Origin of the sequence: Pseudomonas sp. BF-B-30 (assembly GCF_019956305.1) — a bacterium.
GTDB lineage: Bacteria > Pseudomonadota > Gammaproteobacteria > Pseudomonadales > Pseudomonadaceae > Aquipseudomonas > Aquipseudomonas jessenii.
In genome coordinates, this window is record NZ_JAHBDG010000023.1 from 1 (window position 1) to 57,038 (window position 57,038).

The following is a 57,038-nucleotide window of genomic DNA, read 5'->3' on the forward strand; positions in this document are numbered from 1 at the left end:
TCAAGCACCATGCTGGCAGCATGCAGCTTGAACTCGCGGGTATAGACCTTTCTTTCGTTCATGGAACCTCCAAGTTGGCGAAATCATATCGCCCTTAAGAGGTGTCCGGAATTATTAGGCCAGTTCAGCCTGCTCGCGATGGAGGTATGAGCGCCGCGTTTCTTCAGGAGGTCCGCGTCATCGTTGACGTCCATCGCGAGCAAGCTCGCTCCCACAGGTGATCTGCGGTGAACATATGTTCTGTGTCCGACATAGAACCATTGTAGGAGCGAGCCTGCTCGCGATGGAGGTATGAGCGCCGCGTTTCTTCAGGAAGCCCGCGTCATCGTTAACGACCATCGCGAGCAAGCTCGCTCCCACAGATGATCTGCGGTGAACATATGTTCTGTGTCCGACATAGAACCATTGTAGGAGCGAGCCTGCTCGCGATGGAGGTATGAGCGCCGCGTTTCTTCAGGAGGTCCGCGTCATCGTTGACGTCCATCGCGAGCAAGCTCGCTCCCACAGGTGATCTGCGGTGAACACATGTTCTGTGTCCGACATAGAACCATTGTAGGAGCGAGCCTGCTCGCGATGGAGGTATGAGCGCCGCGTTTCTTCAGGAAGCCCGCGTCATCGTTAACGACCATCGCGAGCAAGCTCGCTCCCACAGATGATCTGCGGTGAACATATGTTCTGTGTCCGACATAGAACCATTGTAGGAGCGAGCCTGCTCGCGATGGAGGTATGAGCGCCGCGTTTCTTCAGGAAGCCCGCGTCATCGTTAACGACCATCGCGAGCAAGCTCGCTCCTACAGGCTGTCAGTTCTTGTGCAACTTGCTCATCAACTCCGCCTCAGCCTGGGTCAAGCCGCAGGACTGGGTCAGTTCGTTGACGCTGGCGCCCATCCCGACCAGTCGCGCCGCCTGGGCGAACGACAGGCTTGAGGGGTCGCGTTGTTCCAGCTGGGCGAGTTTGTCCGGCAAGGGCGCGACGATCGCCCGCAGTTCATACAGGTCCTCGCCCATGCGCACGTTGCCGTTCTGGTAATCCTCGACGCGCCTGGCCAGGTCCTTGATGCGCTGATCGCGCAGCGCATCACCCTGGGCCTGTTGCGCGGCGATCTGCTTTTGACCGCGAATGTATGCCAGGAACATTGCCAGCGTACCTGCCCAGAACAGGAACAGGACAATGACCGCAACCTCGAGAATCAATCAGATACTCTCCAGTTCCGACCATTCTTCTTCGCTCATCATCTTGTCGAGCTCGACCAGGATGAGCAATTCGTTGTTCTTGTTGCATACGCCTTGAATGAACTTGGCGGACTCTTCGTTACCCACGTTCGGCGCGGTTTCGATTTCCGACTGACGCAGGTAAACCACTTCGGCCACGCTGTCGACCATGATCCCGACCACCTGCTTGTCGGCTTCGATGATGACGATACGGGTGTTGTCGCTGATCTCGGCATTCATCAGGCCGAAGCGCTGGCGGGTGTCGATCACGGTCACGACGTTGCCGCGCAGGTTGATGATGCCCAGCACGTAGCTCGGGGCACCCGGGACCGGGGCGATTTCGGTGTAACGCAAGACTTCCTGGACGCGCATCACGTTGATGCCGTAGGTCTCGTTGTCCAGCTTGAAGGTGACCCATTGCAGGATCGGATCTTCGGAACCTTTTGCCGCCGTTGCCTTGTCATTCATACCCTGCCCCCTCAAAAAACCGCCCTGGCGGTGTGTGTTCTGTGCAACATCATCAGATGTGACGTCGCCTGTTTTGTTTATTTGACTGATGTCGGTTTGTGGCCCGGCTTGCCGCCGGACATGTGCCGGGCTCCGCCGCTGGCGATCAACTCGGCCAGTGAGGCGACATCGAGCAAGGCGCACATGTGTTCTATTACCGTGCCGGCCAGCCATGGCCGCTGACCTCGGTGACTTCTCCATTTGATTTCATTCGGGTTCAGACGCAACGAGCGGCTGACCTGATGCACCGCCAGCCCCCACTCGTAGCCTTGCACCGAAATCACGTATTGCAGGCCTTGCTTGAAATCGTCGCGGTAACGGTCGGGCATGACCCAACGCGCGGTATCGAGCACCTTGAGATTGCCGGCCTGGCTCGGCAGGATGCCCAGGAACCATTCGGGCTGGCCGAACAATGGGGTCAACTCGTGACCGGCCAGGGAGTAAATCGACCCTAGGCACACCAGCGGCACCGCCAGGGTCAAGCCGGCGACATCGAACAGCAGGCATTCGAAGGGTTCGGCAGCCCAGGACGGACGACCATCGGACTCAACCGGGGGCGGCGTGTTGCTCGGTGGTAGATGCACATCGACGACCGGCGGCACCAGGATTTGCTGCACTTCGACGACTGCTGGCTGCGCCTCGACAGGTGGTGGCACCAAGGCTTGCAGCAGCGGCGCGATGGTCGAGACCGGCGCCATAACAGGGACCGGAGCTTCGATCACCGGCGCCTTGAACACTGGCGCCACCGATGCCTGCACCGGGACGACCGTCACAGCGGCTGCGGCGTCGCGGGCCTGCTCTTCGAGCACCGCTGCCTGAAACTCGTCCAGCACCGCTTCTGCGGCGATCTCCTCGGCCACTGCCTCTACGGGCAGCGTCAATTCTTCGGTCACTTCCTGCAGCAAGCTGTCCAGGTAGGACTGCAATGCCAGTTGCGGGCGCGAAGTGGTCTTCAATGGCCGGTTCATGAGCACGCACCTGTAGGAGCGAGCATGCTCGCGATGAACCTGAGAGCGCCACGGGGTGTCAGGTTTCCCGCGTCATCGTTGACGACCATCGCGAGCAAGCTCGCTCCTACAGGAATTGGGCTCATGTCACGCCACCTGCGGCACAAGTTGCGCCGCCAGCAAATGCTTGAGCAACGCACGGTAAGCGAGAACGCCACGGCTCTTGCCGTCGAATTGCGAAGGCGTCAGACCGGCGCGGCTGGCATCGCGCAGGCGCGTGTCCACCGGGATATAGCCTTGCCAGATTTCGTCGGGGAATTTGTCGCGCAGCACGCGCAACGTTCCGAGGGACGCCTGGGTGCGGCGGTCAAACAGGGTCGGCACGATGGTGAAGGGCAGCGCCTGTTTGCGAGAGCGATTGATCATCGCCAGGGTGTTGACCATGCGCTCAAGGCCTTTGACCGCCAGATGCTCGGTCTGCACCGGGATCACCAGTTGCTGGCTCGCCGCCAAGGCATTGACCATCAGCACGCCGAGCAATGGCGGGCTGTCGATCACGGCGTAATCGAAGTCCTGCCACAGTTGCGCCAGGCTCTTGGCAATCACCAGGCCCAAACCGCTCTGCCCCGGCGACTGGCGCTCAAGGGTGGCCAGTGCGGTGCTGGAGGGCAACAGGGAGATGCGTTCGTCACTGGTCGACAGCAGCAGTTGACCCGGCAGGCCTTGGGGTACGTTGCCCTTGTGCAGGAACAAATCGTAGCTGCTGTGCTCCAGGGCGTCGGGATCGTAGCCGAAGTAGCTGGTCATGGAGCCGTGGGGGTCGAGATCGACCACGACCACACGCTTGCCCGCCTCCGCCAGTAAACCGGCTAAAGCGATGGAGGAAGTGGTTTTACCGACACCACCCTTTTGATTGGCGACTGCCCAGACTCTCATTCGGATTGTTCCTCCCGGCCGAACGGATCGACCGAGAAATAGCTCAACGTGTTAATGCGGGTGACGGAGAATTGACGGCGTTCTCTCGTACCGGCGACTTGACCGGGGTCGGTGCAGTTTGTGTGCCAGCACGCTTCAAAGCGGCATCCGGTTGCGCATGGGCGGTTCCGGTGCCGGTCAGGCTGCGGCGAACATCGAGGTTGCGCGACACCACCAGCACCACGCGACGGTTGCGGGCGCGGCCTTCGGCGGTGGCGTTGTTGGCCACCGGTTGAAACTCGCCGTAGCCCACCGAAGCCAGGCGACCGGGGTTCACTCCCTGCATCGCCAGCATGCGCACGATACTGGCCGAGCGGGCCGAGGACAGCTCCCAGTTGGTCGGGTACTGCGCGGTGCGGATCGGCTGATCGTCAGTGAAACCTTCGACATGGATCGGGTTGTCGAACGGCTTCAGGATCGCCGCGACCTTGTCGATGATGTTGAACGCGATGTCGCTGGGCATGGCGTCGCCGCTGCCGAACAACAGGCTGGAATTAAGCTCGATCTCGACCCACAACTCATTGCCGCGTACGGTCATCTGGTTGGAGCTGATCAGGTCACCGAACGCCGCACTGATGTCGTCGGCGATGCTCTTGAGCGGATCGCTGGCGCCGGAGACGCCGGCATCGACCTGGTCACTGTCCTTTACCAGCGGCTTGGCCGGGGTCACGGTCTTCGGCCGCTCGTCACCGATGGGGATCGGCTTGAGCGAACGGTCGGAGTCGGTAAAGACCCCGATCAATGCCTCGGAAATGACCTTGTACTTGCCTTCGTTGATCGACGAGATGGAGTACATCACCACGAAAAAGGCGAACAGCAAGGTGATGAAGTCGGCATAGGAAACCAGCCAACGTTCATGGTTTACATGCTCTTCATGCTGGCGACGACGTGCCATGAGCTTATTCCCTTAATCCATGAAGCCCTGAAGCTTCAACTCAATGGAGCGAGGGTTTTCACCTTCGGCGATCGACAGGAGCCCTTCCAGCAACATCTCGCGATAACGCGACTGACGTAACGCGATGGATTTGAGTTTGGCGGCAATCGGCAGCAGCACCAGGTTGGCACTGGCCACACCGTAGATAGTGGCGACGAACGCCACGGCAATACCGCTGCCCAGTTGCGATGGATCAGCGAGGTTGCCCATGACATGAATCAGGCCCATGACCGCACCGATGATGCCGATGGTCGGCGCGTAACCGCCCATGCTTTCGAAGACTTTGGCCGCTTCGATGTCGCGGCTTTCCTGGGTGTAGAAGTCCACTTCCAGAATGCTGCGGATCGCTTCCGGCTCGGCGCCGTCAACCAGCAGTTGCAGGCCTTTGCGTGCGTAGTTGTCGGGCTCGGCGTCGGCGATGCCTTCAAGGCCCAGCAGGCCTTCCTTGCGGGCGGTCAGGCTCCAATTCACCACGCGGTCGATGCCACCGGCCAGATCGACACGGGGCGGGAACAGGATCCAGGCGAGGATCTGCATGGCGCGCTTGAAGGCACTCATCGGCGATTGCAGTAGCGCGGCGCCAATGGTGCCGCCGAGCACGATCAGCGCTGCCGGGCCGTTGGCCAGGGCGCCGAGGTGACCGCCTTCAAGGTAGTTGCCGCCGATGATCGCGACAAAGGCCATGATGATGCCAATCAGGCTTAGAACATCCATCAGATACAGGCCTCGACCAAGTGCCTGCCAATGTCGTCCAGGCTGTACACCGCGTCGGCGAGCTCGGCTTTGACGATGGCCATCGGCATGCCGTAGATCACGCAACTGGCTTCGTCCTGCGCCCAGATCGAACTGCCGCCCTGCTTGAGCAGGCGCGCGCCTTCGCGGCCGTCGGCGCCCATGCCGGTCAGGACCACCGCCAGAACTTTGTCACCGTAGGTCTTGGCTGCCGAACCGAAGGTGATGTCCACGCACGGCTTGTAATTGAGACGTTCGTCACCCGGGAGGATTTTCACCGCGCCGCGGCCGTCGATCATCATCTGCTTGCCACCCGGCGCCAGCAGCGCCAGTCCCGGACGCAGGATATCGCCATCCTCGGCCTCCTTGACGCTGATGCGGCAGAGCTTGTCCAGGCGCTCGGCGAAGGCCTTGGTGAAGGCCGCCGGCATGTGTTGAACCAGCACGATCGGGGCCGGGAAGTTGGCCGGCAATTGGGTCAACACTCGCTGCAGGGCGACGGGGCCGCCGGTGGACGTACCGATAGCCACCAGTTTGAAGGCTTTGCGTTTCGGCGCGGGCGACGACGCAGTGGCCGCATGCGTACGCGCAGGGATCGGTGCCGGACGCACGGGCGCGCTGCTGCCGTAACCGCCGACGCTCGAAGGCGCAGCTGTTGGAGCAGGTGCGGTCACAGGGGCAGGAGCGCTGTAAGTGCTGACGCGACGATTGCTGCGCGAGATACTCAGGATCTTCTCGCACAACAGTTGCTTGACCTTCTCGGGGTTGCGCGAGATGTCTTCGAAATTCTTCGGCAGGAAGTCCACCGCGCCGGCATCCAGCGCATCGAGGGTGACCCGGGCGCCTTCGTGGGTCAGCGAGGAGAACATCAGGACCGGGGTCGGACAGCGTTGCATGATGTGCCGCACGGCGGTGATGCCGTCCATCATCGGCATCTCGTAGTCCATGGTGATCACATCGGGCTTGAGGGCCAATGCCTGATCAATCGCCTCTTTGCCGTTGGTCGCCGTGCCGACGACCTGGATATTGGAATCCGCTGAAAGAATTTCCGAGACGCGGCGGCGGAAAAACCCCGAATCGTCCACCACCAGGACTTTGACTGCCATAAACACTCCATTAGATGGAGCGAGGCCAGGCGCCTCGCTCCACCAGAATCAAATACGCCGTGTGGCGTAACGCTTGAGCATGCTCGGAACATCGAGAATCAGCGCGATGCGGCCGTCACCGGTGATGGTGGCGCCGGACATGCCCGGGGTTCCCTGGAGCATTTTGCCCAATGGCTTGATGACCACTTCTTCCTGGCCCACCAGTTGATCGACGACAAAGCCGATCCGCTGCGTGCCCACCGAAAGGATCACCACATGGCCCTCGCGCTGCTCTTCGTGAGCGGCGGAGCTGACCAGCCAGCGTTTGAGATAGAACAATGGCAGCGCCTTGTCCCGCACGATCACCACTTCCTGGCCGTCCACGACGTTGGTGGTCGACAGGTCGAGGTGGAAGATCTCGTTGACGTTCACCAGCGGGAACGCGAACGCCTGGTTACCGAGCATGACCATCAACGTCGGCATGATCGCCAGGGTCAGCGGCACCTTGATGACGATCTTCGAACCCTGGCCCTTGGCCGAGTAGATGTTGATCGAGCCGTTGAGCTGGGAAATCTTGGTTTTCACCACGTCCATGCCCACGCCACGACCCGATACGTCGGAAATCTCGGTCTTGGTCGAGAAACCCGGGGCGAAAATCAGGTTGTAGCATTCGGTGTCGCTCAGGCGATCGGCGGCATCCTTGTCCATCACACCGCGTTTTACCGCGATGGAACGCAGCACGTTCGGGTCCATGCCCTTGCCGTCGTCGGAAATCGACAGCAGGATGTGGTCGCCTTCCTGCTCCGCCGCCAGGATCACCTTGCCGCCACGGGCCTTGCCCGAGGCTTCGCGTTCTTCCGGCGACTCGATGCCGTGGTCAACCGCGTTGCGCACCAAGTGGACCAGCGGGTCGGCCAGGGCCTCGACGAGGTTCTTGTCGAGGTCGGTTTCTTCGCCGACCAGCTCCAGGTTGATCTCTTTCTTGAGCTGGCGGGCCAGGTCGCGAACCAGGCGCGGGAAGCGCCCGAAGACTTTCTTGATCGGTTGCATCCGGGTCTTCATGACCGCGGTTTGCAAGTCGGCGGTGACCACGTCGAGGTTCGACACGGCCTTGGACATGGCTTCGTCGCCGCTGTTGAGGCCCAGGCGGACCAGGCGGTTACGCACCAGCACCAACTCGCCGACCATGTTCATGATCTCGTCCAGACGCGCGGTATCGACACGGACGGTGGTCTCGGCTTCGCTCGCCGGCTTTTCCGCCAGTGGCGCGGCCGGGGCACGGGACGACGCCGGTGCAGCAGTTGCCGGGGCCGACGCTTCGGCTTTTGGCTCGGGGGCCCTGGCCACCGGTTTCGGCGCGGTTGCCTTGGCGGCAGGTGCCGCAACCGAGGCGTTGGCGCCGGTTGCCGTTCCAACCGTCACGCCCACTTCAGTGAACTTGCCTTTACCGTGCAATTCGTCGAGCAGCGCTTCGAACTCGTGATCGGAAATCAGATCGCTGCCGGCCGCCACCGCGCTTGGTGCCGCGGGTGCAGGCACAGAAGCAATGGCCGACTCCAGCGCCTCGACAGCAAAATTACCCTTGCCGTGCAGCTGGTCGAGCAGTGCTTCGAATTCGTCGTCAGTAATATCGGAACTGTCGCCAGTCGCTTTCGGGGCTTCTGGCGCAGCCGGTGCCGGGACCAACGCGTCAACGGCGAACTGGCCTTTGCCGTGCAGTTGATCGAGCAACGACTCGAACTCGGCATCGGTGATTTCGTCGCTGCCAGCGGCATTGCCAGCAGGCGCTGGAACAGCGGCCGGGGCCTCGGCCTGGGCCTTGACGGCGTTCAGCGAGTCCAGCAGTTGCTCGAATTCATTGTCGGTGATATCGCCCGACTCGCTTTCAGCCACAGGCGCTTGGACCACGGCGACGACAGGTGCGGCAGCCGCCTCGTCAGCCGATTGCGGCTCGGCCAGACGGGCCAGCGCCGCGAGCAGTTCCGGTGTCGCAGCCGTGATCGGGCTGCGTTCGCGGACTTCGCTGAACATGCTGTTCACCGCGTCCAGCGCTTCGAGAACCACGTCCATCAGTTCCGAGTCGACGCGACGCTCACCCTTGCGCAGGATGTCGAACACGTTCTCGGCGATGTGGCAGCACTCCACCAGCTCGTTGAGCTGGAGGAAGCCGGCGCCCCCTTTTACAGTGTGAAAACCGCGAAAAATTGCATTGAGCAAATCCGCATCATCCGGACGGCTTTCCAGCTCGACCAGTTGCTCGGACAGTTGCTCTAGAATCTCGCCGGCCTCAACCAGGAAATCCTGAAGGATCTCTTCATCGGCGCCGAAGCTCATTAAGGGGGTGCTCCTAAAGGTCTAAAAACCTAAAATGCCTAAAATTCTAAAACCCTAGGCTGGATAGCAAATCGTCCACATCGTCCTGACCGGACACAACGTCTTCTCTTTTATCGGCATGAATCTGCGGACCTTCACCCTGAGAGAGATGTTTTTGTGGATCTTTTTCAGCAAGCATCGCTTCACGGTCATGTTCGATGCCCGCAAAGCGGTCCACCTGACTGGCCATCAGCACGAGCTTGAGCAGGTTGCTTTCAACTTCGGTGACCAACTGGGTCACACGCTTGATCACCTGGCCTGTGAGGTCCTGGTAATCCTGGGCGAGCAGGATGTCGTTCAGGTTGCCCGACACCGCGCGATTGTCCGTGCCGCTGCGCGTCAGGAACCCGTCGACCCGTCGGGCCAGTTCACGAAACTCTTCGGCGCCGACTTCGCGACGCATGAAGCGCCCCCAGTCCGCGCTCAACACCTTGGCTTCATCGGCCAGGCCATTGACCAGCGGCGTGGCACTTTCCACCAGATCCATGGTGCGGTTGGCCGCAGCCTCGGTCAGCTTGACCACATACCCCAGGCGCTCGGTGGCGTCGGTGATCTGCGACACTTCTTCGGCCTGCGGCATGTGCGGGTCAATCTGGAAATTGACGATCGCGCTATGCAGTTCGCGGGTGAGCTTGCCCACTTCCTGATACAGGCCGCGGTCACGGGTCTGGTTGAGCTCATGGATCAATTGCACCGCGTCGCCGAACTTGCCTTTTTCAAGGCTCTCGACCAATTCGAGGGCGTGTTTTTTCAGGGTCGATTCAAAATCGCCCAATGAAGTTTCGTTATTGCCCATAGCTCCCCCGTGGCGCACTCATCAACCGATGCGTTCGAAAATCTTCTCGATTTTTTCTTTCAACGCCTGGGCCGTGAAGGGCTTGACCACATAGCCGTTAACGCCGGCCTGGGCCGCTTCGATGATCTGCTCGCGCTTGGCTTCAGCGGTCACCATCAGCACCGGCAGGTGCTTGAGCTTTTCATCGGCACGCACGTGACGCAGCAGATCGATACCGGTCATGCCAGGCATGTTCCAGTCCGTTACCAGAAAGTCGATGCTTCCGCTGTTGAGCACCGGAATGGCGGTAGTGCCATCGTCGGCCTCGACGGTGTTGGTGAACCCAAGGTCACGCAGCAGGTTCTTGATGATCCGCCGCATCGTTGAGAAGTCATCAACGATGAGGATTTTCATGTTCTTGTCCAATTCGACCTCCAAGCAGTCTTAAACGCGCCCAGCACCTGGACACGCCATTTCAATCAATCCGGCAAAGCACTCAATGACTGTCTGGAGCACAACAGATCGCGACCGGCGCAGTTCAACACCACACCGGCCTCGTTCGCAGTGTCCCCACACTGCCTTCAGCGCGCTCGCCACTCCCCCAAACGCCCCCGCAAACGGGCCGCGCACTGGCTGTGTAACTGGCTGACCCGCGATTCGCTGACCCCCAGGACCTCACCGATTTCCTTGAGATTCAACTCTTCGTCGTAGTACAGCGCCAACACCAGTCGCTCACGCTCCGGCAAATTGGCAATCGCATCCGCCAGCGCAGCCTGGAAGCGTTCATCCTCCAGGTCGCGTGACGGCTCGACATGAGCACTCGCGCCATCCTCGTGCAGCCCTTCGTGTTCGCCGTCCTGCAACAGGTCGTCGAAACTGAACAGCCGGCTGCCCAGGGTGTCGTTCAAAATCCCGTAGTAATCGTCGAGACTCAATTGGAGTTCGGCCGCAACTTCGTGATCTTTAGCGTCACGGCCGGTTTTAGCTTCAATCGAGCGAATGGCATCGCTGACCATGCGCGTATTGCGGTGGACTGAACGTGGCGCCCAGTCCCCCTTGCGCACTTCATCGAGCATGGCGCCGCGGATTCGTATGCCCGCGTACGTCTCGAAACTGGCGCCTTTGCCGGCGTCATATTTGGTCGACACTTCAAGCAGGCCAATCATCCCGGCCTGGATCAGGTCTTCGACCTGGACACTGGCCGGCAAACGCGCCAGCAAGTGGTAGGCAATGCGTTTAACCAGCGGCGCGTAACGCTCGATCAGCTCGTACTGCGCATCACGCGCCGATCTCTTGTAGAGGTTGTAGCCGCTGGCTGTCATAGAACAGGTCCTGCTGTCTGCTGCACGAGGCGCTCGACGAAAAACTCCAGGTGCCCGCGCGGGTTGGCAGGCAGCGGCCAGGTATCAACCTTTTGTGCGATTGCCTTGAACGCCAGCGAGCACTTGGAACGCGGGAAGGCCTCGTAGACGGCGCGCTGCTTCTGCACGGCCTTGCGCACGCTTTCGTCGTAGGGCACCGCGCCGACGTATTGTAAGGCGACGTCGAGGAAGCGATCCGTGACCTTGGTCAACTTGGCGAACAGGTTGCGTCCTTCCTGCGGGCTCTGGGCCATGTTGGCCAGGACGCGGAAGCGGTTCATGCCGTAATCGCGGTTCAGCAACTTGATCAAGGCGTAGGCATCGGTGATCGAGGTCGGCTCGTCGCACACCACCAGCAGCACTTCCTGGGCTGCACGGACGAAACTGACTACCGAGTCACCAATGCCCGCAGCGGTGTCGATCACCAGTACGTCGAGGTTGTCGCCGATATCACTGAAGGCCTGGATCAGGCCGGCGTGTTGCGCGGGGCTCAGATGCACCATGCTCTGAGTGCCGGATGCGGCCGGAACGATACGGATGCCGCCGGGCCCCTGCAGCAATACATCGCGCAGTTCGCAGCGGCCTTCGATCACGTCGGCCAGGGTACGTTTGGGTGTCAGGCCCAGCAGAACGTCGACGTTCGCCAGCCCCAGGTCGGCGTCCAACAGCATGACGCGCCGGCCAAGTTCGGCCAAAGCCAGGGACAAGTTCACTGACACATTAGTTTTCCCGACGCCACCTTTGCCGCCGGTCACCGCGATCACCTGTACGGGATGCATGCTGCCCATGTTATTTCTTTACCTTGTCTTGCATAGACGGAGGCCACATTACTGGCTGCGCGTTCACAAACGGAACAATGCATGGCAGACCATCGATGTAGGTATAAAAACTGTTCATTTTTACCTCAGCCAACCTGCTTGGTCGGGCTGTGGTAGATGTCAGCGAACATGTCAGCCATGGCTTCTTCGCTGGGTTCTTCCTGCATTTGCACACTCACGGCGCGGCTGACCAATTGATGACGGCGCGGCAGATGCAAATCATCCGGGATCCGCGGGCCATCGGTCAGGTAAGCCACCGGCAGTTCATGACTGATGGCAAGGCTCAACACCTCGCCCAGACTAGCCGTTTCATCCAGTTTAGTCAGAATGCAGCCGGCGAGCCCGCAGCGCTTGTAACTGTGATAAGCGGCCGTTAGAACCTGTTTCTGGCTGGTGGTTGCCAGAACCAGATAATTTTTTGAACGGATGCCGCGACCGGCCAGACTTTCGAGCTGCATGCGCAGCGCCGGATCGCTGGCCTGCAGGCCCGCGGTATCGATCAGCACCACGCGTTTGCGCAGCAATGGCTCCAGCGCCTGCACCAAGGACTGGCCAGGGTCGACGTGGGTCACCGACACATTGAGAATGCGCCCCAAGGTCTTGAGCTGCTCCTGGGCACCGATGCGGAAGCTGTCCATGCTCACCAGCGCAATGTTCTGCGCGCCGTACTTGAGCACATAACGGGCAGCCAGCTTGGCCAGGGTGGTGGTCTTGCCCATGCCGGCAGGGCCGACCATGGCGATCACGCCGCCCTCTTCCAGCGGCTCGACCTCCGGAGTAACGATCATGCGCGCCAGGTGCGCCAGCAACATGCGCCAGGCCTGACGAGGCTCTTCGATTTCGGTGATCATTGCCAGCAGGTCGCGCGACAGCGGGCCAGACAGGCCGATACGTTGCAGGCGACGCCAGAGGTTGGCCTGGTCCGGACGGCTGCCTTGCAGCTGATTCCAGGCCAGGGAGCCGAGTTGTACTTCCATGAGTTCGCGCAGGCTGTTGAGCTCGAAACGCATCGAGTCGAACGCACGTGGATCCACGCCACCGGACGCTGGCGCAGCGGCCGGCGCGGGGCGACGGGGTTCGGCGTAGGTCGGTTCGATCAGCGGCTCGGCGGCAGTCAACGGCAATCCGGCGAACAGCTGGCGATTGGTTGCATTGTCGCTCTCGCCATCGCCACGCAGGCTCAATTCGGCCTGGGCGGTGACGATCCGCGACTGAGTCTTGCGCAATTCGTCTTCGAGCTCCATGTTCGGAACCCGCGGCGCCAGCGCCGACAACTTGTAGTCCAGCGCAGCCGTCAGTTCGACCCCCCCGGCGATCCGGCGGTTGCCAATGATGGCGGCATCAGCGCCCAGCTCATCGCGAACCAGCTTCATGGCCTGACGCATATCGGCGGCGAAAAAACGCTTAACTTGCATAAACCACTACCTCAGCCGTTGGGCCCTACTGTCGCAACGATGGTCACTTGCTTGTTGTCAGGGATTTCCTGGTAAGCCAACACATGCAAACCCGGGACTGCGAGCCGGCCAAATCGCGAGAGCATCGCGCGAACCGGACCGGCCACCAGCAGAATCACCGGATGACCTTGCATCTCCTGACGCTGTGCCGCGTCGATCAACGAACGTTGCAGCTTCTCAGCCATGCTTGGCTCCAGCAGAACGCCCTCTTCGGAGCCTTGTCCTGCCTTTTGAAGACTATTGAGCAATATCTGTTCCAACCTTGGCTCCAGCGTGATAACCGGCAGCTCCGACTCAGTGCCTACAATGCTTTGGACGATTGCGCGGGATACGCCAACCCGCACGGCAGCCACCAGCGCGGCGGTATCTTGACTCTTGGCGGCATTGTTGGCGATCGCCTCGGCAATACTGCGGATATCGCGAACAGGCACTTGTTCGGCCAACAGCGCTTGCAACACCTTGAGCAACTGCGACAGCGAAACCACGCCCGGCACCAGCTCCTCGGCCAGTTTCGGCGAGCTTTTGGCCAGCAATTGCATGAGTTGCTGCACTTCTTCGTGACCGATCAGCTCACTGGAATGCTTGTAGAGTATCTGGTTCAAGTGAGTAGCCACTACTGTACTGGCATCGACCACCGTATAACCGAGGGATTGCGCCTGGGCGCGCTGGCTGATTTCGATCCAGACCGCCTCCAGGCCGAAAGCCGGATCTTTGGCGGTAATGCCATTGAGCGTGCCGTAGACCTGCCCCGGGTTGATCGCCAGCTCGCGATCCGGGTAAATCTCCGCCTCGGCCAGGATCACCCCCATGAGGGTCAGGCGATAGGCACTTGGCGCCAGGTCGAGGTTGTCGCGGATATGCACCGTGGGCATCAGGAAGCCCAGATCCTGGGACAGCTTCTTGCGCACGCCCTTGATTCGCGCCAGCAACTGGCCACCCTGGTTGCGGTCCACCAGCGGAATCAGGCGATAACCCACCTCCAGGCCGATCATGTCGATCGGCGTCACGTCATCCCAGCCAAGCTCCCTGGTTTCCTGGGCCCGGGCTGGCGACGGCAGCAACTCCTGCTGGCGCTTGACCTCTTGCAGGGCGTGAACCTTGGCGACGTTCTGCTTCTTCCAGAACAGGTAAGCGCCACCGGCCGCCAGGGCCGCCATGCTCAGGAACGAGAAGTGCGGCATGCCGGGCACCAGGCCCATGACCGCCATCAAACCGGCTGCCACCGCCAGCGCCTTGGGCGAGGCGAACATCTGGCGATTGATTTGCTTGCCCATGTCTTCCGAACCGGACGCACGGGTCACCATGATTGCCGCTGCTGTCGATAACAACAGTGATGGCAATTGCGCCACCAAACCGTCACCGATGGTCAGCAGCGCATACACCTTGCCGGCGTCGCCGAAGGTCATGCCGTGCTGGAAGATACCGACCGCCATGCCGCCGATCAGGTTGATGAACAGGATCAACAGACCGGCGATGGCGTCACCGCGGACGAATTTGCTGGCACCGTCCATGGAACCGTAGAACTCGGCTTCCTGGGCCACTTCCGAACGACGGGCCTTGGCCTGGGCCTGATCGATCAGGCCGGCGTTGAGGTCGGCGTCGATCGCCATTTGCTTGCCGGGCATCGCATCGAGGGTGAAACGCGCGCTCACCTCGGAAATCCGCCCCGCGCCCTTGGTCACCACGACGAAGTTGATGATCATCAAAATCGCAAAGACCACGATACCGACCACGTAGTTACCGCCGATCACCACCTCGCCGAAGGCCTGGATCACCTTGCCGGCGGCGGCATGACCGTCCTGACCGTGGAGCATCACCACCCGCGTGGAGGCCACGTTCAACGCCAGGCGAAGTAACGTTGCCACCAGCAGAATGGTCGGAAACACCGCGAAATCCAGCGGTCGCAGAGCGTAGACGCACACCAGCAGCACGACGATGGACAGGGCAATGTTGAAGGTGAAGAACACGTCCAGCAGGAACGGCGGCACCGGCAACATCATCATCGCCAGCATGACCAGCAGCAACAGCGGCACGCCCAGATTGCCTCGACTGAGGTCGGCAACGTTTGTGCGGGCACTGTTGATTAACTGAGAGCGATCCACCGGTTTTCCCCGTTCCTTTAAAGCAAACTTTTGACGCCTGAAGCGGGCGCAGGGCGGCTACTGCAAGAAGCTTTCCAACTTTTGCAAAGGGAGAAATAGAGCGATTTTTCAGGAGGATATGAGTTGCCTGGACTGACGTCATCGCGGGCAAGCCACGCTCCCACAAGTTATCGCCGAACCTGTGGGAGCGGGCTTGCCCGCGAAGGGGCCATCAGCGACAGCGCGAAACTCAAGAATCGCGGCGCAAATCCGGCGGAATAGGCAAATCATCCTTCAGCGGATCAGGCCGCTTGCCCTTGCCCGCCCGGTACTGTCGAATCTGGTAGACGTAAGCCAACACCTGCGCCACCGCCAGATACAACCCACCCGGGATCTCCTGCTCAAGCTCCGTCGAGTAGTAAATCGATCGCGCCAGCGCCGGAGACTCCAGCAACAGAATCTCGTTGGCCGCCGCGATCTCACGGATCTTCAGGGCCAGGAAGTCGCTCCCCTTGGCCAGCAATACCGGCGCATTACCCTTTTCCGGGTCGTACTTGAGGGCCACGGCGTAGTGCGTCGGGTTGGTGATGACCACGTCGGCGTCGGGGATCGCCGCCATCATCCGCCGCTGGGACATCTCGCGCTGCAGCTGGCGAATGCGTTGTTTGACCTCCGGCCGCCCCTCTTGATCCTTGTGTTCGTCACGCACTTCCTGCTTGGTCATTTTGAGTTTCTTGATGCTCTCCCAGAGCTGGATCGGCACATCCACGGCAGCGATGATGATCAATCCGCAAGCCATCCACAGGGAACTCCAACCGACCACTTGCACGCTGTGAATGATCGCGCGGTCCAGCGGTTCGTGAGCGATGCGCAGCAAATCGTCGATGTCCGCCGCCAACACCAGCAGCGCCACGAACAGCACGATGAAAAACTTCGCCAAAGCTTTGAGCAGTTCGGCAATGGCCTTGGTGGAGAACATGCGCTTGAGCCCGGCGCCGGGGTTCATCCGGCTGAACTTGGGCGCCATGGTGCCGGCAGAAAACAGCCAGCCGCCAAGGGAAATCGGGCCGATCAACGCGGCCAGCAGCAAGGTGATCATCACCGGTTGAATCGCCAGCAAGGCAATCTGTCCCGAGTGCAGCAAGTAGGTGCCCATCGAGCGCTGATCCAGCACCACCTCTCGCGACAGGGAAAAGTTCAGGCGCATCAGGTCCATCATTTCCTGGGCCAGCGCCCCACCGAACACCAGCAATGCCCCAGCCCCGGCGAGCATGATTGCCAGGGTATTGAGTTCCTTGGAACGGGCAATCTCACCCTTCTCACGGGCGTCCTTTTTCTTTTTCTCCGTGGGGTCTTCTGTTTTGTCCTGACCGCTTTCGCTCTCAGCCATGACTCAGCGCGCCTGTGCCAGTTCGCGTAAAAACTGCAAGGCCTCGGTGGCCAGCGGTTGATACTGATTGAGAATGTCCGCCAGCCCGACCCAGACGATAAACAGGCCGAGCACCAGGGTCAGCGGGAAGCCGATGGAGAAAATGTTCAGTTGCGGCGCCGCCCGGGTCATCACGCCAAACGCGATGTTGACCACCAGCAGCGCGGTGATCGCCGGAAGCACCAACAGCAGCGCCGCGCCAAGCACCCAACCCAGCTTGCCGGCCAGCTCCCAGTAATGATTGACCATCAGACCGCTGCCGACCGGCAGCGTGGTGAAGCTCTCGGTCAGCACCTCGAACACCACCAGATGGCCGTTCATCGCCAGGAACATCAGCGTCACCAGCATGGTGAAGAACTGCCCGATCACCGCCACTGACACGCCGTTGGTGGGGTCGACCATCGAGGCGAAACCCATGCCCATCTGGATCGCGACAATCTGCCCCGCCACCACGAACGCCTGAAAGAACAACTGCAAGGAGAAACCGAGGATTGCGCCGACGAGGATCTGTTCGGCAATCAGCAGCAGGCCGCTTAAATCCAGCGCATTCACTGGCGGCATCGGCGGCAGGTTGGGTGCGATGACCACGGTGATGGCAAGGGCGAAATACAGGCGGATACGTTTAGGCACCAGTGAGGTGCCGAACACCGGCATGACCATCAGCAAGGCGCCGACGCGAAACAGCGGCAACATGAACGTCGCCACCCAGGTACTGATCTGGGTGTCCGTCAGCTGCAGTAGCGACGACATGGTTTAGCCGATGACCTGCGGAATACTGCCGTACAACTGCAGGATGTACTCCATGAAAGTCTGCACCAGCCATGGCCCGGCGACGATCAGCGTCACCAGCATCACCAGCAGGCGCGGCAGGAAGCTCAGGGTCTGTTCGTTGATCTGGGTGGCGGCCTGGAACATCGCCACGATCAGGCCCACCAGCAGGCTCGGAATCACCAGCACCGCCACCATCAACGTTGTCAGCCACAGCGCTTCGCGAAAGATGTCGACCGCAACTTCCGGGGTCATGGCGAGACACCGCCGAAGCTGCTGGCCAGCGTGCCGATGATCAGCGCCCAGCCATCGACCAGCACGAACAACATGATCTTGAACGGCAGGGAAATGATCAGCGGCGACAGCATCATCATACCCATGGCCATCAACACGCTGGCCACGACCAGATCGATGATCAGGAACGGAATGAAGATCATGAAGCCGATCTGGAATGCCGTTTTCAGCTCGGAGGTCACGAAGGCCGGCACCAGGATGGTCAACGGCGCCTGATCCGGCGTCGCGATGTCAGTGCGCTTGGACAGGCGCATGAACAGTTCCAGATCGCTGGTGCGGGTCTGGGCGAGCATGAAGTTCTTGATCGGCACCTGAGCCTTGGCGACCGCATCCTGGGCCGTCAGTTTTTCCGCCAGATACGGCTGCAAGGCGTCCTGGTTCACCCGGTCGAACACCGGTGCCATGATGAACAGGGTCAGGAACAGCGCCATGCCGGTGAGGATCTGGTTCGACGGTGTCTGCTGCAGGCCCAGGGCCTGGCGCAGGATCGAGAAGACAATGATGATCCGGGTGAAACTGGTCATCAGCATGACAAACGCCGGGATAAAACTCAGCGCGGTCATGATCAGCAGAATTTGCAGGCTGACCGAGTATTCCTGCGCACCCTGCGCATTGGTGCCCAGGGTGATGGCCGGGATCGACAACGGATCGGCGGCGAATGCCAGCGGCGCGGCCAGCATCAGGGTCAGCGTCAAGGCGATGCGCAGCGCACCCATTACTTCTTATCCTTCTGATCTTTACCCAGCATCTCCAACAGGCGCTGGGCAAATTCCGGCGTCGGCTTCTCGGTACTCGGCACTTGCACCGGCTCCTTGAGCACATGCAGCGCAGTGATGTTGCCGGGGCTCAGGCCCAACAGGATCTGCTCGTTGCCGACCTGCACCAGCATCAGGCGGTCGCGAGGCCCCAGCGCGCGGGAACCGACAATCTCGATCACCTGCCCCTTGCCGGCCGGACCGGCCTGCTGGACCCGACGCAGCAACCAGGCGAGGAGGAAGATCAGCCCCAGCACCAGCAGCAAGCCGAACACCAGCTGCGTCAGTTGCCCAGCCACACCGCTGCTCACCGCCGGCGCGGCAGCCGTGGTCGCCGTAGCGACAGGCTCAGCCGCCAGCACGCTGAACGGCATCGCCAATACAAACCCGAGAACCCTTTTCACTCAGCGCAGCTTCTTGATGCGTTCGCTTGGGCTGATCACGTCCGTCAGGCGGATGCCGAACTTCTCGTTGACCACCACCACTTCGCCGTGGGCGATAAGCGTGCCATTGACCAGCACGTCCAGCGGCTCGCCGGCCAGGCGATCAAGCTCGATCACCGAACCCTGGTTCAGTTGCAGCAGGTTGCGGATGTTGATCTCAGTGCTGCCCACTTCCATGGAAATCGACACCGGGATATCGAGGATCACGTCCAGGTTCGGGCCTTCGAGGCTTACCGGATCGTTGTTTTTCGGCACACTGCCGAACTCTTCCATTGGCAGGCGGTTGGACGCGGAACTGCCGGCGTCGGCGGCCAGCAAGGCATCGATATCGGCCTGCCCGGCATCACCGGTTTCTTCCAGGGCTGCTGCCCACTCATCGGCCAGAGCCTGGTCGTCTTGCGTGTTCATTTGTCAGTGTCCTCGGCGAGCAAAAAATCAGAATTCGTTTAATCGCGATTGGGTACGAGCGCCGGTCAACGGCGCTCGATCGGCTCGATCACTTGCAACGCCAGATTGCCCTTGTGCGAGCCCATCTTGACCTTGAAGGCCGGCACGCCGTTGGCGCGCATGATCATTTCTTCCGGCATGTCGACCGGGATCACATCCCCCGGCTGCATGTGCAGGATGTCGCGCAGGCGCAACTGACGACGAGCCACCGTCGCACCGATCGGCACGTCGACGTCCAGCACGTCCTGGCGCAGGGCGTTGACCCAGCGCTCGTCCTGATCGTCGAGGTCCGACTGGAAGCCGGCATCGAGCATTTCGCGCACCGGCTCGATCATCGAGTACGGCATGGTCACGTGCAGGTCGCCGCCACCGCCATCGAGTTCGATGTGGAAGGTCGACACCACAATGGCCTCGCTCGGGCCGACGATGTTGGCCATGGCCGGGTTCACTTCCGAGTTGATGTACTCGAAGTTGACTTCCATGATCGCCTGCCAGGCTTCCTTCAAATCGACGAACGCCTGCTCCAGCACCATGCGTACCACGCGAAGTTCGGTCGGCGTGAATTCACGCCCTTCGATCTTGGCGTGGCGGCCGTCGCCGCCGAAGAAGTTGTCCACCAGCTTGAACACCAGTTTGGCGTCGAGGATGAACAGCGCGGTGCCGCGCAGGGGTTTGATCTTGACCAGATTGAGACTGGTCGGCACGTACAGCGAGTGCACGTATTCGCCGAACTTCATCACCTGCACGCCGCCGACCGCCACGTCTGCCGAGCGACGCAGCATGTTGAACATGCTGATGCGGGTATAACGGGCGAAACGCTCGTTGATCATTTCCAGGGTCGGCATGCGTCCACGGACGATGCGATCCTGGCTGGTCAGGTCATAGCTTTTGACGGTGCCGGGTTCGGCAGCGTTATCGGTCTGTACCAGACCATCGTCGACGCCATGCAACAGCGCGTCGATCTCATCCTGGGACAGCAGGTCCTGCACGGCCATGTCGTGTTCCTACTGCAGTACGAAATTAGTGAAAAGCAACTGTTCGATCACCACTTTGCCGAGCTCTTTCTGCGCCACTTCCTGGACACTGGCGGTAGCTTTCTGCCGCAGCATTTCCTGGCCGACCGGCGAGGCGAGGGTCGCGAAGTCCTGCCCGGAGAACAGCATGACCAGGTTGTTGCGGATCACCGGCATGTGGACCTTGAGTGCTTCCAGATCCGCCTGGTTGCGCGCGAGCATGGTGATGCTCACTTGCATGTAGCGCTGGCGACCGTTCTGGTTGAAGTTGGCCACGAAAGCCGGCGCCATCGACTCGAAAATCGCTGGCTGCTTGCCGACAGGAGCGGTTTGCTCCACTGCGGCGGCAGGCTTGCTCTGAGCGCTGTGCATGAAGTACCAGGTCGCCCCCACGGACACACCGATCGCCAGCAGCAGGGCCACCACGATCACGATAATCAGCTTGAGTTTGCCTTTGGTTGCGGGGTCTTTTACTGCTGCGTCGCTCTTCGCCATGCCAATAATCCGTCACTAATCGGGTTTTCACAGTCGCACGGCAAGGCAAGAGCAAGTGTTATGCCAGAACGGTTGGGAGGGAGATGGGTGGACAGACGCCTTTTTGAAGAACGCCGCCAAACAAATGTGGGAGCGGGCTTGCTCGCGAATGCGTTGTGACAGTCAACATTAATGTTGAATGTTAAACCGTATTCGCGAGCAAGCCCGCTCCCACAGGGTTTGTGTCTGATCAGGCGTAGTAGTCGACGGCGCTGGAGCCGATCACACTGGTAGCCGTTGCGGCAACTTCTGTGATGCTCGGGGCTATTTCGTCATCCATGGTTTCAAGACGACCACCACTGGCGCTCGCTCGCCCGCTCTGGCTCTGCTGAGCCTGCTCCTGCTGCGAACCCCGAGACTGGTCCGAAACGTTGACATCGACCTGCCCCATGCCCTGCTGCGCGAACATGTCGCGCAAGCGATGGACCTGCCCATCCAGCGCCTCACGGACGCCCGGATGCGCACTCATGAACGTGACCTGGGTCTGCTGATCGGGAACCATGTTCACCCGAATGTCCAGACGCCCGAGTTCAGCGGGCTGCAACTGGATGTCCGCCGCCTTGAGATTGGCGCTGGACAGGTACATGACCCGGTTCACCACCTCTTCGGTCCACCCGCTCTGGTGCATGGCGACCGGCTGGTTCACCGGCAAGGCATTGGCTGTCTTCGGTGTGGCCGCCTGGGTCAGCGCTGCCAGACGGTTGGCGAAATCATCGACACGGGTGTCGCTGCTGGCGGACTTGAGGTCCTTCAGGCCGTCATCGATCAAGCCGCTGAAAGCCTTGTCGCCCCCCTGACCGGTGCCGCTGTTGTCGCCCTGAACCTCCAGCATGGTCGCCATGCCGGCGGCAAAGTTTTGCGCCGACGTCAGCTCACCGTCAGCCTGGGCTTGCGCTTGTGTCGGTGCAGCCTTGGGCTGCGCCTGGCTGGAAGCCGATACGTGACCGCCCTGCTCCATCGCCAGGCGCACCGCTGGCAATGCGTCGAGCGGATCGGTCGAGGGATCGAAATCGCCGTCGGCAGTGGCCAGCGCTGGAGCGAGTGCAGCCGTAGCCGTAGCCGTAGCCGCGGACGCAACCGGCGCATCAACGACAGGTTGCACTGTGTCGACTACGCAAGAGGCTACCGGTGCCAGTACAACGGGATCTATCGGTGTGGCATCGACGACCGGAGCCGGGTCGGCATCTGACGCATCATCGCCAACGGTCTTGTCATCAGCCGGCACCGAATTGTCGACAGGCAAGGATTTGCCGCCATCGGCAACCACCGGTTCCTCGGCGGCAGACTTGTCGTCATCAGCGTCGTTCCTTCCGGCAACATCGCTGGTTTTGTCGCGACCGGGCTTGACCGAGGTATCGGCCAATGCATTGGGCTTGCTCTGGGCCTGGCTGGCGTAGACATGAGCGAAGCTTGCGGCCTTGCCCCCGGGCTTGGCGGTCTGCGTCGGAGGATTGGCGGAGCCAGCTTGAGTCTTGGCCTGCCTGGAGGCCTGAAGCAGAATATCGGGGGTAACGGGCATGAAACGGTCTCCGCTGCACGGGGCTCGTAAGTACAGTTGGATGAGTTGACTGCAAAGGTCGAGCCAGTTTCACTCGAAGAGGACCAAATGCAGCGTGTGCTCAGATTTTCGCCGGGCAACGCTGTCGTTCAGCTTCGTACAGAGGCCGGATACCGGCGAACTCGCGATCGATTTCGCCGACCAGTTCCTGAACGGCGGTGCATGGCAAACTTCTGGCCTGCAGCTCAAGTTGATGGCACAGCTCGGTCAGCCTCAGGGCGCCCATATTGCTGCTGCTGCCCTTGAAGCTATGGGCGGTTTCAACCAGCAGTGCAGCACTGTCAGCCGTTCTCAAGACTTTCAGGCGCTCTTCGGAGTCCGCAAGAAAGATATCCAGCAGATCCGGATAGCCCTCTTCCATCACTTCCTGCAATGCGCTCAGCACGTCGCGATCCACATGTGTGTCGTCCACTTGCTCACTCCTTGATCAAGAATGCGCGGATTATGCCAGAGCCTCCCAGATAAACTCCACGCGTGCACTTCGACCATTGTCGCTCCAGCGGGCATTACGCCCCAACTGGCGGATCAGACTGACCCCACGCCCCGACAGGCGGACGTCTTCCAACGGTCTTGCCATCACCCGCTCGACATCGAAACCCTTGCCGCTGTCTTCGATGTGAATGGTCAGGCAACCGCCATCGTCCGTTGGCGTCACCTGCAAATGTAACCGTACATAGCCATCCAGCAGCTCGTCCAGCCGGGTATTGCGCTCTTGATAATATCGCGCAAAACCCGAGGCATCGCGCTTGAGACTCGAATCCAGCCCCAGCACGCCATGCTCCAGCGCATTGGAGTAGAGCTCCGCCAGCACGCTATAGAGCGCACCGCTCTGAGCCCGAAGACCATGGACCTCAAGCAACAACTGCAACAGATAGGGTAACGGATTGAAGCGCTTGAGCGTGGCGGCGCGAAACTCGAAACTTACCGACCAGTCCAGCGGGCAGGACTGGCCGCTGTCGGAGTAGACCAACGCCGGCGGAGTGATTTGCGTCGACTCCAGCAGGCTGACTTCGACCATGCTGACATCGTCACGCGCCTCACCGCCGAAATGACGCAGCGCCTGCTCGATCTCTTCGAACAGCACATCCGGATGCCGATTGGCGGCAAACACCTGCTGCAATCGCTGCACGCCAAACAGTTGATCATTGGCGTCGCAGGTATCGATCACCCCATCGGACAGCAGAAACACCCGATCCCCGAGAGCCATGGGATACACGTCGGTACGCTCATCGAAGGATTCCGGGCTCAGCACACCCAAAGGCAGGTTCCGCGCCGGCAGAGGCGTTCGCTCGCCACTGGCAACGCGATGCAGGTAACCGTCCGGCATGCCGCCATTCCAGACTTCCACCGAACGACGCTGAAAACTCAGGCACAGCAACGTGGCACAGCAGAACATGTCCACCGGCAGGATGCGCTTGAGCTTGGCATTCATCTCGCGCAGGGTTTCCGCCAGGCCATAGCCCTTGGCGGTCATGCCGTAGAAGACTTCGGCCAAGGGCATCGCACCCACTGCCGCCGGCAAACCGTGGCCGGTGAAGTCGCCCAGCAGCACGTGCATGTCTCCGGCCGGGGTGAACGCGGCCAGCAACAGGTCGCCATTGAACAGCGCATAGGGCGATTGCAGATAACGGATATTCGGAGCGGCATTCAGGCAGCCGGAGTGCGCCACCTTATCGAAAACGGCCTTGGCCACACGCTGTTCGTTGAGCAGGTAGTCGTGGTGCCGGGCGATCTGGTCACGCTGTTGCAGCACGGTGTCCTGCAAGCGCCGCAAGCGATCCATCGCCTTGATCTTGGCAGCGAGAATCACCTGGTTGTAGGGCTTGGCCAGAAAGTCGTCACCGCCGACTTCCAGGCAACGGGCCAGGGCTTCGCTTTCGGACAACGACGTGAGGAAGATGATCGGCACCAGGGTTTCCCCGGCCAGAGCCTTGATCTGCCGGGCCGCCTCGAAGCCGTCCATGACCGGCATCATCGCATCCATCAACACCAGGTGCGGTGATTGCTGGCGAAACACCTCGACCGCTTCGGCACCATTGGCCGCCGTCAGCACTTCGTGCCCCTGGCGGCGCAGAATGCTCGACAACAGCAGGCGATCGGCGGCGCTGTCCTCGGCAATCAGGATCGTCAGCGGCTCCAGTGGCTGCATGGCAATCAACTGATGTCGAACAGCTTGTCGAAGTTGGAGATGGCGAGGATCTTGCGCACATCGGTACTGCTGTTGACGACACGGATATCGGATTCGTCGCCACCGGCGTGATCACGCAGCAAAAGCAACATGCCCAGGGCAGAGCTATCGAGGTAAGTGGCGTCTTTCAGGTCGACCACAACCGCCGATATCTCTTTATTTTCGTAGGACTGACGAAATTCCTGATGCTTGGCGAAATCGAATCGTCCCTTGACCGATATCGTCAGTTTTTGCCCATCCGGAGAGACTTCTGTAACGACTGACATTTCATGGCTTCCTTGTCATTGGTAAACCCGCTTGCACAAGGTTTAGCATTTGGTAGAGGTTGGAGCAAGGCGGTAGGTTGTGGTGACTGTCGAATCGTTATCGCTGTAAGCCTGACATCCCCGTGCGCTCACAGGTTCATCGCGAGCGAGCTCGCTCCTACAGGTGATCCTGCCGTGGCAGGCGCTGGGACAATTCATCCAACAGTTTCTGTTCGCGCCGGTCTTCAAGCGCCCGCGCCTCATCGGCATAGCGCTGAACCAGCTTGCGCAAGCCTTCGACCCGGGCAAACGCCTGCTGCCAGGTGTCCCGGGCCTTGTTCAGGTTGTTCTGATGCCAGGCCAGGCTTTGCCGCTGCTGGTCGATGGCCGTGCCCAGTTGCGCGAGAAAGCCCTGATAGCCCAGCAACCATTGGCCCGAGACGCCGCCGCTGCCGCGCACGATCCATTGCTCCTGATAGTCGAGACGGAAGGCTTCGAGGTCGGCGAGTTTGCTTTCGGCCAAACGCACTTGCCCCTGAAAGTGCCCCAGGCGCTGGACTGCGGTTTTCTCGGCCTTTTCGGCCATTTCCACCACGGGGGCCAGGCGCCCTGCCCGAGTCTGGGCCATGGCCGGTTAGCCGCCCGCCGCGGGCGCGAAGATCGACGCGAGGTAAGCTTCGCTTTCGCCCAGGCTGATGCTGTCGTTGAGCCCCTGGCGCAGGTATTTGACCAGCTGCGGCTGCAAGGAAATCGCCAGGTCGGTCTCGCGGTCGCCGCCAGCGACGTAGGCGCCGACGCTGATCAGGTCGCGACTCTGCTGATAGCGCGACCACAATTGTTTGAAATACTGCGCTCGCATCATGTGCTCCGGCGACACCACCGCCGGCATCACCCGGCTGATGGATGCCTCGATATCAATGGCCGGGTAATGACCTTCCTCGGCCAGTCGCCGGGACAGCACGATGTGCCCGTCGAGCACGCCCCGCGCCGAGTCGGCAATCGGGTCCTGCTGGTCATCGCCTTCGGACAGCACGGTGTAGAACGCGGTGATCGAACCACCGCCCTTCTCGGCATTACCGGCCCGCTCTACCAGCTTCGGCAACTTGGCGAACACCGACGGCGGATAGCCTTTGGTCGCCGGCGGCTCACCGATGGCCAGAGCGATTTCCCGCTGGGCCTGGGCGAAACGGGTCAGCGAATCCATCAGCAACAAGACGTTCTTGCCCTTGTCGCGGAAATATTCGGCGATGCGCGTGCAGTACATGGCGGCGCGCAGTCGCATCAGCGGCGCATCGTCCGCCGGGGACGCCACCACTACCGAACGCTTGAGCCCTTCTTCACCGAGGATGTGCTCGATGAATTCTTTAACTTCACGCCCCCGCTCACCGATCAGCCCGACGACGATAATGTCGGCCTCGGTAAAGCGCGTCATCATCCCCAACAGCACGGATTTACCGACACCGGTACCGGCGAACAGGCCGAGCCGCTGGCCGCGTCCGACCGTCAACATGCCATTGATGCAACGGATGCCCACGTCCAGCGGTTCACTGATCGGTTCGCGCTTGAGCGGGTTGATGGTCGGGCCGTCCATTGGCACCCAGTCTTCGGCCTTCATCCCGCCCTTGCCGTCCAGCGCACGACCGGCGCCATCCAGCACCCGCCCGAGCATGCTCATGCCCATGGGCAAGCGACCGGTATCGGCCAAGGGCACCACTCGGGCACCGGGCGCAATGCCGGCGACACTGCCGACTGGCATCAGGAAGACTTTACTGCCGGAGAAGCCCATCACTTCGGCTTCAACCTGCATCGGGTGATAGCTGTCGTCGTTGATGACCATGCAGCGGCTGCCCATGGCGGCGCGCAGGCCTTCGGCTTCGAGGGTCAGGCCGACCATGCGCAGCAAGCGGCCTTCGAGGATCGGTGCGCCCTCCAGTCCCGTGGCCTCGGCATAGCTGCCCAGGCGCTTGGCGAAACTGGTGCGTTCAAGGCGCATCGGGAACATCCTGAGCCGGCGCGACCGCAGGCTTACCTTCGATCGGCAGTTCAAGGCTCAGGTCCGGCGCGGCCGGGTGCAAGGCCTGCTCGTGCAACTGATCGAACAGCTTGTCCATCACCCGCGCGACACGGGTTTCGACCGTGGCGTCGATGCGGCTGTGCTCTGTCTCGACCCGGCAACCGCCAGGCAACAGCGCTTCGTCCTCGACGATGCGCCACGTTTCCTCATGACGCTCGCGCAGGGCTTTGACCTGTGCGAAGTCCTGCGGATTGATGTACAGCCGCACATTGCCCACGCCCAACGGCAGGAGCTTGAGGGCTTCGCGCATGACGTGTTCGATCTGCGTCGAGTCGATGGCCAGTTCGCGCTGGATCACCTGTCTGGTGATGTGCTGCACGAGGTCGACCAGGGACTTTTCAATCTCGGTGTCCTGTTCGGCAATGGGCTCGAACAGGTGCGTCATCAGCTGCTCCAACGCCGCAATCTTGGCGGTCAGGGCCATTTCGGCTTCCTGGCGGACCTTGAGCGTGGTGCTGTGGAAACCTTCCTTCTCACCCACCGCGAAGCCTTCGTTATAGGCTTCCTGGCGAATGCTTTCGAGTTCTTCGAGGGTCAGTGGCTGGACTTCCTCCAGCGGCACTTCCTCCATTTCCGGCGGTTCGGGTTCAGGCTCAGGTTCCGGCTCGGGTTCCGGCGGGTCGAAACTGGGCAGCGCCCAGGTATCGAAGCCACTGACATCCCTGGCCCGGATCAGGTCAGTGGGTGCATCATCATTCTTGACCATGGTGTTAGATCATTTCCTCGCCGCCCTTGCCGCCGAGAACGATTTCCCCGGCTTCGGCCATACGGCGGGCGATGGTGAGGATTTCCTTCTGCGCGGTTTCCACGTCGCTGACGCGTACCGGGCCCTTGGCTTCCAGGTCGTCGCGCAACAGTTCGGCCGCACGCTTGGACATGTTCTTGAAGATCTTCTCCTTGACGCCTTCGTCCGACCCCTTGAGGGCCAGCACCAGCACATCGGAGGACACCTCGCGCAGCAGCGCCTGAATCCCGCGGTCGTCGACATCGGCCAGGTTGTTGAACACGAACATGAGGTCTTCGATCTGACCGGACAGGTCTTCGTCGACTTCGCGGATCGAGTCCATGAGCTGGCCTTCGATCGAGCTGTCGAGGAAGTTCATGATGTCCGCAGCACGCTTGATACCACCCAGGTTGGTGCGCGAGGCATTCGAGTTGCCGGAGAACTGCTTCTCGAGAATCTGGTTGAGTTCTTTCAGGGCCGCTGGCTGTACGGTGTTCAGCGAGGAAACCCGCAGGATGATGTCCAGTCGCGCCTTGTGGTCGAAGTTACCGAGCACTTCACCGGCCTGGTCCGGATCGAGATACGCCACCACGATCGCCTGGATCTGCGGGTGCTCGTAACGGATCACGTCGGCGACGGCGCGCGGTTCCATCCACTTCAGGCTGTCGAGGCCGCTGGTGTTGCCACCGAGCAGGATGCGGTCGATCAGGCCGTTGGCCTTGTCTTCGCCCAGGGCCTGGGTGAGCATCTTGCGCACATAGTCGTCGGAGCCGACGCCCAGGCTGGTCTGGTCGCCGACGATATCGACGAACTCGCTCATCACCTGTTCGACCTGCTCGCGGTGCACATTACCCATCTGGGCCATGGCCACACCCACGCGCTGAACCTCTTTGGGGCCCATGTGGCGCAGCACCTGGGCAGCGTCGGTGGACCCCAGGGACAGCAACAGGATTGCGGCTTTGTCGACCTTGGACAGTTTGGCGGCAACGGCTCGGTTATCACTCATCTGCGTTAATCCACTCTTTCACGACCTGGGCCACACGACCCGGGTCTTCTGCCACCAGACTCTTGATTGCGTTCAACTGAGCGTCATAGCCTTCGCTCGGGCTCGGCAACAGGATGCTGGTCGGGCCACCGAGGCTGACACGGTCGTTGGCCAGTTCGCCATCCAGACCGCCCATGCCACCCAACTCGACGTCGCTGCCGATACCGGCCAGCTGCTTGCCCTTGCCACCACCGGTGATGTTGTTGAGCACCGGACGCAGCACACCGAACACCAGCACCAGAATGAACAGCACACCCAGCACTTGCTTGACGATGTCCCAGAACCACGGCTGGGAGTAGAACGGAACTTCGGCAATCACTTCACCGCGCTCGGCGGAGAACGGCATGTTGATCACGCTGACGCTGTCACCACGGCTGGCATCGAAGCCGACCGAGTCCTGAACCAGACGCGTGAAGCGCGCAAGTTCATCGGCGCTCCATGGCGCACGGGTGGTTTCGCCGTTGGCCGGGTTGATCTTGACCTGATCATCGACCACCACCGACACCGACAGGCGATTCAACCGGCCCTGTTGCTGCCTGGTGTGGCTGATGGATCGGTCGAGTTCGAAGTTCTTGGTCGATTGTTGACGCTTGTCCGCCGGGTACGGAGCGAGCATCGGCTGGCCGGTGGCCGGGTCCATGATTTGCTGGCCATTGGCATCAACCAGCGGCTGGCCCGGCTGCACCATGCCGGCTGCCCCCGGAGTGCCGCCGGTGGTTTGCGGTGCGGAGGCCGGCGCTGGAGGCTGGTTGCTCAAGGCACCCGGCACACCTTGCGGGCCATTGCTGGCGGTACGTTGTTCGTTGACCGACTGCTCGCTGCGCAACGCCGGTTGATCCGGGTTGAATTGCTCGGAAGTCGATTCGACCGCACTGAAATCCACGTCGGCCGAGACTTCGGCCTTGTAACGGTCGTTGCCCAGCACTGGCTGCAGGATGTTGTGCACGCGCTGAGTGAGCATGCTTTCCATGCGACGGCTGTAGTCGAACTGCTTGCCAGCCATGGTCAGTTCGGAGTTTTCCGCCTGATCGGAGAGCAGGTTGCCCTTCTGGTCGACCACGGTGATCTGCGATTTGCTGAGTTCGGGAACGCTGGTCGCTACCAGATTGATGATGGCCACGACCTGGCCTGGCTCGAGGGAGCGACCGGAATAGAGTTCAACCAGAACCGAAGCGCTCGGCTTGCGCTCGTCGCGCACGAACACCGAACTTTTCGGGATCGCCAGGTGCACACGAGCACCCTTGACGTTGTTGAGGCTGGAAATGGTGCGGGCCAGTTCGCCTTCGAGGCCGCGACGGTAGCGGGTCGCTTCCATGAACTGGCTGGTGCCAAGCCCCTGCTCCTTGTCGAGAATTTCAAAACCGATGTTGCCGTCGCTGGGAGTGACACCAGCGGCCGCGAGCTTGAGCCGCGCTCGGGACAGGTCATCGGCCTTGACCAGCAAGGCACCGGAATTGGGTTCGACGGTGTACGGGATATCGGCGGAGGCCAGGCTATCCATGACCTGCTTGGCGTCCATGCCGGCAAGGCTGCCGTACAGAGGCCGGTAGTCCGGTTGCTGGGACCACAACACCACGGCAAAACCAATCGCCACGCTCGCCGCCAGGCCGACCAACAGGCCCACCTGACGCAACATGGTCATCTCGGAGAGGTTTTCCAGGAAGGACAACCCGAACAACGGCGGTTTGCCGTCTATTGGAGTGGCCTTGGCCGGAACGTTATCGGCGACTGCTTCTGCCATGACTCAATCTCGTCCTTTAAACCGGCATCTGCATGATGTCTTGGTAGGCCTGAACCAGTTTGTTGCGCACCTGGGTCAATGCCTGGAAGGACACGCTGGCTTTCTGCGATGAGATCATCACGTCTGTAAGATCGACGCCACTTTTGCCGATTTCGAACGCACTGGCCAACTGCGTGGAAGCCTGTTGGGTGTCGTTCACTTTATTGACGGCCTGACCGAGCATGTCGGAAAAGCTGCTGCCCGACACTTCAGGAACGGCAGTCGATTTCGGCGCAGACATGGCATCCATTTGCATGGCGCGCATATCCAGCATCAACCGATTGAATTCAATACCTTGGCTCATGGTTTCTCTCTTTGACGACCCGCAATTTTTTGACACTCACTCAGCGGGTCATGAGGTGTTAGCAACAAGGGTGCCAGCTCCATGGCCTTGTTTCACAAAAGCCCGTCCCGAGCTTCATTCCGTTCTATGTAGGAGCGAGCCCTGCTCGCGATGGCCGTTAACGATGACGCGGGATTGCAGGAAAAACGCGGCGCTCTTGAGTCCATCGCGAGCAGAGCTCGCTCCTACAGGAACAGGCCCAGGTATTGGAACCAGGGATCAGGTGGCGAACAGATAGGCTTCCACATCCATACCGGCATCGCGCATTTGCGCCAGCTTGTAGCGCAGGGTCCGCGGGCTGATACCCAGGCGCTCGGCCGCCTCTTTGCGACGACCGCGTTCGGCGCGCAGGGTATCGATGATCATCTGAAATTCTCGGCGACGCAGATCATCGCCCAGCGCACCGGCCGACTCGGCCTCGACTTCCACAGGACGCACCGGCGCCTGCGCCAACGCTGGCAGTGGCGCACAAGCCACCGGCCCGGCCAGGCAGAAATCCTGCGGCTGGATCAAGCCACCCTGCTGCAGAATCAACGCACGCTGAATCGCGTTGTCCAGCTCACGCACGTTACCCGGCCACGGATAAGCGATCAGGCACGCCTGGGCCTCGGGGGACAATCTGGCCGGTGAATGCTTCATTTTATTGACGTGTCTGGCCAGCAGACGCTCGGCCAGCGGCAGGATGTCGGCGGTGCGCTCGCGCAACGGACGCCAGGCCAGGGGAAACACCGACAGGCGATAGTAAAGGTCTTCGCGGAAGCGCCCCGCCGCCACCTCACCCGCCAGGTCACGATTGGTGGTGGCGACCACGCGAATGTCCAGCGTGATCGGCTTGCGCGCCCCAACCCTTTCGACCTCACGCTCTTGCAGTACGCGCAGTAGTTTGGCCTGGAGCCCCAGGGGCATTTCGGAAATTTCGTCGAGCAGAATGGTGCCGCCGTCGGCCTGCTCGAACTTGCCGGCTTGCGCGGCAATGGCACCGGTGAAGGAGCCCTTCTCGTGCCCGAACAAGGTCGCTTCGAGCATGTTGTCCGGGATCGCCGCACAGTTGATCGCAATAAATGGCTGATTGGCGCGATGAGAATGCTGATGGATGTAGCGCGCCAGCACTTCCTTGCCCGTGCCCGACTCACCCGAGATCAACACCGTGGAATCGCTGCGTGCGACCCGCGCTGCCAATTCGAGCAACTGCGCGCTCGCCGGCTCGAATGCTATCGGCCCTTCACCCTCAGCCAGGCCGAGACTGCCCAGGGCATGACGCCCCACCAGATCGAGCAACGCCTTGGGCTCGAAAGGTTTGACCAGATAGTCCACCGCACCTTGGCGCATCGCATCGACCGCACGCTCGACCGCGCCGTGAGCCGTCATCAGCAACACCGGCAATTGCGGCTGCCGCGCTCGCAACAGGCCCAGCAACTGGTGGCCGTCCATACCCGGCATGTTGACGTCGCTGATCACCAGGCTGAAGGCCTCGCCGCCGACGGCAAACAACGCCTCCTCTGCCGAACCCACCGCCTTGTAATCGTGCCCCGCGAGCAATAGCGTATCGGCCAGCGCCTCGCGCAACGCACGGTCGTCCTCGACCAGCAGAACCTTGATACCCATCTGTGTCACTCCGCTCCTTGAGCGCTGCTGAACAACGGCAGGATAACCTGCGCGCAAGTGCCGCGACCGAGTCGCGAGCGCAACTGCAATTGTCCCTGATGAGCACGCGCCACTGCCTTGACCACGGTCAGGCCAAGACCTGTGCCGGTGGCCTTGGTGGTAAAAAAGGGTTCGCCCAATCGCGCCAGAACGGCGGCATCGATACCGGAGCCACTGTCGCTGACGCACAGGCGCAGGTAATTGCCGCGGGTGTAGAGGTGAATCTTGAGGCGCAATGGACCGGCACTGGACTGAATGGCGTTCTCGATCAGATTGAGGATCGCACCGACCAGGGTGTCGCGATTGCACAGCAACTCCCCCGAATGACTGTCGCACTGCCAGCGGATCGATAGATCCTGTACGTGGGTCAGCGCCGCCGCTTGCAACGATTGCATCAACTGAGCCGGCGTCACGCGATCGGTCAGCGGCAACTCGCCCCGGGCGAAGACCAGCATGTCGCGCACCTGGTGCTCCAGCTCGTGCAGGCGCTCCTTGAGGCGCCCGGCAAAGCGCTGCTGGGTAGCGACCGGTAGCTCTTGCTCGGTCAAATGACTGGCATACAGCAACGCGGCGGACAACGGCGTGCGTATCTGATGAGCCAACGAAGCGACCATGCGCCCCAACGACGACAGCCGCTCATGTCGGGCCAGTTGATCCTGCAGGTGACGGGTTTCAGTCAGGTCGTTGAGCAACACCAGCTGGCCAGGCTCTGCGTCCAGCGAGCGCGTGGCGATCGACAGGCGCCGACCATCCTTGAGGGAGACTTCATGACCATCGTCTTCGCGCGGCGCAAAACAGCGGGCAATGACGTGGCGCCACAATTCACCTTCCAGCGGCAACCCCAGCAACTCGCACGCCGCCGGATTGGCTTCGCGCACGATGCCCTGGGCGTCAATGACGATGACTCCGCCGGGTAAGAGATCAAGGAGGTTTTGCAGGCGGTTGGCCAGGCGTTCTTTTTCCGCCAGCTCCTGCATGCGCTGGGCACTGACCACTGCCAATTCACCCTTGAGCTCGGTTACCCGGGCTTCAAGCATGCTGTAGGAATCGGTCAACTGACTGGACATCTGGTTGAACAGCGTAAATGCCTGCTCAAGGCCAAGCCGGCTCGCCAGCTCTACGGACGACGGTTGTCCCGAAGCATCAAGGACAGGAGACATCTGGGCGGCTTGGGGCATCGTGCAATCTCGCTTGGCTGACCGTCAGTGAAACGGAACGTTGCGAGGGACGTAGCAATACCCGTGCCTAAAAAAAACTTCTTATAAATGAACGAGTTGAAAAACAGGCGTCAATCATCCGCCTGCTCGTCTCCATCACGACGGCTCATGCCGTACTTGCGCATCTTTTCCACCAGCGTGGTACGACGAATACGCAGGCGCTCGGCCGCGCGCGCCACAATGCCGTTGGCATCATCCAGCGCCTGCTGGATCAGCCCCTGCTCCAGACCACCGAGATAGTCCTTCAGGTCCAGACCTTCCGGAGGCAACATGGCATTGGCGGTAAAGTCCTGGGTATGGCCGTTGATGGCCACGCGCTCTTCCAGATCGCTGCGCAGGCTGTCGACCATTTGCTCGTCTTCATCGTCGACGTAGCGGAATTTCTTCGGCAACTCGACCACGCCGATCACGCCGTATGGGTGCATGATCGCCATGCGCTCCACCAGGTTGGCCAATTCGCGGACGTTGCCCGGCCAGCCATGACGACACAGCGACATGATGGCCGCCGAGTTGAAACGGATCGAACCGCGCTTCTCGTGCTCCATGCGCGAGATCAGCTCGTTCATCAGCAGGGGAATGTCTTCGACGCGCTCACGCAGCGGCGCCATCTCGATCGGGAACACATTCAGGCGGTAGTACAAATCTTCGCGGAAGGTGCCGATCTCGATCATGCTTTCGAGATTCTTGTGGGTCGCCGCAATGATGCGCACGTCGACGCTCTGGGTCTTGTTGCTACCCACGCGCTCGAAGGTGCGCTCCTGCAACACGCGCAGCAACTTGACCTGCATCGGCAGCGGCATGTCGCCGATTTCATCGAGGAACAGAGTGCCGCCGTTGGCCAGCTCGAATCGACCGGCGCGACTGGTGATCGCCCCGGTGAAGGCGCCCTTCTCATGGCCGAACAATTCGCTTTCCAGCAACTCGGCCGGGATCGCCCCGCAGTTGACCGGCACGAACGGCGCTTCGCGGCGCTTGGAATGGTAATGCAGGTTGCGCGCAACCACTTCTTTGCCGGTGCCGGACTCACCGAGGATCAGCACACTGGCATCGGTGTCGGCGACCTGTTGCATCATCTGGCGGACGTGTTGAATCGCCCGGCTGGTGCCGACAAGACTGCGGAAAAGATTGGGCTCGCGATGACGACCGCGCTCACGGGCCTGGTCGTACATCTCGCGATAGACCTGGGCACGGTGCAGCGAATCGAGCAATTTGCTGTAGCTGGGCGGCATTTCGAGGGTCGAAAGCACTCGGCGACGCTGGTCTTCCGGCAGGTCAATGGAAGAATTTTCGCCCATCAGCAAAACCGGAAGGAACTCATCCCAGGTCGAGAGTGTCTTAAGCAAGCCCAGAAGTGCACCAGGAGCATTGACCGTCCCGATAAGGACACAGATTACTTCACGACTTGACGACAAAGAGCCGACAGCCTGCTGCCAGTCATGGCTACCGCAGGGTAAATTTTCTTCGCCGAGAAAATTCAAAATCACCGCCAGGTCGCGGCGGCGGACGCTATCGTCATCAATCAGCAGAATTTTGGTTTCACGCCACATGCAATAGCAACTTCCCTAGTCAACTCAATGCCCAAAATGCTGGGGCAAGCTAAACGCTTGCAGGCACAAATATGCCTGAAGACGACTGAAATCTGGAACAGCCACTAGTTAAGTCAAAAAACCGTGCACAGTCAAATTTATGGCGCACTTGTTTGGATTAACCGGGTTTAATTAACCAAACAGATGGTAAACCTTTGCCGCGTTCCGCGCTTGCTGGATCTGAGACATTTCTTCGACTATCGCCTGCCTCTCACCCATCGCGACCTCAAGCAACTGCTTGTAGACACCCAGCAACTCTTCAAGGTTATCGCGCAACGCCGCTTCGTCCACCGAAGGCTCACTCAAGACGTCTTCCATGCAGGAACGGCAAGCCAGGTCCAACTCACCAATGGCTTCCCAGTTACGCTCGGCCAGCGCACCTACCAGGCCTTCACGGGTTTGCTCGATTCGCTGCAATACAAGACTCATGGTGATCTCCTTAAAACTGAGGACCTGGCGCGGCAATAGCATCCCAGCCGTCCTTGACGGTGCGAAGCAAATCGGCGACTTCGTCGAGAATCGTTGGATCTGTCTTGATGTTGGCCTCGGCCAGACGCTTCATCATGTAGGCGTATAGATTGTCCAGCTCACCGACGGATTCGATCGAGTTTTCAAGGTCCAGACCTTCGCGCAAACCGCCGACAATGCCGATTGCTTTGCCGATCAGCACACCTTTACTCGGGATATCCTTGCGCTCCATGGCACCCTTGGCCTGAGCAATTCGATCCAGACCACCCTCCATCAGCATCTGTACAAGACGATGGGGACTGGCTTCGGAAGTCTGCGCCTGAGCGCCAATCTTCTGATACTGCCGAAGGGCTAACATCGGATTCATGTTTTACCTCATCAAAACGCTAGTGTTCGTATGATCCATGTATCGACCGCGCGTCAAAAAACTTTAGCCAGGGTACCGGGGCCGGGTAGCGCATGCTTCACCTGGTCTGTTTTTTTGGCGCCTCCCAAAGTAAAAAGCCCGACACACTGGAGCGTGCTGTCGGGCTTTTGCGTCAATGCGCTAGCATCACTAGGAGTTCCTTTGCTGCGCCGTCATGGCTTCAAATATCGAAGTAATGTTGCTGGCCGTAGCTTTCAGCTTGCCCACCAGAGAATCCATATCGTTGTATTTTTTGGTCAACACCGCCGTCAGTGTCGCTACCCGCCGATCGAGGGCCGCTTGCTGCTCGACCAGGTTGGCTTTGTTCTTGTTCAGATTGGTGGTGCGAGTATCAAGGATCTCCCCCGTTTGGGTGTAAGGGACAATCGCCTTGTCCATTCGCTCCAGCAAGCCACCGGTCCCGGTAAAGAACGCCTGAACCTCACCACCCAGGCTCTTGTCGCTCATTGCCGCAGTGAACTTGGTGCTATCGAAGTCCAATGCACCGGTCTTCTGATTGGTGGTGATACCCAATTGCGACAGTACGGTGAGCTTATCCCCTGCCCCGGTCTCGGTCAGCGGACCACGGATAGCCGCCAGAATGGAGCGCGGCAGCGCGTCCCCGGTCAACGCAGCAGCGACCGTTGGCTTACCATCACTGTCGAGCGTGGGCTTGGTCAGCGTGCCAATGCTGCTGACTACCGCGTTGTAAGCATCGACGAACTTCTGGATCGAGGCCTTCAAGCCGTCGGTGTTAGTCGCCACCGTCACCGTCGACGTGCCCCCCCCTCCAGCCAACAGATTGAAGCTCAAGCCCGAGACGGCGTTTTCGATGGCATTGGTTTTACTGGTCATACTCAGACCGTCGACCGAGAACTTCGCATCGGTTGCCGCATCGCCGATACGCCCGGCACCTGGTGGAGCAAGCGGATCTGAAGGATCGCCGGCCATCGCCTGATTGCCGTTGATGGTCATCACACCACTGACGGAAATTTCAGACCCCGCCCCCGTGGCCGAAGAGCCCAGCACCAGTCGCGAGCCATCTTTGTCGGTAATGATGTTGGCGTTGATGCCATCGCCCTGGAATTTGCTGTTGATCAGGTCACGGACCGATTGCAGGGTCGCACCGGCCGGGACGTCAAGGACGTAGTCCTTGTTGTTCAGCTTGATCGTCAGTGGTCCCTCTGCAACAGCGCTGCTTGTATCTGCAAAGACTTCGCTGGCGACTTTGGCCGAGGTGGCAAGGTTATCGACTTTGATAACGTAGCTACCCTTGACCGCCGAATTATTGGAGGTCGCGGTCACAACCTTGACATCGGAAGAGCTTGCAGCGAAACCCGAGAACTGCGGCGTTGTGGCACTACCGAGGTTCTTCATCGCAGTCTGAAACGCCGCCAACACCGACTTCAGGGTCCCGATGCCAGAAAGACTCGCGGTGGTGATCTTTGTCTGCCGGTCGATCTGCGTCTGCTTGGCCACCTTGTCTGAGTCGACTAGAGCCTTGACGATAGCACCGGTGTCCAGGCCGGAACCCAGCCCAGCACCCGGTAGAATTGGACTTGCCATGTGCATCTCCCTTCAGTTTGTCGCCAGCCGTTTGACTCTTACTGCGCCGCAAAGAACGGTGCAACACTTTTCATGCCAGCCTTCAGGCCTCGGCGCTGAACAACAGGCTGCTCGCATCATTCAAGCTATTGGCCAGCTTCAGGACTTCTTCATTGGGGATCTGGCGAACCACTTCTCCCGACTCGCTGGCTATTACCTTAACCACCACCTGGCCGGAGGCCTCGTCGATAGAGAACTCCAGATTACGCTTGACCGATTGCACGAACTTTTCAATTTCCTGAACAGCCGCTTTCAGCTTGCCTTGCTCGGTTTCGCTTCCTTTGCTTTGATCCTCGACATCGGCGACTGGCGTCACATTCGTTCGAGGCTTTTCCAGCGTTTTTTCCACGACAGGCGTCGCGGATTTGGCAACTGGATAAGACAAGTTCAGCTTGACGCTCATATCCATGTCCATCACCTCACTAAAGCAAAAAAACGGGAGAGCACGGCCAGCGCACTCTCCCGCCAACTTTCAACCGGCGATTACTGAAGCAGCTTCAGTACAGCGGATGGCAGTTGGTTGGCTTGTGCCAGGACAGCGGTGGACGCTTGTTGCAGAGTCTGCTGCTTGGTCATCTGAGCGGTTTCAGCGGCGAAGTCGGTATCTTGTACGCGACCCAGTGCGGCGCTGGCGTTTTCGTTGATGTTTTGCAGGTTGGAGATGGTGCTGGTCAGGCGGTTCTGAGCGGCACCCAGGTTGGAGCGCAGGGTGTTGATGGTACCCAGCGCAGTATCGATGTTATCGATCGCGGTTTTGGAGGTAGTAGCATCCGTGAGAGCATCGGCATTCACACCCAAACCAGTAGCAGTCATTGCAACGGCACCCAAATCCAGGACGATCGTGTCATCTGTAGTGGTACCAGAACCCACCTGAATGTCGAGCTTGCCGTCACCAGCGGCACCGGCCGTACCAGTCAGCAACTTGGTGCCGTTCAAGTTGGTGCTGTTTGCAATACGAGTCAGCTCGCTGGACATTGCCTGGAATTCTTTGTCCAGAGCAGTACGGTCGGCGGCAGTGTTGCTATCGTTACGAGCCTGAACACCCAGCTCACGCATACGCTGCAGAATGTTGGAGGACTCTTGCAGAGCGCCTTCAGCGGTCTGAGCCATCGAGATACCGTCGTTGGCGTTTTTGATCGCCATGGTCTGACCGCGAATCTGGCTGGTCATGCGGGTAGCGATTTGCAGACCGGCAGCGTCGTCTTTGGCGCTGTTGATTTTCAGGCCGGAAGACAGACGAGTCATCGAGGTGGACAGAGCATCGGAAGCGCGGTTCAGGTTCTTTTGAACGTTCAACGATGCAACGTTAGTGTTTACGGTTAAAGCCATGACGAATTCCTCGTTGGTTGGGTACTGCGGTTTCCGGCCCTGGCAACCGCCGGGTATGGCCTAGAGAACCTTCGTAATAGTTATCGTCGCGTTGGCAGGTTGCTTTAGGGTTTTTTGAAAATATTTTGCCATCACACTGCCACCTCCAATAAAAACAATGGGTTAACACCACCACGAATAAAAAAATGGCGCCAGGGAAACGTCGGCGGCAATGTCAAAGGTGTATTTCCGCCCATAAAATTCAGGCACAAAAAAAGCGCTCAAGGAGAAACCTTGAACGCTTTTTTGTGCCCGGGCTTAATGACTCAAGGGCGATAAATGATCGCCGACCCCCAGGACAACCCCACGCCAAATCCGCTCAATGCAACGCGTTTCCAGGCGGAGTCCAACACATGGCGTTCCAACAGCAACGGAATGCTCGACGACACGGTGTTGCCGGTCTCGACCATGTCCTTGATGAACTTCTCGGGGTCCCCCTCGAAACGCCGCGCCACCGCGTCGACAATCGCCGCACTGCCCTGATGAATGCAAAATGCGTCGATATCGTCGGCCGTCAGCCCCGAGTCATCGAGCAGTTCGTGCAAATGTGCGGGAACCTTGAGCAGCGCAAAATTGAACACCTGACGACCGTTCATGAAGAACACCCCGTCAGTAACCTTCAAGTGCGGCGCACCGGCACCGTCGGTACCGAACTTGGCCTTGCCCAGCTGCCAGGGCGCCTCTTCGCCCATCCATGTAGCGGTAGCCGCATCACCGAAGAGCATTGTGGTGTTGCGATCTTCCGGATCAACGATCTTGGAATACGGATCGGCGGTCACCAGCAGGCCATTCTTCAGGCCCGCGGCTTCCATGAAGCCCTTGATCGCATAAATCCCGTAGACGTAACCGGAACACCCCAGGGATATATCGAACGCGGCAACACTGGTCGGCAGGCCGAGCTTGTCCTGAACGATGGCTGCGGTGTGTGGCAGGCCTTCCTCGTCGCCGTTCTGGGTGACGACGATCAACACGTCGATGGATTCACGTTTCAAATCGGGATTATTGGCGAATAGCGCATTGACTGCTTCGACACACAGGTCCGAAGTTTCCTGCCCGTCGTCTTTGCGCGGCAGGAAGGCCGAACCGATTTTGCCCAGGATGAACGCTTCATCCTTCTCGAATTTTGCACCTTGTGCGTAATTGTCCACGCCGGCTACAGGAACGTAGCTCGCAATGCTTTTTATGCCAATCATTACGGCTTCCCAATAATAAACAGCCCAATACTACCGCTCGTAATGATTCGAGGGGCGCCGACAAACAAAGAAAGACGTCGCCCCGAAGCGGCGACAGCGGCAGGAATTAAAGGCTATCACTGGGCTAAACAGAGACCAGGCGCCACCTCACCGATTCATAGAATACAGTGAAGATGCACGCTATGACTCACAGGTCACGCTAATTTGTGGATTCAACCGCAGAAACTGTCAGGCAGACAGCGACCATTCCTGCGGTGTACCCCGCTTAAGGGCCTTACCAGCACATCAATAAAATCGAGCGCACATCGGCCAGGTTCAAACCTTGTTGAACAGGCCCAACTGCGCGATCTTGCTGAACGCCAATTGCGACGCTTGCAACATGGTTTGCTGCAACGTCAGGCGGGTCATCACTTCTGCCGGATCGGAGTCGCGAATCGCTGACTGAGTCTGTTTATTAGCGAGGGAGATACTGGCGTTGGCTTCGGTTTGAGTGTCGAGTGCCGCGCCACGCCCGCCCACCGAACTCAGGGCACTGGAGAGTTGCTCGGTACCACTGGTCAAGTTGGCGATGCCGGCACTCAACTCGGCAGTGAAACGCTGAGCAAGGACCGGATCAGTGCTGATGGGGGCTAATAATGCCGAACGCAACTGGCTGACGGTATCCAGAATGTTCTGTGTCTGATGGTTGTTCACGGCAATCACATACTGGTCACCCGCCTGCGGTGCACCACTTAGATTGAAATCGACTCCCGACGCCGTCGCTGTCGATCCGACCAGGCTACCCGTGGAAACAGCCTTGCTATCGGCCGTGACCGGCGACGCATAAAGCTCGTAATCCGTGGCGCTGGTGAATTTGAGGATAGCGCCTCCCGCCGGAAAGCTGCCGTTGTAATCCGCTGCGTTGCTGACGGTGCTGCCGGTGACCTGTGCTGCAGACGGGTTACCAGGAGAGCGAGAGACGTTGAAGCTGTCCGGTTTGCTCGTCAGGCTGAAACTATGCCCAGCGATCACCGCATCCGGATCAGTATCACCGGCTTGCAGATTAATGCTCAAACGCAGATCAACCCCACGAAAACTGATGGATTGTGTAGTTGCGTCCTTGGAACTGAACGCGCCATTCTTACTGGCTTCAGCTGTCACATCATTGCCTGACGCGTCAGTGATCTTCAATTGCGTGCCGCTCAAGAAGTCGACCGTGTAAGGCTCGCCACTGCGAAAGCGATTATTGTAGGTCGCACTTGCGGACACCAATCCGTCAGACAGTAGTACTCGTCCATCATTGACAGCTGGCGACGTGAGGGCGGTCTGGCTCCGGCTGGTGTTGATCGCCTGCTGAAAAGCTTCCCAGCCGGTGCTGTTGGTGGCCATCAACATGGTGTCGCCAATAGGCAGGTTCAGCGTGATCTGATCACCGTTGTAGCTGTAGGTGCCGTCGGAATTGCGTGAAAACGGAACCGTATCGCCTTTGGAACCGGCGAAAATATATTTGCCGCTTTCATCCTTGGTATTCATCAAGCTCAGCAATTGTTCTTCAATTTGTCCCAGCTCAGAAGCGGTGGCTTGCCGATCCGCATCAGTATAGGCACCATTTCCTGCGCCGATCGCCAACTCGCGCGCGCGCTGCAGCACATTGCCAATGCTGGTCATCACCGATTCAGTCGTACCCAAAGTCGTCTTGATGGCAGTGGTATTGGCCGTGTACTGATCGATCATCGAAGCCTGCTGACCCAATTGCAGCAGGCGCGAAGCACCTACCGGATCATCAGCTGCAGTGTTGATGCGAACCAGACTGCTGGCCTCTTCACTGCTTTTGACCGCGTTCGCGAAATTCTTCTGATAGTTCGCAGCCGAAGACTCGTAAAACTGGGCGGTAGAAATGCGCATGGGCTACGACTCCTTAAAGACTGTTGATCAGTGTGCTGAAGATTTCCTGCGCAGCCTTGATGATCTGCGAAGAGGCGGTGTAGTACTGCTGATACTTGACCAGGTTGCCGGTTTCTTCGTCGAGGTCGACGCCCGAAAGCGAGTCACGTGCGCCCTTGGCGTTCGCCAGAATGGCGGTGGTCGCAGCACTGTCCAACTTGCCTTGGGCGGCCTTGGAGCCGACACCCTCGACCAGTTTGCCGTAAGCATCGTTCAGGGAAATGCCCTTGCTGGCCGACCCTGTGTCCACGGTTTGTTTGGTCTGCAAATTCGCCAGCGTCGTGCCGTTACGGTTGTCCAGCGTGCCTGGCTGGCTGAGCGTGACGTTGATCGCGGTGCCTTTGCCCGGGGAGCCGGCCACGGTCATATCGAAACTTACGGTGTACTGAGTCGCGGGGGCGGGCGGGATCGGCGCACCCGTGGAATCCTTGAGCGGTACGGTCAGGCTCAGGGTGTTGTTTTCACCCGGCTTGATAGTGCCGCTGCTGATGACGCCACCTTTGGCATCCAGGAACTGGTAGGTCTGGCTGGTGCCGTCGGCGGAAACATCGCCAAACACGACCTTGGTCGGCGTGGAGTTTTTCAGGCCGTTCTGCATCGCCGTGGCAGTGGCCGAGTCGTAGATATCGAATTTCGTGGTCAGGGTCGGCTGACCGCTGGCCGGAATGGTCAGCGTGCCGCTACCACCCGGAGCGATGGCCGCTCCCAAGGGGGCCGCGATGGCCAGACGCTTGGAGTCGGTCATCTCGGTCTTGATGTTGGCCGATGCATTACGTGTCGGGGTGAGCTTGAAAGTGTCGCCTTGGGCAGCCCCCCCGTTGAACGTCATCGAGAACCCGTCGATCACCGGCGCAGGTGTCGTCGTGGTGCTGAAGGTGCCCATCGGCGTGTTATCGGGCAGGCGCTGAACGGTGTAGTCGGTAGCGGTCGTGAATGTGACCTTGTAATCGTTGATGGTCAGTTTGCCCGTGTCCTCGATGCTCACATCGAAGTTACCGGAGCCAGCACTGTTGCTGGTGGAAGCGATACTGCGCTGAGACATCTGCGCGGCACTGTTGATGTTGTTGAACAGGTTCGAACCGAAATCACCGTTCTTGTCGATGCCCTGTGCCTGGATACTGTTCATCTGATCGGCGACGACCAGCGCCACACGCCCCAATTCGTTCATGGCCGGATCGAGTACTTCGCTGCGATAACGCAGCAGGCCGCCGATTTCACCACCCGTCATGATCGAGGTGATGTCGATGGTGCTCGAACCACGATTGAGCTGCAGCGACAAACGTCCCGGATCATCTTTACCCGGCACCGCCTCAAGCTTGTTGACGGTACTGCCAATCACCAGTGGCTGGCCGCTACCCAGATAGATATCAACATTTCCGTCGCGCTCGACAAACTGTGCACCGGTGAAGGTCGACAGCTGGCGCATGGTTTCGTTGCGGGCATCGAGCAGTTCATTCGGCGTACCGCCGGCGCTCGAAATCTCGCTGATTTTCTGGTTCAACTGCGCCACGGTCGTGGCCAGTTTGTTGACCTGATCGGCCATGTTCGTCAGGTTGCCGTTGATGTTCGCATTCTGCGTGTTCAACTGGCTGGACACGGAATTGAAACGATTGCTCAGGGCTTGGGCATCGCTGAGCAACAACTGGCGGGAGGCGTCGTCGCCCGGTTTGGCATTGACGTTCTGTACCGAGGCAAAAAATTTGGTCAGGGCACCATTGAGACCGGTGCCACTGTCGGACAATAAGGTATCGAGTGGCGTGACTTGCCCAAGGTACGCAGCCGAATCACTGTTGAGCGACGTCGTGGTCTGCAACTGTGCATCGAGGTAGCTGTTGTATACCCGGCGCACATCTGCCAGCGTCGTGCCGGTGCCGATGTAGACGTTGCCGTACTGAATCGACCCCTTGGTGCCCTGCACGGTTTGCTGGCGTGAGTAACCGGCGGTGTCGGCGTTGGAAATGTTATTGCCGGTAGTCATCAATGAAGATTGGCTAGCGGAGAGACCCGACATCCCGATATTGAGCAAACTCATGGTTCAGACCTTATACCTTGTGCCTATAAAGGCGTAGTTGAAACGCCCGCCGCAGCGTAGTTCTGGTAACTCGTCATCTGCTTGGCTATCTGCGAAATCTTGCTCGCGTAGTTCGGATCGGTTGCGTAACCGGCCTTCTGCAACTCGCGTACAAACTGTTCTGGGTTATCGGCCGACTTCACGACATCTTGATAGCGATTGTTGGTCTGCAGCAAAGTTACAAGGTCGTGGAAACTGTCCTTGTAGGAGTCGTAGGAGCGGAACTGCGCCGTCTCCTTGACCATCTGCCCGTTCCTGAATTCGCTGGTGATCGCCCGCGCCGAATTGCCCTGCCAACTATTGCCGGCCTTGATGCCGAACAGGTTGTGGCTGCTGCTGCCGTCCTGAGCACGCATGACCGACTTGCCCCAGCCGGTTTCCAGGGCCGCCTGCGCCACCAGGTAACGCGGATCGACACCAATGCGGGCCGCCGCTTCCTTGGCCATCGGCAACATGGTGTTGACGAACTGGTCGGCGGAACCGAAGGCTTTCTTCGCCGGCGCCAGCGGAATCTGCACCATGGCGCGACCGTAGATCTGCATGCCGCCACCGGAGGTTTGCTGCGCGTTGGCCAGCCAGTCGCCGTTATACAAAGGACCGGTGCCAGTGCTTGTCGCGCGCTCAGGCAACGGTGTCTTGTTGATCGTCGTGGCTGCGGCCGTCGCCGAAGGCACCAGCCCGGCCAACAAACGATCAGCCAGCTTCGGCGGCAATGCCAGGCGTCGCTGATTGATCAGAGCCATGTCATTGCGATGACCACCCTCGCCCGCCTCTTGCGGCGCCTGGACCGATCGCGAAGCCCACAATGGACGCTGGCCATTGACCCGCGACAGCGGCCCATTGACCGCAACCGTGCCCGCCGCCACCGGCGTTTGCACGGCGGCCTTGGCAGCCTCTTGCTTGGCCTGCGATGCAGCAGCGGCCTCGCCCGGCGCCAATGGCTTGTTCTTCGACATCTGGCGCATCAGCACGTCCGCCAGGCCGATACCACCGCCCTCGCGGGACATGGAAACGGCCAGTTGCTGGTCGTACATTTCCTGGTACTGCTTGGCCGCCGGCGTGTTCATCGGATTGTCCTGTCCCAGCGCTTCGGTTGCCGAGCGCATGGACTTGAGCATCTCACCGAGGAACAGCGATTCGAACTCCTGCGCCACCTTGCGCATGTTGCCGTCGCTGTTCTTGTCGCCGACCTTGAGCTGATTCAGACGATTGAGGTCCGAATAGGAGCCCGAATCGCTGCTGCTGACCAGACCGCTCTTGCGCATATCCACGATGGCCGTCCTCAGATCACGATCAGATCGGCTTGCAGGGCGCCGGCCTGCTTCAGCGCTTCGAGGATGGCCATCAAGTCACCCGGTGCCGCGCCAACCTGGTTCACCGCCCGCACGATCTCGTCGAGGGTGGTACCAGGGCCGAACTTGAACATCGGCTTGGCTTCCTGCTGGGCGTTGACCTTCGAACGCGGCACCACCGCCGTCGTGCCATTGGACAGAGGGCCGGGCTGACTGACGATCGGGTCTTCGGTAATGGTCACGGTCAGGCTGCCATGGGTCACTGCGGCCGGGGAAACCTTGACGTTCTGGCCGATCACGATGGTGCCGGTACGGGAGTTGATGATGACTTTCGCGACTGCCTGGCCCGGATCGACTTCGAGGTTTTCCAGGATCGACAGGTAGTCGACGCGCTGGCTCGGATCGAGCGGCGCGGTGACGCGAATCGACCCGCCGTCGATGGCCTGGGCCACGCCAGGACCGAGCATGTTGTTGATCTTGTCGACGATGCGCTTGGCGGTGGTGAAGTCGGAACGGTTGAGGTTCAGCGTCAGGCTGTTGCCCTGGTTGAAACCGCTCGGCACCGCGCGCTCCACCGATGCGCCACCGGGGATGCGACCGGCCGACGGAACGTTGACGGTAATCTTCGAGCCGTCTCGCCCTTCCGCGTCGAAACCGCCGACCACCAGGTTGCCTTGGGCCACCGCATAGACGTTGCCATCGATACCCTTGAGTGGCGTCAGCAGCAAGGTGCCGCCACGCAAACTCTTGGAGTTACCGATGGACGAAACGGTGATATCGACCTGCTGACCCGGCTTGGCGAACGCCGGCAAATCGGCACTGATCGACACCGCCGCGACGTTCTTCAACTGCACGTTGCCCGAACCCGGCGGCACCTTGATGCCGAACTGCGAGAGCATGTTGTTGAAGGTCTGCAGGGTGAACGGGGTCTGCGTCGTCTGGTCGCCGGTGCCGTTCAGCCCGACCACCAGGCCGTAGCCGATCAATTGGTTGGAACGCACGCCGGAAATGCTGGCGATGTCCTTCAGGCGCTCGGCTTGAACGTTGAACGCTGCGGACATCAGGAACGCAGCCATCATGAGACTTCTGAAATTCAACGTAGCCACCTAGAAAGGGAACAGCGGGCTGAGGAAGAAACGGTCGAACCAGCCTGGCTGACTCGCATCGGCAAACGAACCGGTGCCCGAGTAGGTGATGCGCGCATCGGCGACACGGGTCGACGGCACGGTGTTGTCGGTGGCGATGTCATCGGCGCGAACCAGGCCGGCAATCCGCACCAGCTCGTCGCCGGTGTTGAGGGTCATCCACTTCTCGCCGCGTACCGCGATAATGCCGTTGGGCAACACATCGGCAACGGTGACTGTAATCGAACCGGTCAGGGTGTTGCCCTGAGCCGCCTTGCTGTCCCCCTTGGTCGCGCGGTCACCTTCGTAGCTGGCACTCAGGCTCAGGTCGCCATCGCTGAACGGGTTGTTGGTGGTGGCGCTGCTGCCGAACAGCGAACTCAGGCCGATGTTGGCCTTGCTGTTCTTGCCAATTTGCGAGTTGGCGTTTTTGCTGGCCTGGGTCCTTTCGTTCAGGGTGATGGTGATGATGTCACCGACCCGGAACGCCTTGCGGTCGCTGTAGAGGTTCTGTTCGAAACCGGCCTGGTAGATCGAGCCATTGTTCGCGGCCGCCGGCAACGGAGTGCGCGGCAACACCGGAGCGTAGTAAGGGTCATTGGGCTTGGGCGTCGCAGGCACGCAACCTGCGAGCGCGGTGATCCCACTCAGTGCCAGAACAGATACATAGCGATTCATGACCCTACCTCACGGTGTTGCAGGCGGCCCAATGGCCGCCACATAGACTTGATTACAGATTCTGCGTTACGAACGAGAGCATCTGGTCGGCGGTGGAGATCACCTTGGAGTTCATCTCGTAGGCGCGCTGGGTGGTGATCATGTTGACCATCTCCTCAACGGTGCTGACGTTGGACGTTTCCAGGGTGTTCTGCAGCGTGGAGCCGAAACCGTTCAGGCCCGGAGTGCCGACTTGCGGCGCGCCACTGGCGGCGGTTTCCAGGAACAGGTTGTTGCCCACCGCCTGCAGGCCGGCCGGGTTGATGAAGTCGGCGGTTTGCAGGTTGCCGATCACCTGGGCAGCCGGGTTGCCGGCAACGGTGATGGACACGGTGCCGTCGCGGCCGACCGTGAAGGTCTGCGCTTCGTTCGGAATGACAATGGCCGGCTCCAGGGCAAAGCCGCTGGCGTTGACGATCTGGCCGTTGGAGTCCAGGTGGAACGTACCGTCACGGGTGTAGGACGTGGTGCCGTCCGGTTGCAGGATCTGGAAGAAACCACGGCCGTCGATGGCCATGTCCAGCGGCTGCTCGGTGGTTTGCAGGCTGCCGGCTGTGAAGTTTTTCTGGGTACCGACGATGCGCACACCGGTACCCAGTTGCAGACCCGACGGCAGTTCGCTGTCCTGGGTCGACTGGGCGCCTGGCTGGCGCTTGATCTGGTAGAGCAGGTCCTGGAACTCGGCGCGGTCACGTTTGAAACCCGTGGTCGACACGTTGGCCAGGTTGTTGGAAATGGTGGTCAGGTTGGTGTCCTGGGCGGACAGACCTGTCTTGGCAACCCATAGAGCCGGAAGCATTCGATTCTCCTCGTGCGCCTGTTTTACGGCGCGACATTCTGGTAATTAGCTGATCTGCAAGACCCGAGCCATGGCCTGGTCATCGTCTTTGGCGGTGTTCATCATCTTGATGTGCAGCTCGAACTGCTTGGCCAAGGCCAGTACCGAGGTCATCTCTTCCACGGCATTGACGTTGCTCGATTCGAGGAACCCGGACACCAGCTTGACGTTGGCATCGGCCTGCGCAGGCGCGCCGTCCTTGGTGTGGATCGAACCATCCAGGCCCTTGGTCATGTTCTTGAAGTCCGGGTTGACCAGCTTGATGCGATCGACTTCCGCCATCACCCGGGGACCTTCGCCCATCGCGCGGATGCTGATGGTGCCGTCCTCGCCGACTTCGATCTGCTGCTCCGGCGGCACGGCAATCGGCCCGCCATTGCCCATGACCGGCATGCCGTTGCCGGCGCGCAGCACACCCAGGGCGTCAACGTTCAGGCTGCCGGTGCGCACATAGCTTTCACCGCCATCGGGATTCTGTAAGGCAATCCAGCCGTTGCCTTGCACGGCAACGTCGAGGTCACGACCGGTTTCCACCAGTGAGCCCGGGGAGAAATCCGTGGCCGGGCGTTCGGACATGGCAAACGCACGCGCCGGAAAGCTGTCACCGAACACCGGCATCGAACGGGCCTGCTCCAGGTCTTTCTGGAAGCCGTTGGTGGAGATGTTCGCGAGGTTGTTGGCATGAGCCTTTTGCGCCAGTGCATTCTGGCTGGCGCCGGTCATTGCCACATAAAGGTACTTGTCCACACTCTTTCCTCTGCCTGCCGGACGTTTGCCGCCCACTGCTGTGTTGCGCAGGTTGTAGCAATTTGCAGACCAACTTGCGCGCAGCGGCTCCAACCCCCTTTAAACAAGGGGCTGGAGGCTAATCAGAAGGGAATCGAACGATGTATCGAAGACGAAAAACCGGCGCGGTTATGCCGCTTGGCGGCAATGCCGTGAAAAGCCGGCTACCAACCTTTCACGCCGCTCATGTCGGGCAATTTGTGGGCAATGCCTTTATGGCAATCGATACAGGTCGCCTGGCCACTGGCCAAGGAGGTGGAGTGCATGTTGGCGGCGCGTTTACCCTGGCGTGTGAAGTCCATGAACTCGAAGTTATGGCAGTTGCGACACTCCCGGGAATCGTTGGCCTTGAGCCGTGCCCACTCGTGTTCGGCCAGCTCCCGGCGCATGCCCAGAAACTTGTCCCGGGTACTGATAGTGCCGAACAGCTTGCCCCAGACCTCCTTGGAAGCCTGCATCTTGCGGGCGATCTTGTGCGTCCACTCGTGCGGGACGTGACAGTCCGGGCACGTGGCGCGCACGCCCGAGCGGTTGGTGTAGTGAATGGTTTCCTGCAACTCGACAAAAACGTTGTCGCGCATTTCATGGCAGGACGTGCAGAACTTCTCGGTGTTGGTCGCTTCCAGCGCGGTGTTGAACCCACCCCAGAAAATCACCCCGGCGATAAACCCGCCGAGGGTCAGGAAACCCAGGCTGTAATGCACGCTGGGCCGACGCAGCACAGCCCAATAATCCTTGAGCAAGGCAAGCAAAGATTTCATGGCCTTTCCTCAAGGTTTCGGCTGGTGGTTGATTTCGTCTTGCAAGACCTGATCGATGTTCTTGAAGCTATTGCTCACCAGTGGCTTCACATCCTTTTGCGGCACGTGACACTGGTTGCAGAAGTATCGGCGCGGCGACACCGCGGCCAATGCCTGGCCGTCGCGGTCCATGTAGTGAGTGATGCTGATCATCGGCGCCTGGGTACGCGCACTGTTGGCGCGACTGTGGCAGGTCAGGCACTTGTTGCTGTTCATGTCGATGGCATACCCGCGAATGCTGTGGGGTATGGTGGGCGGTTGATCGGGGTAATTGCGCTCACGCTTGAGGTCCTTGTTCTCGTCTTCGGCAATGGGCGGTGCCGGCAGCTCCTGGGTCAGGGTCCCGCCGACTCGCCGTCCATCCGGTGCCGGCGCATCCAGTGGGTAACCGGGTTCTGCCGCAAATGTCGCGGGCAGCCACATCAGCAGCATGACAAGCAAGGACAGCGAACGAAAATTCATGAAAGCTCTCCTTATGCCGTCTTGATCAACTCAATCCTGATCGCGCATTTCTTGTAATCGGTCTGTTTGGAGATCGGGTCCGTCGCATCAAGCGTGACTTTGTTGATCAGCTTGTTGGCATCGAAAAACGGCACGAACACCAGGCCTTGGGGCGGCTTGTTGCGCCCCCGGGTTTCAATCCGCGCACGCATCTCGCCGCGCCGACTGATCAGCTTTACTTCGCTGCCACGCCGGGCATTCAAGGCCTTGGCATCGGCCGGGTGCATGTAGACCAGCGCATCGGGGACCGCTTTATAAAGTTCTTCGACACGCTGGGTCATAGTCCCGGTGTGCCAATGCTCAAGCACCCGACCGGTGCTCAACCAGAACGGGAAGTCCGCGTCCGGGGCTTCCGCAGGAGGCTCGTAAGGCAGCGCGAAGATGATTGCCTTCTTATCGGGGTAGCCGTAGAACTGCACGCCACTGCCCTTCTCGACATACGGATCGTAACCTTCGCGGAAGCGCCAAAGCGTTTCCTTGCCTTCGACGACGGGCCAGCGCAACCCGCGCTCGGAGTGATAACGATCAAAGGGTGCCAAGTCATGACCATGTCCACGGCCGAACTGGGCATATTCTTCGAACAGGCCTTTTTGCAGGTAGAAACCGAAATCCCGGGCCTCGTCGTTCTGATAGCCTGCCGCCATTTGTTCAACAGGGAACTGATCGACCTGGCCATTCTTGAACAGCACCTCATACAGGGTCTTGCCCTTGTATTGCGGTGAGCCGTCCAACAGTTCCTGCGGCCAGACCTCGTCGGTTTTAAAGCGCTTGGAAAACTCGACCAATTGCCAAAGGTCCGACTTGGCGTCACCCGGCGCCGAGACCAGTTGATGCCAGAACTGCGTGCGCCGCTCCGCGTTGCCGTAAGCGCCCTCTTTCTCGACCCACATCGCCGTCGGCAAAATCAGATCGGCCGCCTGTGCCGAGACGGTGGGGTACACATCCGACACCACCACGAAGTTCTCGGGGTTACGCCACCCCGGCAGTACTTCCTGCATGATGTTGGGCCCGGCCTGCATGTTGTTGCTGGCCATCGTCCAATACACATTGAGCACGCCGTCCTTGAGCATGCGACTCTGCTGCACGGCATGGAACCCGACCTTTTCCTTGATGGTGCCCGCCGGGAGCTTCCAGATTTTTTCCGCGGTGGCGCGGTGCGCCGGATTGGTGACCACCAGGTCGGCCGGCAAACGATGGGAGAACGTACCCACTTCACGTGCCGTCCCGCAGGCCGAAGGCTGGCCCGTCAGGGAGAAAGGACTGTTGCCCGGCTCGCTGATTTTTCCGGTCAGCAGGTGAATGTTGTAGATCAGGTTGTTGGCCCACACCCCCCGGGTGTGCTGGTTGAAGCCCATGGTCCAGAACGAAACCACCTTGCGCTTGGGATCGGCGTACAGTTCGGCCAATGCCTTGAGGCGCTCGGCTGGCACACCGGTTTCTTTCGCGGTGCGCTCAAGGGTGTAGGGTTTTACAAAAGCGGCGAATTGCTCGAAGTCGATGTCGGTCCAGGTGTTCGCCTTGTCGGCATTTTTGGCTTTCATTTCCAGCGGATTATCGGCACGCAAACCGTAACCTATGTCATCCGTGCCTTTGGCGAACTTGGTGTGTTTGCTGACGAAGTCCTTGTTGACCGAACCGCTTTCGATGATGTGATTGGCGATGTAGTTGAGAATGAGCAGGTCAGTCTGTGGCTTGAACACCATCGGAATGTCGGCCAGTTCAAAACTGCGATGTTCGAAAGTAGAGAGCACGGCCACTTTCACATTCGGCTGGCTTAAACGGCGATCGGTGACCCGACTCCACAGAATCGGATGCATTTCCGCCATGTTCGAACCCCACAAGACGAATGCATCGGTGACTTCTATATCGTCATAACAGCCCATTGGCTCATCGATACCGAACGTGCGCATAAAGCCCATGACCGCCGAGGCCATGCAATGGCGTGCATTGGGATCGATGTTGTTCGAGCGAAACCCCGCCTTCATCAATTTGTTGGCCGCGTACCCTTCCCAGATCGTCCACTGTCCGGAACCGAACATGGCGATAGACTCCCCGCCCTTGTTCTTCAGCGCCTCCTTGTACTTCAACTCCATCACATCGAACGCCTGTTTCCAGGACACCGGGTGAAACTCGCCTTGTTTGTCATATTGCCCATTGGTCATGCGCAACAGCGGCTGAGTCAGCCGATCAACGCCGTACATGATCTTGGACAAAAAGTAGCCTTTGACGCAGTTCAACCCGCGATTGACCTCGGCTTTTACGTCGCCGTGGGTTGCAACAACCCTGTTGTCCTTAGTCGCCACCATGACACTGCAACCGGTGCCGCAAAAACGACAGGGCGCCTTGTTCCAGTCCAAGGCAACCATGTCTTGTTCGGTAATCAGGTTGCTGGCAGAGGTAAAGACCGGGAGGCCCGCAGCCGCTGCCGCGATCCCGGCAGCCTGGGCTTTGACAAACTCTCGCCGCGTCATAGGCATGTGCTTTCTCCCGTTACATCGAGAATCTCGTGATAAACCAGGGCGGCATTGAGCACGCCTGGCAAGCGATTGATCTGATCGATTCGCTGAAGAATCTGGCTTTCGTGATCGGTTTCCAGCACAACCACCAGTTTGCCGGCAGGGCTTTCCTGATGAAGTTCAACGCCCTTGAGCAAACGCAGGTTGGCTTTCACCGCCTCGAACAGGGCCGGACGGGCATGTACTACCAGACTGGCAATGTGCAGCGTCTTTCCCATGTCCCGTACTCCCCGCTGAATTAGAGATAGATGGCGATCAGTTGGGGGGGCCTGGCGGCCCGAGGAGCATTTGCAGGAACCAGACAAAAAAACCGTAACCACCGACTATCGCCACCGATAACAGTGGAAACAGAACAATGATCAGGAAATAGAAGAGGCGAGTTTCTTTGCGAACTCGCTGGGTAGAGTCATCCATTGATGGCATGGTCAGCACTCCTGCCAAACTTTGAGAGGAGCCTAGATGGCTTCCTCTATAAGTTCCATGATTCAGATCAATAGCAGAAGCTTTAGCGCTTTAAATGCGAACTGACAGCACTGGACAAATATTGACACTCGAGAAGAGTTATTATTTGAGTGAGTTTTTAACGCTCCAGTTTGCCTATTTCATATTCACGCAACTTGTTGGCAATCGTTGTGTGGGAAACACCCAGTCGCTTGCCGAGCAATCGGCTGCTGGCATGTTCCGAATAAAGCCGTTCCAGTACCGCCTTCTCGAAACGCCCGACGATCTCGTCCAACCCACCCTCCAGCGAAAAATCGCCAAGGGGCTGACGCACGCCATAATCCGGCAGACGAATATGCTCGGCCTTGACCGTGCCGCCGTCGCACAGGGAAACCGCCTGGAACAGCACGTTCTCCAGTTGCCGCACGTTACCCGGCCAATGGTAATGGCTGAGCCGCTCCATGGCCGCCGGCGCCAGCTTTGGCAACGAGCAGCCGATCTGCCGACTGGCCTGATCGAGGAAGTGCTCCACCAGCGGCGTCAAGCCGTCGAGGCATTCGCGCAACGGCGGGATGTGCAGCGACAACACATTCAAGCGGTGGTAGAGGTCCTGGCGGAACTCACCGCGAGCGCACAATTCGGACAGGTCGACCTGGGTCGCGCAGATCACTCGCACGTCGAGGTAGACCTCTTCATCACTGCCCACACGACGGAAGCAACCGTCCTGCAAAAAACGCAGCAATTTCACCTGCAAGCGCGGGCTCATTTCCCCGACGCCATCGAGAAACAACGTGCCGCCCGCCGTCAGCTCCAGCAACCCGAGCTTGCCTTCGGCCCGCGCCCCTTCAAAGGCGCCCGGGCCGTAACCGAACAGTTCCGTCTCGGCCATGGACTCCGGCAGACCGGCGCAATTGAGCGCCATCAACGGCGATTGCCCTCGAGGGCTGGCCAAGTGGCAAGCCCGCGCCAGCAACTCTTTGCCGGTGCCGGTTTCCCCTTCGATCAACAGCGGTGCATCCAATGGCGCCATGCGTCGCGCTTCGCGCACCACGGCGGCCATGACTTTCGAGCTTTGGAAGATGCTGTCGAAGCCGCGCAACTCCTGCTTGCGCACGTTGTAGATGCGCTCGCCCACCCGGTCGGCGCGGTGCAATGTCAGCACCGCACCGGCCATGGCCTCGCTGTCGTCATGCTCCGATTGCAGCGGCGCGATGTCGGCCAGGAACACATCCCCCTTGACCTTGACCCGCAGCCCATTGATCCGCGACTTGTTGGCGCGCACCAGTTCCGGCAAATCGAAATCCTCGGCGTACCGCGACAGGGGAATCCCCGGCACCTCGTCGACGCGCACCCCGAGCAACTGCGCCGCCGCACGGTTGGCCGCGACAATGGAACCGCCCATGTCGATCGACAGCACCGGAAACTCCAGCGCACCGAGCAGTGCATTGAGTTCCATGTGCCGACGCTCGCTGGGCATCAGCCCTACACGCTTGACGCCAAAGACCCCGGCAATCGCTTCGAATTTCGGACGCAAGGCCTGGAACTGAATGTTGATCAGGTTTGGGCAATGCAGGTAGATGGCATTGCCATGCTCCCCCCCCACCTCACCGCGGGCCACGTTGATCCCGTACTCCACCAACAGGTTGAGAATGTCGCGCAGGATGCCGATGCGGTTCTGGCAGTGGACTTTGATACGCATATAAAGACCCGAAAATGCAGTGATTGAGGTTGAGGTCCTGTGGGAGTGGGCTTGCTCGCGAAAGCGTCGGCATAGCCAACATTGATGTATCAGACAGACCGCTTTCGCGAGCAAGCCCGCTCCCACAGGGGTATTGCGATCGCATTTTTCTTTCGAGGCACCCAGATAGTCGTCAAGATTATGTGACAGGCAAAGCGTTTTTCAAACCAGGAAATCTCAATAGTTGCGCGACCTTGAGCAATTCGTAACGAAAACTTTACGAATGTCGAGGGATTTTCCTGCGCGCGACGCTGAGCACCTGCTGCAACAGTGCAATTCATGGGGTATTTCTAGGTCCATAGCAGTACATAACAAGAACGAAATCCCCTAGCAGGAGAGCAGTATGAAGCAGACGCAATACGTGGCTCGCGAGCCCGATGCGCAAGGTTTTATCGACTACCCCGCCGAAGAACACGCGGTGTGGAACACGCTGATCACTCGTCAACTGAAAGTGATTGAAGGGCGTGCGTGCCAGGAGTACCTGGACGGTATCGAAAAACTCGGTCTGCCCCACGACCGCATTCCTCAACTCGGCGAAATCAACAAGGTCCTCGCTGAAACCACCGGCTGGCAGGTTGCCCGGGTTCCCGCACTGATTCCCTTCCAGACCTTTTTCGAATTGCTGGCCAGCAAGCAGTTTCCGGTGGCGACCTTTATTCGTACCCGCGAAGAACTGGACTACCTGCAAGAGCCGGACATTTTCCACGAGATCTTCGGTCACTGCCCGCTGCTGACCAACCCGTGGTTCGCCGAATTCACCCACACCTACGGCAAGCTCGGCCTCAAGGCGTCCAAGGAAGAACGCGTGTACCTGGCGCGCCTGTACTGGATGACCATCGAGTTCGGCCTGCTCGACACCCCGCAAGGCCAGCGCATCTACGGCGGCGGCATCCTGTCTTCACCGAAAGAGACCGTCTACAGCCTGTCGAACGAGCCTGAACACCAAGCCTTCGACCCGCTGGAATGCATGCGCACGCCTTACCGCATCGACATCCTGCAACCCCTGTATTTCGTTCTGCCGAACCTCAAGCGCCTGTTCGACCTGGCCCACGAAGACATCATGGGCATGGTCAAGCAAGCGATGCAGATGGGTCTGCACACACCGAAATTTCCGCCAAAGGCCGCGTGAACCGCGACTTTTGCTGACAAGTGAGTCTGTCAGTCACCGTCGCTTTGGTTTAGCGTGACGGCACTGTCGACCGATATAAAAACACTCGATTACAGGAAACACACCATGTCCACTTTGAACCAAGCCCATTGCGAAGCCTGCCGCGCCGACGCCCCACAAGTCAGCGACGAAGAACTGCCGATCCTGATCAAGCAGATCCCGGACTGGAACATCGAAGTACGTGACAGCGTCATGCAGCTGGAAAAGGTCTTCCTGTTCAAGAACTTCAAGCACGCCCTGGCGTTCACCAACGCCGTCGGCGAAATCTCCGAGGCCGAAGGCCATCACCCGGGCCTGCTGACCGAGTGGGGCAAAGTGACCGTGACCTGGTGGAGCCACTCGATCAAGGGCCTGCACCGCAACGATTTCATCATGGCCGCGCGCACTGACGAAGTGGCGAAGGACGCTGAGGGGCGCAAGTAATGCATTTCGACGCCATCGGTCGAGTGCCTGGCGACCCGATTCTGGGCCTGATGGAGGCCTACGCGCAGGACCCGAACCCGCGCAAGTTCGATTTGGGCGTGGGTGTCTACAAGGACGCCCAGGGCCTGACGCCGATTCTCGAGTCGGTGAAACTTGCCGAGCAGCGCCTGGTGGATCACCAGTCCACCAAGACCTACATCGGTGGTCACGGCGAACCGGCGTTCGGCAAAGCGATCAATGAGCTGGTGCTGGGTGCCGACTCGAAGCTGATCAGCGCACAACGCGCCGGCGCCACCCAGACTCCGGGCGGCACCGGGGC

The 57,038-nt window shown here is 59.8% G+C and carries 57 protein-coding genes (1 of these 57 running past the window's edge); 3 read left to right on the forward strand and 54 right to left on the reverse strand.

Annotated elements, in window-relative coordinates; genetic code table 11:
- Positions 1-801: 801 nt before the first annotated feature.
- From KGB29_RS14230 to KGB29_RS14495, 54 genes are all read right to left on the reverse strand, one after another.
- Positions 802-1,194 (reverse strand): DUF2802 domain-containing protein, encoded by a 393-nt coding sequence (locus tag KGB29_RS14230; protein ID WP_150813436.1) that lies wholly within the window; start codon positions 1,192-1,194, stop codon positions 802-804.
- On the reverse strand, positions 1,195-1,680 hold the full coding sequence (locus tag KGB29_RS14235; protein WP_007980742.1) for a chemotaxis protein CheW: 486 nt from the start codon (positions 1,678-1,680) through the stop codon (positions 1,195-1,197).
- A gap of 77 nt (positions 1,681-1,757) precedes the next feature.
- Entirely contained in the window at positions 1,758-2,687 is a 930-nt protein-coding gene (locus KGB29_RS14240) for a CheW domain-containing protein (RefSeq protein WP_154947179.1), read from the reverse strand.
- A gap of 126 nt (positions 2,688-2,813) precedes the next feature.
- On the reverse strand, positions 2,814-3,602 hold the full coding sequence (locus KGB29_RS14245) for a ParA family protein (RefSeq protein WP_008000390.1): 789 nt from the start codon (positions 3,600-3,602) through the stop codon (positions 2,814-2,816).
- 43 nt (positions 3,603-3,645) lie between these two features.
- Complete coding sequence (gene motD, locus KGB29_RS14250; protein WP_150813434.1) at positions 3,646-4,536, reverse strand: flagellar motor protein MotD; 891 nt, start codon at positions 4,534-4,536, stop codon at positions 3,646-3,648.
- Positions 4,537-4,548: 12 nt separating this feature from the next.
- Entirely contained in the window at positions 4,549-5,289 is a 741-nt protein-coding gene (locus tag KGB29_RS14255; protein ID WP_057715870.1) for a flagellar motor protein, read from the reverse strand.
- Positions 5,289-6,413, reverse strand: a complete 1,125-nt coding sequence (locus tag KGB29_RS14260) for a chemotaxis response regulator protein-glutamate methylesterase (protein ID WP_150813433.1) — start codon at positions 6,411-6,413, stop codon at positions 5,289-5,291. The genes KGB29_RS14255 and KGB29_RS14260 overlap by 1 nt, the downstream gene beginning before the upstream one ends.
- A gap of 48 nt (positions 6,414-6,461) precedes the next feature.
- Positions 6,462-8,726, reverse strand: a complete 2,265-nt coding sequence (locus KGB29_RS14265; protein ID WP_154947178.1) for a chemotaxis protein CheA — start codon at positions 8,724-8,726, stop codon at positions 6,462-6,464.
- Between the two features lie 46 nt (positions 8,727-8,772).
- Positions 8,773-9,561, reverse strand: coding sequence for a protein phosphatase CheZ (locus KGB29_RS14270; protein WP_150813431.1), 789 nt, complete (start codon positions 9,559-9,561; stop codon positions 8,773-8,775).
- 21 nt (positions 9,562-9,582) lie between these two features.
- On the reverse strand, positions 9,583-9,954 hold the full coding sequence (locus tag KGB29_RS14275) for a chemotaxis response regulator CheY (RefSeq protein ID WP_003183998.1): 372 nt from the start codon (positions 9,952-9,954) through the stop codon (positions 9,583-9,585).
- Between the two features lie 167 nt (positions 9,955-10,121).
- On the reverse strand, positions 10,122-10,862 hold the full coding sequence (gene fliA, locus KGB29_RS14280) for an RNA polymerase sigma factor FliA (protein WP_150813430.1): 741 nt from the start codon (positions 10,860-10,862) through the stop codon (positions 10,122-10,124).
- The gene (gene fleN / locus KGB29_RS14285; protein WP_008001746.1) at positions 10,859-11,689 is read right to left on the reverse strand and encodes a flagellar synthesis regulator FleN; all 831 of its coding nucleotides are present in this window, start codon (positions 11,687-11,689) and stop codon (positions 10,859-10,861) included. Before fleN ends, fliA begins: the two co-directional genes overlap by 4 nt.
- A gap of 116 nt (positions 11,690-11,805) precedes the next feature.
- Complete coding sequence (gene flhF, locus KGB29_RS14290; protein ID WP_150813429.1) at positions 11,806-13,134, reverse strand: flagellar biosynthesis protein FlhF; 1,329 nt, start codon at positions 13,132-13,134, stop codon at positions 11,806-11,808.
- 11 nt (positions 13,135-13,145) lie between these two features.
- Complete coding sequence (flhA, locus tag KGB29_RS14295; protein ID WP_154947177.1) at positions 13,146-15,275, reverse strand: flagellar biosynthesis protein FlhA; 2,130 nt, start codon at positions 15,273-15,275, stop codon at positions 13,146-13,148.
- 229 nt (positions 15,276-15,504) lie between these two features.
- Positions 15,505-16,644, reverse strand: coding sequence for a flagellar biosynthesis protein FlhB (flhB, locus tag KGB29_RS14300; protein ID WP_154860754.1), 1,140 nt, complete (start codon positions 16,642-16,644; stop codon positions 15,505-15,507).
- Between the two features lie 3 nt (positions 16,645-16,647).
- The gene (fliR, locus tag KGB29_RS14305; protein ID WP_150734894.1) at positions 16,648-17,433 is read right to left on the reverse strand and encodes a flagellar biosynthetic protein FliR; all 786 of its coding nucleotides are present in this window, start codon (positions 17,431-17,433) and stop codon (positions 16,648-16,650) included.
- Positions 17,434-17,436: 3 nt separating this feature from the next.
- A complete protein-coding gene (fliQ, locus tag KGB29_RS14310) occupies positions 17,437-17,706 on the reverse strand; it encodes a flagellar biosynthesis protein FliQ (RefSeq protein WP_008058625.1) in 270 nt (89 codons plus the stop codon).
- Positions 17,703-18,461: a flagellar type III secretion system pore protein FliP gene (gene fliP / locus KGB29_RS14315; RefSeq protein ID WP_150813425.1), complete on the reverse strand. Its 759-nt coding sequence runs from the start codon at positions 18,459-18,461 to the stop codon at positions 17,703-17,705. Before fliP ends, fliQ begins: the two co-directional genes overlap by 4 nt.
- A complete protein-coding gene (gene fliO, locus KGB29_RS14320; RefSeq protein WP_102669727.1) occupies positions 18,461-18,874 on the reverse strand; it encodes a flagellar biosynthetic protein FliO in 414 nt (137 codons plus the stop codon). The genes fliP and fliO overlap by 1 nt, the downstream gene beginning before the upstream one ends.
- A gap of 30 nt (positions 18,875-18,904) precedes the next feature.
- Positions 18,905-19,351 carry a flagellar motor switch protein FliN gene (gene fliN, locus KGB29_RS14325; protein WP_150813424.1) on the reverse strand — a complete coding sequence of 149 codons (447 nt, stop codon included), beginning with the start codon at positions 19,349-19,351 and terminating at the stop codon, positions 18,905-18,907.
- Between the two features lie 65 nt (positions 19,352-19,416).
- Positions 19,417-20,385, reverse strand: a complete 969-nt coding sequence (gene fliM, locus KGB29_RS14330; RefSeq protein WP_046037701.1) for a flagellar motor switch protein FliM — start codon at positions 20,383-20,385, stop codon at positions 19,417-19,419.
- Positions 20,386-20,394: 9 nt separating this feature from the next.
- Entirely contained in the window at positions 20,395-20,898 is a 504-nt protein-coding gene (gene fliL / locus KGB29_RS14335) for a flagellar basal body-associated protein FliL (RefSeq protein ID WP_150813423.1), read from the reverse strand.
- 229 nt (positions 20,899-21,127) lie between these two features.
- Entirely contained in the window at positions 21,128-22,456 is a 1,329-nt protein-coding gene (locus KGB29_RS14340; protein ID WP_223473584.1) for a flagellar hook-length control protein FliK, read from the reverse strand.
- A 100-nt stretch (positions 22,457-22,556) separates the two neighbouring features.
- Complete coding sequence (locus KGB29_RS14345) at positions 22,557-22,907, reverse strand: Hpt domain-containing protein (protein WP_150813421.1); 351 nt, start codon at positions 22,905-22,907, stop codon at positions 22,557-22,559.
- A 30-nt stretch (positions 22,908-22,937) separates the two neighbouring features.
- The gene (locus KGB29_RS14350) at positions 22,938-24,644 is read right to left on the reverse strand and encodes a fused response regulator/phosphatase (protein WP_150813420.1); all 1,707 of its coding nucleotides are present in this window, start codon (positions 24,642-24,644) and stop codon (positions 22,938-22,940) included.
- A gap of 5 nt (positions 24,645-24,649) precedes the next feature.
- Positions 24,650-24,949 (reverse strand): STAS domain-containing protein, encoded by a 300-nt coding sequence (locus KGB29_RS14355; protein ID WP_150813419.1) that lies wholly within the window; start codon positions 24,947-24,949, stop codon positions 24,650-24,652.
- A 157-nt stretch (positions 24,950-25,106) separates the two neighbouring features.
- On the reverse strand, positions 25,107-25,556 hold the full coding sequence (gene fliJ, locus KGB29_RS14360; protein WP_057715885.1) for a flagellar export protein FliJ: 450 nt from the start codon (positions 25,554-25,556) through the stop codon (positions 25,107-25,109).
- 6 nt (positions 25,557-25,562) lie between these two features.
- Complete coding sequence (fliI, locus tag KGB29_RS14365) at positions 25,563-26,921, reverse strand: flagellar protein export ATPase FliI (protein WP_057715886.1); 1,359 nt, start codon at positions 26,919-26,921, stop codon at positions 25,563-25,565.
- A complete protein-coding gene (fliH, locus tag KGB29_RS14370; RefSeq protein WP_154860756.1) occupies positions 26,911-27,708 on the reverse strand; it encodes a flagellar assembly protein FliH in 798 nt (265 codons plus the stop codon). Before fliH ends, fliI begins: the two co-directional genes overlap by 11 nt.
- A gap of 4 nt (positions 27,709-27,712) precedes the next feature.
- Entirely contained in the window at positions 27,713-28,732 is a 1,020-nt protein-coding gene (gene fliG / locus KGB29_RS14375; protein ID WP_150813417.1) for a flagellar motor switch protein FliG, read from the reverse strand.
- Positions 28,725-30,512 (reverse strand): flagellar basal-body MS-ring/collar protein FliF, encoded by a 1,788-nt coding sequence (gene fliF, locus KGB29_RS14380; protein ID WP_154947175.1) that lies wholly within the window; start codon positions 30,510-30,512, stop codon positions 28,725-28,727. Before fliF ends, fliG begins: the two co-directional genes overlap by 8 nt.
- Before the next feature lie 16 nt (positions 30,513-30,528).
- Positions 30,529-30,855, reverse strand: a complete 327-nt coding sequence (gene fliE / locus KGB29_RS14385; RefSeq protein WP_057715889.1) for a flagellar hook-basal body complex protein FliE — start codon at positions 30,853-30,855, stop codon at positions 30,529-30,531.
- Positions 30,856-31,113: 258 nt separating this feature from the next.
- Complete coding sequence (locus tag KGB29_RS14390) at positions 31,114-32,499, reverse strand: sigma-54-dependent transcriptional regulator (protein ID WP_154947174.1); 1,386 nt, start codon at positions 32,497-32,499, stop codon at positions 31,114-31,116.
- Positions 32,500-32,504: 5 nt separating this feature from the next.
- Positions 32,505-33,698 (reverse strand): sensor histidine kinase, encoded by a 1,194-nt coding sequence (locus KGB29_RS14395; RefSeq protein WP_191629300.1) that lies wholly within the window; start codon positions 33,696-33,698, stop codon positions 32,505-32,507.
- Positions 33,699-33,826: 128 nt separating this feature from the next.
- A complete protein-coding gene (locus KGB29_RS14400) occupies positions 33,827-35,302 on the reverse strand; it encodes a sigma-54 dependent transcriptional regulator (protein ID WP_150813413.1) in 1,476 nt (491 codons plus the stop codon).
- A gap of 171 nt (positions 35,303-35,473) precedes the next feature.
- Positions 35,474-35,770, reverse strand: a complete 297-nt coding sequence (locus KGB29_RS14405) for a flagellar protein FliT (RefSeq protein ID WP_154947172.1) — start codon at positions 35,768-35,770, stop codon at positions 35,474-35,476.
- Positions 35,771-35,780: 10 nt separating this feature from the next.
- The gene (gene fliS, locus KGB29_RS14410) at positions 35,781-36,176 is read right to left on the reverse strand and encodes a flagellar export chaperone FliS (RefSeq protein ID WP_154947171.1); all 396 of its coding nucleotides are present in this window, start codon (positions 36,174-36,176) and stop codon (positions 35,781-35,783) included.
- A gap of 189 nt (positions 36,177-36,365) precedes the next feature.
- Positions 36,366-37,781, reverse strand: a complete 1,416-nt coding sequence (gene fliD, locus KGB29_RS14415; protein WP_154947180.1) for a flagellar filament capping protein FliD — start codon at positions 37,779-37,781, stop codon at positions 36,366-36,368.
- 82 nt (positions 37,782-37,863) lie between these two features.
- Entirely contained in the window at positions 37,864-38,229 is a 366-nt protein-coding gene (locus tag KGB29_RS14420) for a flagellar protein FlaG (protein WP_154947170.1), read from the reverse strand.
- Positions 38,230-38,303: 74 nt separating this feature from the next.
- Complete coding sequence (locus KGB29_RS14425; protein ID WP_154947169.1) at positions 38,304-39,149, reverse strand: flagellin domain-containing protein; 846 nt, start codon at positions 39,147-39,149, stop codon at positions 38,304-38,306.
- Positions 39,150-39,454: 305 nt separating this feature from the next.
- A complete protein-coding gene (locus KGB29_RS14430) occupies positions 39,455-40,381 on the reverse strand; it encodes a ketoacyl-ACP synthase III (protein ID WP_154947168.1) in 927 nt (308 codons plus the stop codon).
- A gap of 315 nt (positions 40,382-40,696) precedes the next feature.
- Entirely contained in the window at positions 40,697-42,265 is a 1,569-nt protein-coding gene (locus tag KGB29_RS14435; protein ID WP_154947167.1) for a flagellar hook-associated protein 3, read from the reverse strand.
- Between the two features lie 13 nt (positions 42,266-42,278).
- Positions 42,279-44,336, reverse strand: a complete 2,058-nt coding sequence (gene flgK / locus KGB29_RS14440; protein ID WP_154947166.1) for a flagellar hook-associated protein FlgK — start codon at positions 44,334-44,336, stop codon at positions 42,279-42,281.
- A gap of 23 nt (positions 44,337-44,359) precedes the next feature.
- On the reverse strand, positions 44,360-45,646 hold the full coding sequence (flgJ, locus tag KGB29_RS14445) for a flagellar assembly peptidoglycan hydrolase FlgJ (RefSeq protein ID WP_154947165.1): 1,287 nt from the start codon (positions 45,644-45,646) through the stop codon (positions 44,360-44,362).
- Between the two features lie 11 nt (positions 45,647-45,657).
- Complete coding sequence (locus tag KGB29_RS14450; RefSeq protein WP_057715914.1) at positions 45,658-46,746, reverse strand: flagellar basal body P-ring protein FlgI; 1,089 nt, start codon at positions 46,744-46,746, stop codon at positions 45,658-45,660.
- Between the two features lie 27 nt (positions 46,747-46,773).
- Positions 46,774-47,469: a flagellar basal body L-ring protein FlgH gene (gene flgH / locus KGB29_RS14455; RefSeq protein WP_057715915.1), complete on the reverse strand. Its 696-nt coding sequence runs from the start codon at positions 47,467-47,469 to the stop codon at positions 46,774-46,776.
- 52 nt (positions 47,470-47,521) lie between these two features.
- On the reverse strand, positions 47,522-48,307 hold the full coding sequence (gene flgG, locus KGB29_RS14460) for a flagellar basal-body rod protein FlgG (protein WP_056721513.1): 786 nt from the start codon (positions 48,305-48,307) through the stop codon (positions 47,522-47,524).
- A 45-nt stretch (positions 48,308-48,352) separates the two neighbouring features.
- Entirely contained in the window at positions 48,353-49,093 is a 741-nt protein-coding gene (locus KGB29_RS14465; RefSeq protein ID WP_223473585.1) for a flagellar basal body rod protein FlgF, read from the reverse strand.
- A 203-nt stretch (positions 49,094-49,296) separates the two neighbouring features.
- Positions 49,297-49,893 carry a cytochrome c3 family protein gene (locus KGB29_RS14470; RefSeq protein ID WP_057715918.1) on the reverse strand — a complete coding sequence of 199 codons (597 nt, stop codon included), beginning with the start codon at positions 49,891-49,893 and terminating at the stop codon, positions 49,297-49,299.
- 9 nt (positions 49,894-49,902) lie between these two features.
- Complete coding sequence (locus tag KGB29_RS14475) at positions 49,903-50,364, reverse strand: nitrate reductase cytochrome c-type subunit (protein WP_371319448.1); 462 nt, start codon at positions 50,362-50,364, stop codon at positions 49,903-49,905.
- Between the two features lie 41 nt (positions 50,365-50,405).
- Positions 50,406-52,910 (reverse strand): nitrate reductase catalytic subunit NapA, encoded by a 2,505-nt coding sequence (gene napA, locus KGB29_RS14480; protein ID WP_090453787.1) that lies wholly within the window; start codon positions 52,908-52,910, stop codon positions 50,406-50,408.
- Positions 52,901-53,167 (reverse strand): chaperone NapD, encoded by a 267-nt coding sequence (locus KGB29_RS14485; RefSeq protein WP_057715921.1) that lies wholly within the window; start codon positions 53,165-53,167, stop codon positions 52,901-52,903. Before KGB29_RS14485 ends, napA begins: the two co-directional genes overlap by 10 nt.
- Positions 53,168-53,204: 37 nt before the next feature.
- The gene (locus KGB29_RS14490) at positions 53,205-53,372 is read right to left on the reverse strand and encodes a periplasmic nitrate reductase, NapE protein (protein WP_173677902.1); all 168 of its coding nucleotides are present in this window, start codon (positions 53,370-53,372) and stop codon (positions 53,205-53,207) included.
- Positions 53,373-53,529: 157 nt separating this feature from the next.
- Positions 53,530-55,089 carry a sigma-54-dependent transcriptional regulator gene (locus tag KGB29_RS14495; protein WP_057715922.1) on the reverse strand — a complete coding sequence of 520 codons (1,560 nt, stop codon included), beginning with the start codon at positions 55,087-55,089 and terminating at the stop codon, positions 53,530-53,532.
- Positions 55,090-55,471: 382 nt separating this feature from the next.
- Here KGB29_RS14495 and phhA point away from each other — a divergent pair, with 382 nt between their 5' ends.
- The 3 genes from phhA to KGB29_RS14510 all read left to right on the forward strand — a co-directional run.
- Positions 55,472-56,257 carry a phenylalanine 4-monooxygenase gene (gene phhA, locus KGB29_RS14500; RefSeq protein ID WP_057715923.1) on the forward strand — a complete coding sequence of 262 codons (786 nt, stop codon included), beginning with the start codon at positions 55,472-55,474 and terminating at the stop codon, positions 56,255-56,257.
- Between the two features lie 105 nt (positions 56,258-56,362).
- Positions 56,363-56,719, forward strand: a complete 357-nt coding sequence (locus KGB29_RS14505; RefSeq protein ID WP_007938547.1) for a 4a-hydroxytetrahydrobiopterin dehydratase — start codon at positions 56,363-56,365, stop codon at positions 56,717-56,719.
- Positions 56,719-57,038, forward strand: partial view of an amino acid aminotransferase gene (locus tag KGB29_RS14510; protein ID WP_154947161.1) — the start only. 874 nt of this gene lie beyond the right edge of the window; the window shows 320 of its 1,194 coding nt (coding positions 1-320); it begins with the start codon at positions 56,719-56,721; its stop codon lies beyond the right edge, outside the window. Before KGB29_RS14505 ends, KGB29_RS14510 begins: the two co-directional genes overlap by 1 nt.

What these genes read in the sequence shown, in the direction of transcription:
- flgH (WP_057715915.1), bottom strand. Translation starts at nt 47,469, where the DNA reads ATGAATCGCTATGTATCTGTTCTGGCACTGAGTGGGATCACCGCGCTC.
- flgK (WP_154947166.1), bottom strand. Translation starts at nt 44,336, where the DNA reads ATGAGTTTGCTCAATATCGGGATGTCGGGTCTCTCCGCTAGCCAATCT.
- KGB29_RS14425 (WP_154947169.1), bottom strand. Translation starts at nt 39,149, where the DNA reads ATGGCTTTAACCGTAAACACTAACGTTGCATCGTTGAACGTTCAAAAG.
- KGB29_RS14340 (WP_223473584.1), bottom strand. Translation starts at nt 22,456, where the DNA reads ATGCCCGTTACCCCCGATATTCTGCTTCAGGCCTCCAGGCAGGCCAAG.
- fliJ (WP_057715885.1), bottom strand. Translation starts at nt 25,556, where the DNA reads ATGGCCCAGACTCGGGCAGGGCGCCTGGCCCCCGTGGTGGAAATGGCC.
- phhA (WP_057715923.1), top strand. Translation starts at nt 55,472, where the DNA reads ATGAAGCAGACGCAATACGTGGCTCGCGAGCCCGATGCGCAAGGTTTT.
- KGB29_RS14435 (WP_154947167.1), bottom strand. Translation starts at nt 42,265, where the DNA reads ATGCGCATTTCTACCGCCCAGTTTTACGAGTCTTCGGCTGCGAACTAT.
- KGB29_RS14350 (WP_150813420.1), bottom strand. Translation starts at nt 24,644, where the DNA reads ATGCAGCCACTGGAGCCGCTGACGATCCTGATTGCCGAGGACAGCGCC.
- KGB29_RS14405 (WP_154947172.1), bottom strand. Translation starts at nt 35,770, where the DNA reads ATGAGTCTTGTATTGCAGCGAATCGAGCAAACCCGTGAAGGCCTGGTA.
- motD (WP_150813434.1), bottom strand. Translation starts at nt 4,536, where the DNA reads ATGGCACGTCGTCGCCAGCATGAAGAGCATGTAAACCATGAACGTTGG.
- fliO (WP_102669727.1), bottom strand. Translation starts at nt 18,874, where the DNA reads ATGCCGTTCAGCGTGCTGGCGGCTGAGCCTGTCGCTACGGCGACCACG.
- KGB29_RS14275 (WP_003183998.1), bottom strand. Translation starts at nt 9,954, where the DNA reads ATGAAAATCCTCATCGTTGATGACTTCTCAACGATGCGGCGGATCATC.
- KGB29_RS14390 (WP_154947174.1), bottom strand. Translation starts at nt 32,499, where the DNA reads ATGGGTATCAAGGTTCTGCTGGTCGAGGACGACCGTGCGTTGCGCGAG.
- fliS (WP_154947171.1), bottom strand. Translation starts at nt 36,176, where the DNA reads ATGAATCCGATGTTAGCCCTTCGGCAGTATCAGAAGATTGGCGCTCAG.
- fliR (WP_150734894.1), bottom strand. Translation starts at nt 17,433, where the DNA reads ATGTCGTCGCTACTGCAGCTGACGGACACCCAGATCAGTACCTGGGTG.
- KGB29_RS14495 (WP_057715922.1), bottom strand. Translation starts at nt 55,089, where the DNA reads ATGCGTATCAAAGTCCACTGCCAGAACCGCATCGGCATCCTGCGCGAC.
- fliF (WP_154947175.1), bottom strand. Translation starts at nt 30,512, where the DNA reads ATGGCAGAAGCAGTCGCCGATAACGTTCCGGCCAAGGCCACTCCAATA.
- KGB29_RS14260 (WP_150813433.1), bottom strand. Translation starts at nt 6,413, where the DNA reads ATGGCAGTCAAAGTCCTGGTGGTGGACGATTCGGGGTTTTTCCGCCGC.
- fliM (WP_046037701.1), bottom strand. Translation starts at nt 20,385, where the DNA reads ATGGCCGTGCAGGACCTGCTGTCCCAGGATGAGATCGACGCGCTGTTG.
- KGB29_RS14355 (WP_150813419.1), bottom strand. Translation starts at nt 24,949, where the DNA reads ATGTCAGTCGTTACAGAAGTCTCTCCGGATGGGCAAAAACTGACGATA.
- fliA (WP_150813430.1), bottom strand. Translation starts at nt 10,862, where the DNA reads ATGACAGCCAGCGGCTACAACCTCTACAAGAGATCGGCGCGTGATGCG.
- KGB29_RS14470 (WP_057715918.1), bottom strand. Translation starts at nt 49,893, where the DNA reads ATGAAATCTTTGCTTGCCTTGCTCAAGGATTATTGGGCTGTGCTGCGT.
- KGB29_RS14255 (WP_057715870.1), bottom strand. Translation starts at nt 5,289, where the DNA reads ATGGATGTTCTAAGCCTGATTGGCATCATCATGGCCTTTGTCGCGATC.
- flhB (WP_154860754.1), bottom strand. Translation starts at nt 16,644, where the DNA reads ATGGCTGAGAGCGAAAGCGGTCAGGACAAAACAGAAGACCCCACGGAG.
- fleN (WP_008001746.1), bottom strand. Translation starts at nt 11,689, where the DNA reads ATGGGCAGCATGCATCCCGTACAGGTGATCGCGGTGACCGGCGGCAAA.
- KGB29_RS14240 (WP_154947179.1), bottom strand. Translation starts at nt 2,687, where the DNA reads ATGAACCGGCCATTGAAGACCACTTCGCGCCCGCAACTGGCATTGCAG.
- KGB29_RS14245 (WP_008000390.1), bottom strand. Translation starts at nt 3,602, where the DNA reads ATGAGAGTCTGGGCAGTCGCCAATCAAAAGGGTGGTGTCGGTAAAACC.
- KGB29_RS14450 (WP_057715914.1), bottom strand. Translation starts at nt 46,746, where the DNA reads ATGATGGCTGCGTTCCTGATGTCCGCAGCGTTCAACGTTCAAGCCGAG.
- KGB29_RS14270 (WP_150813431.1), bottom strand. Translation starts at nt 9,561, where the DNA reads ATGGGCAATAACGAAACTTCATTGGGCGATTTTGAATCGACCCTGAAA.
- KGB29_RS14505 (WP_007938547.1), top strand. Translation starts at nt 56,363, where the DNA reads ATGTCCACTTTGAACCAAGCCCATTGCGAAGCCTGCCGCGCCGACGCC.
- fliP (WP_150813425.1), bottom strand. Translation starts at nt 18,461, where the DNA reads ATGGGTGCGCTGCGCATCGCCTTGACGCTGACCCTGATGCTGGCCGCG.
- KGB29_RS14235 (WP_007980742.1), bottom strand. Translation starts at nt 1,680, where the DNA reads ATGAATGACAAGGCAACGGCGGCAAAAGGTTCCGAAGATCCGATCCTG.
- flhF (WP_150813429.1), bottom strand. Translation starts at nt 13,134, where the DNA reads ATGCAAGTTAAGCGTTTTTTCGCCGCCGATATGCGTCAGGCCATGAAG.
- fliH (WP_154860756.1), bottom strand. Translation starts at nt 27,708, where the DNA reads ATGGTCAAGAATGATGATGCACCCACTGACCTGATCCGGGCCAGGGAT.
- fliN (WP_150813424.1), bottom strand. Translation starts at nt 19,351, where the DNA reads ATGAACACGCAAGACGACCAGGCTCTGGCCGATGAGTGGGCAGCAGCC.
- KGB29_RS14395 (WP_191629300.1), bottom strand. Translation starts at nt 33,698, where the DNA reads ATGTCTCCTGTCCTTGATGCTTCGGGACAACCGTCGTCCGTAGAGCTG.
- KGB29_RS14475 (WP_371319448.1), bottom strand. Translation starts at nt 50,364, where the DNA reads ATGCTGCTGATGTGGCTGCCCGCGACATTTGCGGCAGAACCCGGTTAC.
- fliQ (WP_008058625.1), bottom strand. Translation starts at nt 17,706, where the DNA reads ATGACCCCGGAAGTTGCGGTCGACATCTTTCGCGAAGCGCTGTGGCTG.
- KGB29_RS14420 (WP_154947170.1), bottom strand. Translation starts at nt 38,229, where the DNA reads ATGGATATGAGCGTCAAGCTGAACTTGTCTTATCCAGTTGCCAAATCC.
- fliG (WP_150813417.1), bottom strand. Translation starts at nt 28,732, where the DNA reads ATGAGTGATAACCGAGCCGTTGCCGCCAAACTGTCCAAGGTCGACAAA.
- flgG (WP_056721513.1), bottom strand. Translation starts at nt 48,307, where the DNA reads ATGCTTCCGGCTCTATGGGTTGCCAAGACAGGTCTGTCCGCCCAGGAC.
- KGB29_RS14490 (WP_173677902.1), bottom strand. Translation starts at nt 53,372, where the DNA reads ATGCCATCAATGGATGACTCTACCCAGCGAGTTCGCAAAGAAACTCGC.
- KGB29_RS14400 (WP_150813413.1), bottom strand. Translation starts at nt 35,302, where the DNA reads ATGTGGCGTGAAACCAAAATTCTGCTGATTGATGACGATAGCGTCCGC.
- napA (WP_090453787.1), bottom strand. Translation starts at nt 52,910, where the DNA reads ATGCCTATGACGCGGCGAGAGTTTGTCAAAGCCCAGGCTGCCGGGATC.
- fliD (WP_154947180.1), bottom strand. Translation starts at nt 37,781, where the DNA reads ATGGCAAGTCCAATTCTACCGGGTGCTGGGCTGGGTTCCGGCCTGGAC.
- KGB29_RS14485 (WP_057715921.1), bottom strand. Translation starts at nt 53,167, where the DNA reads ATGGGAAAGACGCTGCACATTGCCAGTCTGGTAGTACATGCCCGTCCG.
- KGB29_RS14430 (WP_154947168.1), bottom strand. Translation starts at nt 40,381, where the DNA reads ATGATTGGCATAAAAAGCATTGCGAGCTACGTTCCTGTAGCCGGCGTG.
- fliL (WP_150813423.1), bottom strand. Translation starts at nt 20,898, where the DNA reads ATGGCGAAGAGCGACGCAGCAGTAAAAGACCCCGCAACCAAAGGCAAA.
- KGB29_RS14265 (WP_154947178.1), bottom strand. Translation starts at nt 8,726, where the DNA reads ATGAGCTTCGGCGCCGATGAAGAGATCCTTCAGGATTTCCTGGTTGAG.
- fliE (WP_057715889.1), bottom strand. Translation starts at nt 30,855, where the DNA reads ATGAGCCAAGGTATTGAATTCAATCGGTTGATGCTGGATATGCGCGCC.
- fliI (WP_057715886.1), bottom strand. Translation starts at nt 26,921, where the DNA reads ATGCGCCTTGAACGCACCAGTTTCGCCAAGCGCCTGGGCAGCTATGCC.